Origin of the sequence: Streptomyces sp. NPDC058257 (assembly GCF_042881845.1) — a bacterium.
In the GTDB taxonomy this organism is placed as follows: Bacteria; Actinomycetota; Actinomycetes; order Streptomycetales; family Streptomycetaceae; genus Streptomyces.
Genome location: NZ_JBHVXJ010000006.1, coordinates 1 through 56,906, shown reverse-complemented (window position 1 = coordinate 56,906; position 56,906 = coordinate 1). Strand labels below are relative to the sequence as shown.

The window sequence follows — 56,906 nt, the reverse complement described above, 5'->3', positions numbered from 1 at the left end:
TGGCCGATTACCAGCCAGGCCTCGACGCCCGGGGCGATGGAGACGGGTGCCACCGGTCCGTGGTCGCCGCGCAACTGCTCGTACAGGGCGGGCAACGCGTCGCCGTCGAGGTCGGGTCCGTACAGCGCGGTCACCGGCGCCGCGGCTCCGGTGACCGGGCAGCGGCCGGGCGGCCCGTCCGCCGCGTAGGGCGAGGTCATGAGGTCTCCGTGGCGATGTGGATGAGGTGGCTGACGAGGGCGATCAGGGCCCGGACCGAGGACGCGGGGTCGCGTGCGTCGCAGGTCACCACGGGGGTGCCGGGGAGCAGGTCGAGGGCCGCGCGCAGGTCGTCCACGCTGTGCAGGGGGCTCCCGGGAAAGACGTTGACGGCCACCGCGAAGGGCAGTCCGAGGTCCTCCAGGTTGCCCAGCGCGTCGAAGGACGCCTCCAGGTCACGCGTGTCCACCAGGGCAAGGGCTCCGAGCGAGCCCTTGGCCAGGTCCCGCCACGCGGGCAGGAACCGCTGCTGGCCGGGGGTGCCGAACAGGTAGAGGACCAGATCACCGTCGATGGTCATCCGGCCGAAGTCCAGGGCGACGGTCGTGGTCGTCTTGCCGCCGGTCACGACGGTATCGACCCGGGCGCCCGCCTGGGTCATGACGGCCTCGGTGGACAGGGGTTTGATCTCCGAGACGGTGCCGATCAGGGTGGTCTTGCCGACCCCGAGCGGTCCGACGACCAGGATCTTGGCGGCGCCCACGACGCTGGAGGTGAGGTACTTCCCGGAGCCGGCTGACTGCGGGGCCTCGGACGGCGCGTCAGAGGCGGCTTTCGAGACCATGGAGGACCTTTCTGAGCATGGTCACATCGGTGTGTTCGGCCGGAGGCACGGGCGGGCGCGTCACGATGAGTCCCCATTCGAGGAGATCGCAGAGCAACGCCTGTACGACCGAGGGGGGCTGGCCGATGTGGGCGGCCACCTCGGCCACCGAGAGGAGTCCCTGACAGTGCGCCAGGATGACCTGGTGCTCGGGCTGGAGTGACGCGGGGAACGCCGCGTCCGTCGCCATCACCAGGGACTCCCAGGCCAGGGCCTCGGTGTCGGATGCCGCCCGTCCGCGAGTGATCACGTACGGGCGGATCGCCGAGGCCGTCGGCTCCTCCGGCCGCGGGGTCGTCATGACGCCGAAGCGGCCGGATCCCGCGGCAGGCTGCTCAGGTGCGAGCCGATCTTCACCACGAGCAGCTGCATCTGCTGGGCCACCAGGCCGACATCGGCGTTCAGGTCGGTGGCGACTCCCAGGTGCGCGCCCACACCGGCGTGGGTGAACAGCACGAACCCGTGGTCGGTCTCCAGCATCAACTGTCGTACGTCGGCGCCCGGACCGTAGAGCAGCGCGGTCGTGGACCTGCCCGTCATGGTCATCGCCGCGCAGGCCGCGGAGAGGGACTCGGCTTCGGCGACGCTCAGGTCGGCCACCGGGCCGGAGAGGTTCTCCGCGGACGCGTGCCCGAGTCGAAGCCCGTCCTCGGAGACCACCACGCTGTGCCGGACCCCGGGGATCTCGATCAGCGGGCGGAGCATCCAGCCCAGGTCGGGAAGGGGGGTGATTATTCCGGTCACTGCCGGCCTCCGTCATGCTCGTCAGGGGTGGGGAGTTGGGACGGTGCAGCGGTCGGCGGTGGCTCCGCCGGCCTGTTCGCGTCCTGCGCCGCGGACTGGTCCGCGTTCAGGGCCGCGCGGCCGCGCAGCGAACCGGACACCACGCTGGAGATCGACGCGCGCGCCGCCTCTGGCGTCCAGGGGGTTTCGGGTGCGGCCGTGGGTGCCTGCCGGCGCTCCTGCGTCGGCGGGCGGGTCGCTCCCGGGGCGGCGTGGCGGCGGTTGCGCCGCCGGGGCAGGCCTACCGGCGTCTCGCTCGCGGGCGGGGTGCCCGGAGCGGCTCCGGTCCGGATGTGCAACTCGTCGTGCTCGGCGGGGTCGTGCCGCTCATGCTGCTCGTGCGATCGCGTGGGAGCGGGCTCGGCGATCCGCTGCTGCGGCGCCGCCTGGGGGCTCACCCGATGGGATCCGGTGAGGCGCGAGGGAGGTTCGGTCAGCAGCCGGAACGGTACGAACGTCACCGCACGCGTGCCGCCGTAGGCCGAGGCACCGCTCAGCTCCACGTTGAAACCGAGCTCCCGGCTCCAGCGGCCCACGCAGGCAAGGCCGAGGCGGGGCACCGCGCCCAGGCGGGCCAGGTCCTGGTCGTCGCGGAGCTGGCCCATCGCCCGGTGCAGCACGTCCGGCGGCATTCCGAGTCCGGCGTCGTCGATCTCCAGGACCGCTCCGGCGCCCACTTCGCGGATGGTGACGACGACGTGGGAGCGTGAGGGCGAGAACACTGTGGCGTTCTCCAGGAGTTCGGCGATGGCGTGCATCAGCCCCTCCACCGCGGGCGGCACGGCGTACAGCGTCTGTCCGCCGTGCACCTCGATCCGGCTGTACTCCACGATCCGCGACTGTGCGCCACGCACGCAGTCGTACAGCGAGACCGGCCGGGTCTCCCTGCGGGCGGGCCAGATCCCGCACATGACGAGGAGCGTCTGGGCCTTGCGGGTCATCTGTGCGGCCGCGTGGTCGGCTTTCATCACCTCGGCCATGAGGTGCGGGTCGTCGATGGAGCGCTCGACCCGGTCGAGGACCTGCTGCTGCACGGTGGCCATCGCGTGCATGGTGCGTGCTACGGACTCGAAGGCGGCCTGCACCGAGTCCCGCAGGCCGCGTTCGCGGCGCACCGCCTCGTCCGATCCAAGGGCTGCGGACACGGCGGCAAGCGCACGCGCGAATTCCTCACCGGTGTCCCCCGGGGGCGCCAACGGGCCCGGCACACCCTCCAGGCGCTGCCCGGCACGCACCCGCTCCGCGATGGCCGGGAGTCTCACACCGGCCAGGTGCTCCACTTCGGCCTCGCGGACCGCGGCAAGACGCTCCTGCCCGGCCCGGTCGGCCCGCTCCGCGGACAACTGCCGGATCAGCACGAACACCCAGGCGAGCAGCAGCACCGCGACCGCGGCGCCGCCGCCGGCCAGGACCCGCCGCCACTCGGCCGCCGCGTCCAGCGCGGCGAGCACCGCACCCGCGGCCGCCAGGACCACCGCCATCAGCCAGACCACGGCCTCGCGGCCCACGGAGCCGCGCTTGAGACGGCTCACCACGGCGCACGCGCCCCGGCGACCCTGCACACCTTCAGCACAACGAACGAATCCTCCCCGAGCGCACCGAACTCCCTTACGAATGGGGAGCGTGGCGATCTTAGGTTAACTCGTGCCTTTTGGCTTCCCGTCGAGGAATCCGACCTTCCGGAACGCATCGTCCTACCGGGACTTGTTCGAAATCGCCGTCCGAACTCGCCGTCCGAACTCGCCGTCGGGCAAGGGCGTACTGGACGAGCGGCGCCGCCGGGTCGGCCTCGTCCGCAGGCGGCACGGTGCGGCTCGGCGGCGGCTGTTCACCCCGGTCGGGCCAGGACCAGCGGACCTCGCATGGGAGGAGCAGCGGCACCACCACAACCCGGGCAGAATGGCGACGGCCGCCACAACGCCGTCAACTTCCGCTGGTATCAGACCTGTTGCCGCGCGACCCGCTCCGTGCCGTCAGCGGTGTCCTGGCCCGGCAGCCGTGCAGGCCCTGGTTGAGTTCCCGCAGTACGGCCTCCAACAGGCTGCGCGTGCCGCCCAGGGAGGGATCCACGGGCTCGCCGTGTTCCGTAGATCCGGGCGAGCCCGGTCGTCCGCGCCGTCCTGTCGTGCTCCGCGGGGTCACAGGCCGGTGTCGGAGGCGTCGACACCGGAGAGCCCCTTGTGGATGCGCTCCGCCCAGTTGTCGACTGCCCTCCAGTCCCGGTGGTCTCCGTACCGTCCGCCGCGCGCCCGGAAGGCCAGATGCCGCCACCCCGGGACATGATCGCGGTAGACCGCTCCGGCCAGCATCTGGTGCTGCCAGGGGCGGATGAGTGAGCGGATACCGGCCAGCTGCCGGGGCTCGGCGCTGCGGCGGACGGGCCAGTGTCCCGCGTGGGGCGGCACGCCGACGCTGTACAGCCAGGTCGGATGCGTCGCCAAGGTACTGGGGTGGCTGCGGATGAAGTCGGTGGCCTGCCCGAGCCAGGCCCCGTGATGCACCGCGCTGCCCAGCACAAAGGCGTCGTAACCCCCCGTCTTCTGCTCCGCCGCCAACGGCACGACGACCGTGACGTGCCCGCACTCCGCGAGCCGGGTCGCGAGGCGCTCGGCGATGCCATGGGTGGAGCCGTGCACCCCGGTGTAGCCGACCAGGATGTTCATTCCGTAGCTCCTCTTCCATGACGTGGGCACGCGCCGGTTTCCAGGGCGGTGACTTGGGACCGTGGTACGGCCTTTCCCGGGAGCCGCACGGGGATTTCGGAACATCCAAGATGCTCTCCGGGCCGGGAAAGGCCGCCGCCCTCGCACCGGCGGGCAGACGCCGTGGGCGAGTGCCGGGCGAGGCGTTGTGGCTGCGACGTGAGGCATGGGCGCCGGGCCGGACGGTCGGCTGACGTCCGCGGCTGTCCGCAGGTGCTCCCCAGGACGCGACACCCCGGCTCCCCCACTGTCGGTTGAAATCGACACGAAAAGGTGGAACGCCGAGGTCTAGGGCATCCGCCACCATAGAGGGGGTCGACAACGTCGAACAGGCGCCTGTCGGCCACTGTGGTCACTCGCCGGGACCGGACGCCGACAGGGTGTGGGCGGCGATACGCCGGGTACCTCGGTAGGCCGGTAAGGCGACGCGACGCGCTCCGCGTCCACCCGCCGAGGCCGGTTCGCCCCTCCCCGGCCGGCCTACTCGGTGGAACCGTTCGAAGCACGGCCCCAGCCGGGACACGGCCCCGCCCGTGCACGCCTGATCGCTCACGCAACACCTCCGAACACCCTGATGCAGGAGGCACCGTGGCACTCGTACGAACGGCAGCCCTCGACGCCCACTGGCGCGCGGCGAACTATCTGGCCGCCGGTCAGATCTACCTGATGAGCAATCCTCTGCTGACCGAACCGCTGCGACCCGAGCACATCAAGCCACGCCTCCTCGGCCACTGGGGCACCTCGCCCGGCCTCAACCTCATCCATACGCATCTGAACCGCGTCGTCAAAGAGCACGACCTGGACGCGCTGTGCGTGTGGGGTCCTGGGCACGGCGGTCCTGCCGTGCTCGCCAACTCCTGGCTGGAGGGCTCGTACAGCGAGACGTATCCCGACGTCACGCGGGACGCGGCGGGCATGGCGAAGCTCTTCCGCCAGTTCTCGTTCCCCGGCGGAGTGCCGAGCCATGTGGCGCCGGAGACGCCCGGCTCGATCCACGAGGGCGGCGAGCTCGGCTACTCCCTCGCGCACGCCTACGGAGCCGCCTTCGACCACCCCGGCCTGCTCGTCGCGTGTGTCATCGGCGACGGCGAGGCGGAGACGGGACCGCTGGCGGCCTCCTGGCACTCCAACAAGTTCCTCGATCCCGCCCACGACGGCGCGGTCCTGCCCATCCTCCACCTCAACGGTTACAAGATCGCCAACCCGGCCGTGCTCGCCCGGATCCCGGAGGCCGAACTGGACTCCCTGCTCAAGGGGTACGGCCACGAGCCGCTGCACGTGAGCGGCGACGACCCGCACAAGGTGCACCAGTCGCTGGCCAAGGCCATGGACCAGGCCCTGGAACGCATCTCCGCGATCCAGCGAACCGCCCGTAGCGGCGGCGCGCACGGCCGGGCGCGCTGGCCCGTGATCGTGCTGCGCACCCCCAAGGGCTGGACCGGTCCTGCGACGGTGGAAGGGCAGCCGGTCGAGGGCACCTGGCGTTCGCACCAGGTTCCGCTCGCTCTGGTACGTGACGACCCCCACCACCTGGCGCAGTTGGAGGCCTGGCTGCGCTCCTACCGGCCCCAGGAGCTCTTCGACGAGCAGGGCCGCCCCTGCGCGCAGGTTCTCGACTGCGTCCCCAACGGTCTTCGGCGGCTCGGCGCGAACCCGCACGCCAACGGCGGGCTCCTCACGCGTGATCTGCCCATGGAGCCCCTGGAACACTTCGCCGTCCCCGTCGACAAGCCGGGCACGACCCTGCACGAGCCCACGCGGGTCCTTGGCGGTCTGCTCGCCCGGATCATGGCGGACACGTCCGAGCGCAGGGACTTCCGGGTCGTGGGCCCGGACGAGACCGCGTCCAACCGCCTCGACGCGCTGTACGACGTCACAGGCAAGGCCTGGCAGGCACAGATCCTCGACACCGACGAGCACCTCTCCAGGGACGGGCGGGTCACGGAGGTCCTCTCCGAACATCTCTGCCAGGGCTGGCTGGAGGGCTACACCCTCACCGGCCGCCACGGCCTGTTCTCCAGCTACGAGGCGTTCGTCCACATCGTCGACTCGATGGTCAACCAGCACATCAAGTGGCTCAAGACCTCACGGCTGCTGCCGTGGCGCGCACCGGTGCCGTCCCTCAACTACCTGCTCACCTCACACGTCTGGCGCCAGGACAACAACGGTTTCTCGCACCAGGACCCCGGGTTCGTGGACCACGTACTGAACAAGAGCCCGGAGGTCGTCCGCGTCTATCTGCCGCCGGACGCCAACACCCTGCTCTCCGTGGCCGAGCACGTCCTGCACAGCCGCGACTACGTGAACGTCGTCGTCGCCGGCAAGCAGCCCTGCTTCGACTGGCTCTCCCTGGACGAGGCGCGCGTCCACTGCGCGCGCGGCGCCGGTATCTGGCAGTGGGCCGGATCCGAGGGCGGCGGGCGCGAGCCCGACGTGGTGCTCGCCTGCGCGGGCGATGTGCCCACGCAGGAAGTCCTGGCCGCGGCCGGTCTGTTGCGCGAGCATCTGCCCGAACTCGCCGTCCGTGTGGTCAACGTCGTCGACATGACCCGGCTGCTCCCCCACGAGGAACATCCGCACGGCATGCCCGATGCCGAGTACGACGCTCTCTTCACCACCGACAAACCGGTGATCTTCGCGTACCACGGCTATCCCTGGCTGATCCACCGCCTCGCGTACCGCCGCACCGGGCACGGCAATCTGCACGTACGCGGCTACAAGGAGGCGGGCACCACCACCACGCCGTTCGACATGGTCGTACGCAACGACCTCGACCGGTACCGCCTCGTCATGGACGTCATCGACCGCGTCCCCCATCTCGCCGTCCGCGCCGCGGGTGTCCGCCAGGCCATGGCGGACACCCGCTCCCGCCACCACACCTGGATCCGCGCCCACGGCACCGACCTCCCCGAGGTCACCGACTGGACCTGGACCGGCTGACGCCCCGACCACACCGCGGAGGTGCGCACCATGCCCACGCAGCAGACCATCACCGCCGGCGTCGACGGCTCACACGAAAGCCTGGACGCCGCCACCTGGGCGGCTCACGAAGCACTACGACGTGACCTGCCCCTCCACCTCATCCACGCCGGCGATCCGGCGGCGGACCGCAGCCGACTGCCGGAGATCGATGTCCCGTCCGGGCGCGAGAGCGGCGCACTTGGCCGTGCCGTCCTGCAGCTCTCGCGCGAACACCCCACCCTGGGGATCCTCGACGAGCAGGTCACCGGATCACCGGTGGGGGCGCTCTTGGCGGCGGCCAGATATTCGGCCCTGCTCGTCCTCGGCTCACGCGGCTCCGGCGCCATCACCAGCGCCCTGGTCGGCTCGGTCGCGCTGGCCGTCGCCGCGCGTGCCTCCTGTCCCGTCGCTCTGGTACGGGCGTCGGGGCACCCCGAGGACCGGGGCCCGACGGTCGGCCCGGATCATCCGGTCGTGCTCGGTCTCGACCTCGCCCATTCCGGCGATGAACTTCTCGAGTACGCCTTCGACGCTGCGGCGTCCCGCCGGACACCGCTGCATGTCGTGCACATCTGGACCGCCCCGCTGATCCCTTCCGCCGACGCCATCGATCCCATGCCGGAGAAGGCGCACCTCATCGCGGCCGAACTCGCACCCTGGCGGCGCAAGTTCCCCGGTACACAGGTGACCGACCAGCTCGTACACGGTCTCGCGGGCCACCACCTGGTCAAGGCGGCCTCGACCGCCAGCCTGCTGGTCATCGGCCGCCGTGTGCCTGTGGGGGCACGCCTCGGGCGGACCACGCACGCAGCGATCCACCAGGCCAAATGCCCGGTCGTCGTCGTCCCGCACTACTGAGGGATCACCCCGTCGCGGGCGGCTCACCCGCGGCGGAGGATGCCAGGGCCGCCGGTTACCGCTGCGATCACCGGATGGCTGATGAAAACGCGTGGAACCCGGTGGCGTTCGTCGCCCGCCGGGCGCGGAGTGTGCTCGGCACCGTGGACGAGGCGGCGGGAGCGGTGATCCGTACGCTGACCGCGGCGGTCCTCGACCGCATCGATCTGGACGACATCGTGTCCCGCGTCGACGTGAACCGGATCGCCGATCGGATCGATGTACAACGGGTGGCCGACCGGGTGGACGTGGAGACGATCGCCGACCGCGTCGACGTGAACCGCGTCGCGGAGCGGGTGGACGTCAACCGGGTCGCCGACCGGATCGACGTCGACCGGGTCGCAGTCCGGGTCGATGCCGACGCGGTGATCGTGCGGATCGACCTGGTGGGCATCACCCGTGACGTGCTGTCCGAGATCGATGTCGGGCGGATCGTCCGCGACACCGGGGGCGGGATGGCCGCGGAGACCGCCGACGCGATCCGCCTGCTGGGCAAGCGCGGGGACAGGAGCGTCAACCGGTTCAGCGACCGGCTCCTGAGGCGTACGGGGCCGACTCAGGGCAACGCGGCCGGTCCGCCGCCCGGGCCTGCCCGGTGACCGCCCCGGAGGGCGGGCTCGTACCCGAGCCTGCCGGGATCGTCTCGCGCGGCATCGCGACGGTGCTCGACGCGCTGGTCCTGGCCGTCATCGGCTTCGCGATCCAGGTGGGCGTCGGGTGTGTGCGACTGGTCGTCACCGGGCCCCCGTTCCACTTCCCCAACCCGTCCCTCTGGCTCTCCGGCGCCTCTGGCTGTGCCCTCGCCGTCCTGTACCTCGCCTGCTCCTGGGCCGCGATCGGGCGCACGGTGGGAGGCAGGCTGATGGGGCTGCGCGTCTCCGACCGTGCAGGACGGCTTCTGGGGTGGCCGCGCTCCCTGGTCCGTGCCGCCCTGTGCGTGACGTTTCCGCTGGGCCTGTGCTGGATCCCGCTCAGCAGACGCCGTGCGTCCGTCCAGGACCTGGTGGTCGTCAGTATCGTCCGTTACGACCAGCGTTGACGCCTTCCATCGGAGCGGACCTCGCGTACTCACCCGTGCCGGGTGGGTGGTGGAGTGCGTGGAAGCATCGTGGCGGCGCCGAGCCCGCCGAGCCCGATGACGGCGAGCACCACGAGCGCCACCGCGTACGGTCCCACGGCGGGGTCCGCGACGAGGATGGTGCCCGCGATCGCGGTACCCACCGAGGAACCCAGGTTGGACACGCTGCGCGAGAGACCTGATATCTCACCCTGCTGGTCCTCGGAGAAGCTCGACTGCACCACGTTGACCGAGGGGGTCAGCATCAGCCCCATCCCCAGGCCGATCAGCAGCAGCCCGGGGACGAAGGTCCAGACGCTCGGTGAACCGTGGGCCAGCGCGAGCAGCACGCCGATGCCGCAGACCGACGTGGCGAACCCGGCCATGATCAGCGTGCGCTGCTCACGCCTCTTCGCCAAGCGCTCGGCGCCGAGCGAGGACACGAGCAGACCCAGCGTGGACGCGCTGAAGATCACGCCAGTGCTGATCGCGTCGTACCCGCGGACGACCTGGAGGTAGGCGGCCACCACGAACGACACCCCCAAGAGGATCAGCCACTGGGTGTGCTGGGTGATCAGACCGAGGTTGGAGGTGCGGTTGCGGAACAGCTCGGTGTGCAGCAGCGGCTGGGCCCCGGCGCGCTCCTTCGCCCGTACCCAGCGGAAGAAGGCCACCAGCATCAGCGCACCGAGAAGAATCAGACCGGTCATCAGCCAGGCGTTTTCGTCGGCGGCGAGGATCCCCATGACGACCAGGACCAGACCGGTCGCGGACAACACCGCGCCGACGGTGTCGAAGACACGGCCGGGGTCCGGCGGAAGCGGGTCGTCGATGCGGCGGGTCAGGACGATGATCACCGCGACCACCAGGGCCTGGAAGACGAAGGCGGCCCGCCAGCTGATCGCCGAGGTGATGAGCCCGCCGATCAGCGGACCCGCTGCGGCGCCGATCCCGCCCATCGCCATGATCGCCCCGAAGGCGCGGGCGCGGTCGGCCACGTTCGTGAACAGGAGGGTGGTGAGGATGTAGACGGGCGGGATGAGCAGGGCCGTGCCGACGCCCTGGAAGATGGAGTTGCCCAGGATGAGGATGCCGAGGCCGGGTGCCACCGCGCTGAGCACGGTGCCGACTCCGTACACGGCAAGACCGATGATCAGGCAGCGCTTGCGGCCGTAGCGGTCGGTCAGGATGCCGCCCGGAATCATCAGCGCCGCCATGACGAGCAGGAAGACCGTGATCGCGGTCTGCACGCCCTGCACCGTGGTGCCCAGGTCCCCGCTGATGTCCTTGATCATCACATTCATGTTCGAGCCCGCGAAGCTGCAGACGAACTGGGCGAGGGCGAGCGGCGCGAGCACCTGACGCGGCCAGGGGCGCTTCTCCTGCCGGGCGTCCGCTGTGTCTCGGGCGCCTGCTCCGTCTGGGGTGGACGGCACGGTCATCGCCTCGCCTCCGTTCGCGGTCCCGCGCCCCCGTTCGGGGGCCGGACGACGGCCAGCCTCCTGGGAGGCCTGCTCTGCGGCGTCACCCTCGGAGGGTGACGACCGGGGGCACCGGTCTGGGGCGACACTCGGGGCACAGCGGTGCGATCGGCACCCTCATCGAGTACGGCCTTGAGTACGGAGGTTCTGCCATGGCCACCTCGACCACACGGCGCCATACCCCGGGCGCGACACAGACCGCGGCCGCCGGTCTGACCATCTTCGCGGGGGTTCTGTTGTTCCTCTCCGGATCCATGGACTTCTGCCGGGGTCTCATGGCGGTCCTCAAGGACAGCATCTTCGTCACCACGCCCGGCTACACCTTCGAGTTCAACCTGACGGCCTGGGGCTGGATCCACATCTTCATCGGCGCGATCGCGGTGGCCGTCAGTTTCGGCCTGTTCGTCGCCGCGAAGTGGGCCAGGGTCACGGGCATCGTCATCACGTCGCTGATGATCATCGCCAGCTTCCTGTCCCTCCCGTACCACCCCCTCTGGTCCATCATCCTGATCGCCATGGACGGGTTCATCATCTGGGCCCTGTGCGTGGTGGAGAAGGACTCCGTCTACTAGCCGAGGTGGCCCATGAAGGACAACCGGGCGCACACGGCAGAACTGGGCAAGATCTCGGGGACGTTGTCGGCCACATGGCGCGAGGAGTCGCCCCTCACCCGAGAGCCAACCGCCTGACGCTGTAGATCGTCGGGGCGCCCGGCATCACGTGGTCCTGGTGTTCGCCCCGGCGTCGCGTGGCCGGCCTGGAGGAGTTGGACGCGGCACTCCGGGAGTTGGGCGTGGACCTGGTCTTCGCCGAGCTCAAGGACACGGTGCGGCGCAAGGTCGAGCGCTACGGCCTTGCCCGTACCTTCGACGCGCGCCGCTTCTACCCCACCGTGGAAGCCGCCGTGGACGCGTTCCGGTCGGACAGTGGCACGGACTGGGGCCCTGGTGCACCGGGCGACCGGTGACCAGGGCCCGGGGGCTCAAGGGCTAGGTCCTTGGCCCGCCCGCCGCGACGACCGAGAGCACGTGCGTGCCCCACGGCGGCAGATCGACGTAGAGCCCGCTCGTCGTCAGCTCCCCACCCGGGCGTTCGTACCGCTCGGCGTCGAGGAGTCCTGCCAACTCCCATACTCCGTCGCCCAGTTCTCCCCACGGGAGCCGGATACGTGCCTGCGCGCGATGATCGGAGAGGTTCACCACGGTCAGGAACCGGCCCGCCTCGCCGGACCAGCACGAGGCGATCAGGTCACGCCCCGATTCGTTGTCGGGCCAACCGTCGCAGTCGAGGAGCTGCCACCGTCCCGTCCGCATGCCGCTGCGGCGCACGGCCGACAACAGCCGCTCGTGGAAGGCCCTCAGGGAGGGGTCCGGCGGTTCGTCAGGACGGCGGTCGAGGAAGACCGGCAGGTGGACGTGGCGCCCGGTGAACTGGCCCTCGTGCCACAGGGTCGCGCCCGGCAGCGTGGCGATCAGTGCGGCCGCGGCCCGCTCCTTGGCCGGAGTCAGCGTCCGGGCGGCCCGCGGCTCGTCGTGGTTCTCCAGGAACCGGACCAGGCCGCGCTGGTACTGCTCGTCGGCCCGCAGGTGCCCCCGGACCGACTCGACGCTCTCGTTCAGGACCCGGTCGTAGAGACGCTTGTCGTAGCAGAAGTCGAACCCCTGCTGCTGCAGGTCCCATTCGAGATCCCAGTACGCCTCCGCGGCGAAGACCATGTGGGGGTGGCGACGGCGGACGGCGGTCACGACCTCGGGCCAGAAGTCCTCCTGCGGCCGGGGCCCGGCCCTCTCGCCCCACGTCCGCGCGAAGACGTCGTTCATCATCAGCATCGCCATGTCGCAGCGCACTCCGTCGCAGACCTCGCCGATGCCCTCTAGCACTTCCTCGGTCGCCCGCCGCAGGGCCGGGGCGAAGGCGTTCAGCTGCACCACGTCCGGCCAGGGAGGGAAGAACGGGTCGCGGCCCCGCGCCAGCACTGCGCTCCCGGTGTCGATGAACCCGGCCGGATCACGCCGTGCGTCCTCGGCGTCACCCCGCACGAAGTACTCGGGGTGCGCGGTCACCCAGGGGCTGTCCGGGGCCACGTGGTTGGGCACGTGGTCGAGCAGCAGACCGACTCCCCTGCGGTCGAGTTCGGCCCGGGCGGCGGCCAGGCCCGCTGCGCCGCCGAGCGCCGCGTCGACCTCGTACCGGCGGATGCAGTACGGCGATCCGGCGATGTCCTCCTCGCCGATGTCCGGGACGGCTGCGGCGAAGGCGTCGCGCAGCGCCGGGTTCTCCAGGGCGATGGCGCGCCCCTGCGGACTGCGCTCCCACACCCCCATCAGCCAGACGGCGTCGATCCCGGAGGGTGTGATCTCGTCCCATACGTCCTTGGGTACGTCCGCCAGGCCGGCCGGGCGACCGGTCCGGAGGCCTGTCTCCCTCAGCCATACGCGGGTGTTGACCTCGTGCACGACGGGCTGCGCGGGCAACTCGGTCATCGTTTCTGCCTCCTCGGGGCACCGGAGCGGAAGTCGTCCGCGTCGAACGTGCCGAAGATCTTCATCAGGGCCGCGACGAGGCCGGTCCAGCCGGTCTGGTGCGAGGCTCCGATACCAGCGCCGTTGTCTCCGTGGAAATACTCGTAGAAGGAGACCAGGTCACGCCAGTGCGGGTCGTCCTTGAACTTCGCCTGGCCTCCGTACACGGGTCGCCCGCCGTCGTCGCCGCGCAGGAAGATCCCGGTGAGGCGGGAGCTGATCTCCTCGGCGACCTCGTAGAGGTTCATCTGCACCCCCGAGCCGGTCGGGCATTCGACGGTCAAATCGTCGCCGTAGAAGCCGTACAGGTTGAGCAGTCCGCGGATGACGAGAGCGTTCATCGGCATCCAGACCGGGCCGCGCCAGTTGGAGTTGCCGCCGAACATGCCGGTGTCCGACTCGGCGGGCAGGTAGGAGACCTTGTACTCCTCGCCGTGCACCCAGAACGTGTACGGGTGGTCCGCGTGGACCTTGGAGAGCGCCCTGATCCCGTAGGGGCTCAGGAACTCGTCCTCGGACAGGAGCCGGGCGAGTACGCGCACCAGTTTCTTCTCGTCCAGGACGGACAGCAGCCGCGGACCGCCCGCCACGCCGGTCTGCGCCGCGGTCAGCGAGACGGAGAGCGAGGGGTGCCGCTCGGCGAACCGCCGCAGCCGATCGCCGAGACCGGACAGTCGCTCCAGCTGGTCCGGCCGGAAGACGGTCGACGCGCACAGCGGGAGCAGTCCCACCATGGACCGGACCTTCAGCCGGACCGCCTGCCCGTCGGGCAGACGCAGCACGTCGTAGAAGAACCCGTCCTCCTCGTCCCACAGCTCGTCCTGAAGGTCCCCGACCCGGTCCATCGAGGCGGAGATCCACAAATAGTGCTCGACGAACTTCAGGACCAGTTCGTCGTAGGCCGGGTTCTGTTCGGCGAGTTCCATCGCGATCTGCAGCATCGACTGGCAGTACAGCGCCATCCAGGCGGTGCCGTCCGCCTGCTCGAGGGTGCCTCCGGTGGGCAGGGGGGCGCTGCGGTCGAAGACGCCGATGTTGTCAAGGCCGAGGAAGCCGCCCTGGAAGATGTTCCGGCCGCCGGGGTCCTTGCGGTTGACCCACCAGGTGAAGTTCGTGAGCAGTTTCTGGAAGGTGCGCTCCAGGAAGGCGTGGTCGGCGTTGCCGGTCGTGCCTTTGTCCACCGTGTACACGAAGTACGCGGCCCAGGCGTGCACGGGCGGATTGACGTCGCCGAAGTTCCACTCGTAGGCCGGTATCTGACCGTTGGGGTGCAAGAACGTGTCGCGCAGCAGCAGTTCGAGCTGCTCCTTGGCGAAGTCGACGTCGACGACGGACAGGCCCACGGCATGGAACGCCAGGTCCCAGGCGGCGAACCAGGGGTACTCCCACTTGTCCGGCATGGAGACGATGTCGTCGCTCACCATGTGGAACCACTCGTCGTTGCGCAGTCCCGGCCGCGGCGAGCTCCACGGGGTCATGTCGTGCTCGCTCAGCCACTTCTCCAGGTCGAAGCCGTAGTACTGCTTGGACCAGAGCATTCCGGCCAGAGCCTGGCGCAGGACGCGTGCCTCGTCCTCACTGGCGCGCTCGGGGGTCAACTCCCGGTAGAACTGGTCCGCTTCGGCGATACGGTCCTTGAAGACCGTGTCGAATCCCCGGGACAGGGAGAGCTGCTCCCCCGCGGGGCCAAGGCGCAGCCGCAGGGTCTGTGACCCTCCCGCGGGGACGGTGAGCGTGTGGTGGGCGGCCGCCTTGGTGCCCTCCCGCGCCGGGTTGACGGCGCTCTCCTCCCCCGCGACGACGTACCGGTCGATGGCGTTCTTGACATGGGGAGTGGCGTTGGGCGAGCCGAACAGCCGCTCGTTGTCGGTCTCGTTCTCCGTGAAGAGCAGCGGAACGGAGTCGGCGCACCGAAGGTCGTAGCTGCCGAGCTCGGGGTGGTCGGCCCGGATCGTGACGGTCGAGTTCGGCCCGTCGACCGCCCGCAGCCGTGGCCTGGACTCCTCGTCGTTGTGATCGCCCCAGGACCAGGTGTTGCGGAACCACAGCGTCGGCAGCACGTGCAGGGTCGCCTCGTCGGGACCCCGGTTGTCGACGGTGACCCGCATCAGGATGTCGTCGTGGTCCGCCTTGGCGTACTCCACCGTCACGTCGAAGTACCGGTCCTCGTCGAACACACCGGTGTCCATGAGCTCGTACTCGAACTCCTGGCGCGTGCGGTCCCGGTTGACGGACACGAGGTCGTCGTACGGGAACGCTGTCTGCGGGTACTTGTACAGGTACCGCAGGTAGGAGTGGCTGGGCGTGCTGTCGAGGTAGAAGTAGTACTCCTTGACGTCCTCACCGTGATTGCCCTCACCATTGGTCAGGCCGAAGGCGCGCTCCTTGAGGATGGGGTCGCGGCCGTTCCACAGAGCGAGGGCCAGACACAGGCGCTGCTTCTCGTCGCAGATGCCGCCGAGGCCGTCCTCGCCCCACCGATAGGCGCGTGAGCGCGCGTGATCGTGCGGGAAGTAGGACCAGGCGTCGCCGCCGGGGCTGTAGTCCTCCCGGACCGTGCCCCACTGCCTTTCGCTCAGATACGGACCCCACAGGCGCGACCGCCCGCTCCCGTCGCCCTTCGGTCCGATCCGCCCGGCGTGCGTCCGCGTCTTCATGCGCGTCTCCCTGCCCTAGGTCAACCGGATGCGCCAGTCTTGGCGGGGGCCTGCCGACCCGCCTCACCTTCCGGGGGTGAGCCCTCCGCCCGGGCGACGAGGGTGAGCGCGATCTCGTACGCGGCCAGCAGTGCGCCGACCACGAAGAGGCCGGTCCACGACGACAGGAGCAACGCGCCAACGGCCGCGACGACGACACCCGCCACCCGCAGCACATCGGCGTGCTGCGCCAGCCACGGCCGCACCCGCGCGCTCTCCACCCGGTCCCCGGCCTTGGCCATGACATGGCCGGTGGCCCGTGCGCCCCGCGCCACGTACCGGCGGAGCGCCTTCGGCAGGCGTCCGGGTCCCACCAGATACGCCAGGACGGCGATGGCGGCGCCCAGCCACAGCAACTGGTCGCCCCGGTCGCGCAGGGTCGTGAACACCGTCCACATCGCGGCGCGTGCGCCGTCGCGGTAGACGCCCGACGGCACCTCGCCGAGCAGTTGGTCCCGCACCGCCCGCAGCACGGTCGAGAGCACCGTGACGGTCACGACCAGCCACAGGCCGAGCTGGAGGAGGGTGCGTCGCCGCTGGGGCGAGATCCACAGGGCGAGCCCGAGCAGCACCGGCACGGCGATCACCAGGCCGACCACCGCGCGCTTGAACAGCAGTACCGTCTCCTGCAGTTGACCGAGCTCGTGCCGGTTGTAGATCCGGATCTGTGCGAAGTTCTCGGGCAGCGATACGCCGAGCGCCTTCTCGATGCGGTCATGCAGGCCGGGCGGGAGCTCGCCGGAGGAGACGGCCGGCAGATCGAGCTTCTTGCCGAACATGGTGGGCACCTGCTCCTCCAGGGACCGCAGCACGTTGTTGACCATCGGGAGCAGGTTGAGGGTGACCGTGTCGCCGCTCACCCGCACGTTCTCGTTCTCCTTCTCGAGCACCGCGACGATCCGCTCGTGGGCGCGGCGGTTCGTCGCACGCCACAACTCCTGGAACCTGTCGTTGGCGATGAGCTTGGAGATCGAGTCCCGCACATAGTCGTGGACCGCCCCGGTGACGGGCGCCGCCAGGAAGGAAGCGCGCGGCGGCAGCACGTCGGTGAGCCGCTGCTCGACGTCGACCCGGTCGAGGATCTCGCGCGTCAGATAGGTGGAGACGGCGGCGTTCACGTCGGGATCCTCGGGCAGCGGCCCCACCGTGGCGATCCAGCGGTCCGTGTCGAGGGTGGTCCGCGAGCCCCACACCCCCACGACCGAGGTGACCGCGAGGACGGCGACCAGAGCGATCAGCACAGCCGCCACGACTCGTCGCACGGACAGCAGACGGGCCCGGCGCCGCCGCTCGGTCCCTGCCCGGTCACGCAGCTCACCGACCTCCGCACGCAGCCGCTCCAGTTCGGCCTCGTCGGCGCCGACACGGTTGGGCCCGGCGGGGTCACGAGCGGGCCCGGCGGCGTCACGAGCGGGCCCGGCGGCGTCACGAGCGGGCCCGGCCGCATCCCCTTGCGGTGTCTCTTGATGCGTCATGGGCGTCGCACCTCCGCCTCCCACCGTCCCGGCGCCCGCGCCGGCTTCCTTCACCTGCGGCGGGTGACGCGCCGCCCCCGGTGCCGACGCTGTGATGACGGCCATGACGGCGGCACTTTCCCGAGAGGAGACACGATGGCTGGGATCGGACCGGTACAACTCCTGACGGTCGAGTTCGGACCCGACGCCAAGTTCGAAGGACGGATCATCGAGGAACTGGGGATCCTGGAGGCGAACGGACAGATCCGTGTCCTCGACATGCTCTTCGTCCGCAAGGAGCCCGGAGGGAATCTGTTCGCCCTCGACTTCCAGGCTGAAGGCATGGGCGAGACGGTCGCCGCGCTGCTCGGAATCTCGAACGAGCAGACCCGGGCGGCGCAGGAGGTGTACCCGAGCCTGGCCGAGGGGAACGCGTTCGGCCTGACCTCCAGCGAGATCAGGGAGATGGCCGAGTCCCTCGACCCGGGGGCCGCGGCGGCCTTCATCCTGCTGGAACACGTGTGGGCCAAGTACCTGCGCAAAGCCCTCCGTGACGCCGGTGCCGTCCCTGTCGCCGAGGGCTTCCTCACCGATGAGGCACTGGCTCCCGTCCTCGCCGAACTCACGGCGATGGCACAGAAGTTGGGTGACCCGGTCCGACCTGAGGCCCGGCTGGACCCGAAGACCCGCAACCCACGGAGGAGGGCCTGATGGCCGATCTCGTCGTACTCGGATTCTCGGACAAGGAGAAGGCGGAAGGAGTTCTGCGCCTCGCCAAGGAACTGTCCCGCCAGGAACTGCTCGACCTGGAGGACGCGGCGATCGCCTGGCGGACCATGGACGGCAAGCTCCATGTGCACCAGACGTTCAACACCACCTCCACCGGCGCGGCCGGCGGCGCCCTGTGGGGCTCGCTGTTCGGAATGCTCTTCCTGATGCCGGTGTTCGGTGCCGCGGTGGGCGCCGCCACCGGAGCCATCGCCGGAAAGCTCTCCGACATCGGCATCAACGACGCCTTCGTCAAGGAGACCGCGAGCACCCTCGAACCGGGACGCGCGGCTCTCTTCGCTCTCGTCCGGCGCTCGACACCCGACCGCGTACGTGACGCGGTACGTCCCTTCAACCCCACCGTGATCCGCACGTCTCTCACCAAGGACCGAGAAGAGGAACTGATCGAGGCCCTCCAGCAGAAGTGACCGAAGGCGGCCCGTCCGCTCCGGACCCGGGCCGCCTCGGCAGGCGCCGTCTCCCACCGGAAATTCACCCGGGTGAGATGGCGCCTGCCGTGCGCTCCCGCTGCCCTGGCAACCCCATACTTGCCGCAGCCGCACCACTTTGCTCCGAGAGCGAGGTGCCGCCCATGGCAGAGTGCTCAAGCCCTTCACGGGACACCGACCCGAACCAGGAGGCCGCCCGCACAGCACCCCCGGTGCCCACCTGGCTCGTTCCCAGGCCCCGCCTGACCGACCGCCTCGCGAGAGGCGTTCTCGGGCCCCTGACCGTGATCGTGGGCCCTGTGGGCGCCGGCAAGACGGCCCTCGCCCTGGAATGGGCGCACACCCGGCGCCTGCCGGGACCGCTCGCCTGGGTCACCTGCGACGGCCGGACCGAGCGGTCCCGCGTCTTCTGGCCGCGCGTGATCGCCGCGCTGCGCGAGACCGGCGTGGACGTGCCGGAGCCCGACACCTCGGAGGCGGAATCGCTGCTCGTGGCGACACTCGCCGCCGGTCTGAGCAAGCGCGGTGAGCCGGTGGTACTGGTCCTTGACGACTTCCAGCCCGCTCCCGGATCCCCGATAGCGGAAGGGGTCAGCAGCCTGCTGCGGCACCTGCCGGGGGTGCTGCGCCTGGTGGTGCTCGCCCGCCGGGATCCTCCCCTGCATCTGCACCGCGGCCGCCTCACCAGCGAGGTCACCGAGCTGCGGACCGGAGACCTCGCCTTCGACGACCGGGAGGCGACGGCGCTCCTCGCCCAGCACGGGATCGACGTGCCGAAGCAGACGGTGAGCGCGCTGCGGCGGCGCACGGACGGTTGGGCGGCGGGGCTGCGCCTTGCCGCGATGTCCATGGAGAAGCAGAGCGATCCCGAACGGTTCGTGGCCCAGTTCGCCGGCGACGACGAGGCCATCGCCAGCTACCTCGTCGAGGAGGTCCTCGACATACAGCCCGACGGCATGCGCCGACTGCTCCTTACGACGAGTGTGCTCGACCATGTGAACGCCGAACTGGCCGTCGAGCTCTCCGGCGAGGACGCGGGCAGGCACTTCCCCGCTCTCGTCCGGGAGAACTCGTTCCTGCAACCCGTCGGCCAGGGCTGGTACCGGTGCCACCAGATGTTCGCCGACGTGCTGCGGATGTGCCTGCGCCACGAGAAGCCCGGCCTGGTCGCCCCGTTGCACCGCCGCGCGGCGGCCTGGCTCGGCGAACACGGTCTGCTGGCCGACGCCGTGCGGCACTTGCTCGCCGCGGGCGACTGGGACCAGGCAGGACGGCTGATCGTGGACCACCTCGCGATCGGTCAGGTGCTCGGTCTGAGCAGACTGTGGCTGTCGAACGAGCTGACCCGGAAGACGCCCGAGCAGCTGTCGACACAGAGCCCAGAACCCGTACTGCTCGCCGCGGCGGTCGCCCGGGGCCGCGACGACGACCCGGGGTGCTGCCGGTACCTCGACCTTTCCGAGCGGCTGATCGCGGACCTGACGGCGGACGAGGACCGCGCCACCCGGTGCCGCCTGGCCCATGCCGTGATCCGCATGGATCAGTTGCGCTCCCGGGACCCCCATGAGGCCCGCGCCGCCGCGGCCGACGCGGAGTCGGCCCTGACTCGCCTGCCGCAGGCTGCCTTGGCGCAGCACCCCGAGATCCTCGCGCTCACTCTGGCGATCCGGGGCAGCGGAGAGTTGCGGGCCGGTGGCCTCAAGGCCGCTGAGGCCTCCCTCACCGGGGGGCTCAAGGCCGCGGGTGTCGCGGGGAACGGTGCGCTGCGCCGGGACTGCCTCGTCGAACTGGCGCTTCTTGAGGCGCTCCGTGGCCGCTTCCGGGGCGCCGACGAACTCGCCGCCCAGGCCGTCCAGCCGCCCCTGCCCTCCTGGACCGTGGCGGAGCGCTCGCAGGCGTCCCTGCACCTCGTGCGCGCCTGGGTCGAGCTGGCGCGTGGCGAGCCCGGCCGGGCCCGGCACGAACTCACCAGGGTCAGGGCCGTGCTGGACGGCCTGCCGGACGAGTTCCTCTCCGAGGTCGGCTCCCTGGTGGCGGGTCTTGCCACTGCGGTGGAGCGAGGTGGTTCGGCGCCCGCGCCGATCGGTGATGTGGCGGCCACGTCCAGGCTGCCACGTCCCGTGCTGCGGGCAGTGGTGCCGGCCTGCGCCTCCCTGCTCGACTCCGCCCGTCGCAGGTTCACCGTCACCTCCCTACCGCAGCACACGGCCACGCGGCCGACGCTCGCCCTCATCACCGCCCCGTCGGCCCCCACCGAACGGCTCAGCGCGCGCGAGCGCGACGTTCTGGGCCGGCTGGCTCAGATGATGACCACCGAGGAGATCGCCGAGGAGCTCTACCTCTCGGTGAACACGGTGAAGACACATCTCAAGAGCGTCTACCGCAAGCTCGCCGTGACCCGGCGCTCGGCCGCTGTCCGGCGAGCACGCGAACTCCAGCTCCTGTAGCCAGAACTGATCCCGGTACTGGAACAGGGACTGGAACAGGGACTGGAACAGGGACTGGAACAGGGACTGGAACTGGAACTGGAAAGGTAGCGGGGACTCCCCGGCCGCCCTACACGAGCCTCAGCGCACGGCCACGCTCCACCGCCTCGGCCCGGGAGTTCACGCCCAGTTTCCGGTAGACGGCGCGGACGTGGCTCTTGACCGTGTTGACCGAGACATACAAGTCGTCGGCGATCTGCCGCAGCGGCACCTCGTGCTCCAGTCGGCACAGCACCGCCAGCTGACACTGCGTCAACGACTCCGTCGGCTGCGGTACGGGCCGCTTCGGCTGCGCGGGCACCAGCGCGAGTACAGCCGCCGCTTCCCCCATCAGTACACCCGCGCTGCGTACATCGCCCACGTCCCCCGCGATCCTGACCAGGGTTCCTGCGAACCAGACCAGACAGGTCGTCACGGTCGAATCGGCCGCCTGGACCTCTCCGCCGAGCACATGCAACCGCCCGTTCAGGACGGAGACTTCGCCCGTCACTCCCCGCGAGCCGTTCCCCGGCTCCGCGCACAGCGTCACGGACATGCCCTTCACCTCCCCATGTGCTGGGCATTACCCCTACACCCTGGGGCGGTCGGCACGGTTGCGGAAGACGCCCGTCGGCTCTTTTCGACGAGACTCGGCCCTCCCCGCGAGCCGCGCCCGTGCCGCGGTCCAGCTTGACCTCTGAGGCGTGTATCGAAAGTGGATCTTGGGGTGAGGTGATCGTGCTTCGTGGCACGTGGAGATCTGACGGGTACGCGGTGGGCCCACCTGGAGCCGTTGTTGCCCAGGGGCAAGAGGCCCGAGCGTCCACCGAGGCGCCCCGGGCCCCCGGCGAGCTCACCTTGTCCGTCTTCACGTAACCCCGCGTCACATGGCCTGCCGTCAGTCGGCCGCGCCGGCCACGGCCTCGATGAGGGAGTACGGTGCGGCTTCCGTGAGCGGGGTGATAGAGCTGAGGGACAGGCCCGCACGGTGGCACACTTCCTCGAAGTCCTTTCGGGTGCGCTCCCTGCCGCCCACGTTCACCAGCATGTTGAGGTCGCTCAAGTAGGTGACTCCGCCGTCGGTGACGTCGGCTTCCACGCCGGTGTCGACTTCGGGAAGCACGGGTTCCACGATCAGGACGAGGCCACCGGGTGGCAGCACCTCGCGGCAGTGGCTCAGGATCGTGACCGCCTGGTCGTCCGTCCAGTCGTGCAGGACGCTCTTCATCAGATAGAGGTCCGAGCCCCCGGGGACCGAACGGAAGAAGTTCCCGGCGATCAGGGAGCAGCGTTCCTTCAGTCCGTGCCGCTCCATCGTCTTCGGCGTCTCGGCCAGACCCTCCGCCGTGTCGAAGACCACCCCGGTGAGGCCCGGATGCGCGGCGAGCACACCGGCCAGAAGGGTTCCCCCGCCCCCACCGACGTCCGTGACCCTGGTGAACCGGCCGAAGTCGAAGGCGTACGGCAGCGCGGCAGCGGTCTCCGCGACGGCTTGGCTCATCGCCGCATTGAACTCCGCCGACAATTCGGGGTGTTGGGCGAGATGGCTGAAGAAGTCCGTGCCGAAGACGGTGTCGAACGCGACCTCGCCGGTGCGGACACTGTCGTCCAGATGTTCCCAGGCGCGTACTACCACCGGCTCGGTGAACATCCCCACGAACGACGTGAGCGAGTCGGGGCGGCCAGGGTCTAGGAGCGCACCCGCCGGGGTCACCGAGAAGGAGTCGGGGGCGTCTTCTCGCATCAAGCCGAGCCCGGTCAGGGCGCGCAGCAGCCGCGTCATGGGCTGGGGTTCGGCTCCGGCGTCGACAGCCACATCGGCGGCCCGTCGGGGCGTATCACCCACCAGCTCCACCACCCTCAACCGGACCGCCGCGCGCAGGGTTTGCGCGGCCATGCTCCCGAACGCGAGCCGGACGATCAGATCGCGGTCGGCCGTGCCTGCTGCTGCTCGGACATCGGTGTTCGTCACAGGTGCCTCCCCTTCTTCGTGTGGTGGTACGTGTCTTCGTGTGGTGGTAGGTGCATGAACCGGCGCGGGCACTCGTGCGTGTGGCCGGTCGCTTCGGTGTGGGCCAGGGTCAGTCGGCTGACGTAGCCCGGCCGGCCAGAGCGCCCGGCGTGCACCCGGCGAGGGCCAGTACGTCGCGATGGAGATGGGGCTGGTCGGCGTACCCGCACACAAGGGCGACGTCGCCGGCGCTCTCGCCCGCGCGGAGCGCTCGGGCGGCGTGGTCGAAACGGACCAGCATGGCGGCACGCTTGGGGGTGAGGCCGATCTGGGCACTGAACCTGGACCACAGCCGCTTGCGGCTCCATCCGCAGGACGCGGCCAGGTCACCGACCCTTGTCCGGCCCCGACGGGCCACGATGGTGTCCCAGGTCGCGGCGACCTCGGGCGACATCGACGGTCCCTCCATAGCCCGCTTCGTGAGGAACTCGTCCGTCAGCGCGAGGCGTTCCCGCCACGTCGTGGCGTCGGTCAACTCCTGGCGGAGACGTCGCTCGTGCCGCCCCCAAAGGTCCTCAAGTCCGATGACGGCCCCGTCCAGTTCGCGCGGGGAGACGCCCAGCAGCCCATAGGCGGCCCGGGGCGACAAGCACACTTCGACGCCTTCGAAGCGCTCGCCACGGACGCGCGCCGGGCCGTGCGACAACGCGGCCACGAAGCTGCTCATGGACTGGTGCCCAGTGGCACTCTCCACCGTGAGCGGGTCGCCCCCGAGCCCGATGATGACGATCACGGAGGGCTGGGGGAACACCCGCATATCCAGCCCGGCGGCGATGCGGTCACGGAATCCGGCCATCCGGACGCCGTCGAGGGATGCGCCGCCGAGGGGGCGGGCGACCTCCCAGCCGTCCTCGGCATCGCGATCCGTGGAGGTGGTTCCCACTTCTTGGCTGCGCATGCCTCTACCGTCCCCGACTTCGGGGGTCCTGTCTTGTACGAAAATTCCGTGCGCCGTCCCGTCCCCAGGGCCACCTCCCGAACCCTCCCGAACAGCCTGAGCCGTGGAGCTCTTCACAAGAGCGAGGACCCTGGGCTCAGCTGGGGCCACGTACGGCTGATGGGGTGGTGCGCCCGGCTGACGGTGGAGTCGATGCTGAGGTCCCAGGTGATGAGCTCTTCGGCATCGGCCTGGGCCCGCAGCGCCGCGAAGATCCGCTGCCAGCGGCGGAACAGGTCGTACGAGCGGGGCCAGGGGGTGGACGCACGGGCCTCTTGCCCCTGGGCGACAACGGCTCCAGGTGGGCCCACCGCGTACCCGTCAGATCTCCACGTGCCACGAAGCACGATCACCTCACCCCAAGATCCACTTTCGATACACGCCCGCGCCCGTGCCGCGGTCTAGGTGCTGGGGCCGGGCAGCCGACGCACCTCGAGCAGTTCGAGCCCCAACGCCTGGATGCGGTCGAGGATCCCGTACAGCGCGGCCTGGTCGAGCCCCGCTCCCACCAGCACTGTCTCCGCGGGACGCAGCACGACCGTCAGTTCTCCGAACGCCGACCGGAAGGCCTCGCCGATCCTGCCCCGGACGCGGATCTCGAAGTCGGCGCCGCCGGGTGGCGTCCCGGCCGGTCCGGGCCCCGAGTCCTCCTGTGCCCCGCCCATGGCGACACCTCCTGTACGACGGCCTGGCCATCGGCCGCCATCCTCGCCGCGGTGTGGCCGAACGGCATCACCTTGCGCGGGTGACGGTGCCCCGCCGGGGCTGCCGGGCTCATCCGCTGCGGGTGAACCGGCGAGGTGGCGCCGGGCGGATGCTCCGGTTCACCGAGAGGGAGGTTCGACATGGCGGAGCAGATCTCTGGGGACAAGGCGCGTTCCAGTACGCCCGAACCGCAGCCCCACATCAGTCCGGTCGCCCTCGGCGGAGTCGTCTTCGCCGTGTGCGTCCTTGGCATCGTCGGCGCGTTCAACGCGATCGCGGGACTCTCCGCGATCCTCGGCGACAACTACGACCAGTCGCAGGGCGACTACGCTTTCGACTTCGACGTCAACATCCGTGGCTGGGTCCAGCTGCTCTCCGGTGTCGTCATTGTCGCGGCGGCGTTCAACATCTTCACCGGCCGTACCTGGGCCCGCGTCGTCGGGATCGTCGTCGCGGCGCTCAGCGCCCTGGAGAACTTCTTCTTCACGCCGTACCAGCCGGTGTGGTCGGCCATCCTCATCGCGCTCGACATCCTGGTGATCTGGTCGCTGACCATGTACGGCCACCCCCAGGCACACAAGGTCTACGGGGCGCCTCTGTAGCCGGAGGCCAGCCGGTCCCCCTCAGCGCCTGGAGGTCAGCCCGAGCCTGCCGATCAGACGCCAGTCGAGCCGAGGCCGCTCCCGGTACGTACCCGGCCGGAGCCGGGGCACGATCACCCGCAGGGCCCCGGGCCGCACCTCGCAGTGCACGGGTACGCCCAGCCGCACCGCCTCGCCGTCGATACCGACCGGGATCTCCTCCTGATCGGCGTCGACGACCACGGAGGCGGCGGTCGCCCTGGTCAGTCCGGCGGACTGCCCTCCTCCCAGGAGTCCCGCCGCCTGTGCGGCACTAGTGACCCGCACGCCGACGCAGCCCAGGACCCCTGCGTCCAACCGCGTCCGGCGGCCGAGCCCGGCGACGTCGTTGGTGCCGTAGGGGTTGTTGCTCACCAGCAGGGCCTGCGGTTCCGAGAATTCGTGGTCCCCGGCGTGCGCCGTCAGTCGCGCGCCCCCATGGCCCACAAGGAGATCCGGCAGCAGCTTGAGTGTGGTGCGCCTCTTGTCGTCCCGGTAGGCGGGACTCTGCACCACCTCGGCGTACGCGCCGAACGACACGTTGTTGACGAAGGGCCGCCCGCCTGCCCGACCGAGATCCACCCGCAGCTCCACCCCGTCGTGCAACGCGTCCAGAGCCTTCGACGGATCCTCGCGGTCCAGGCCCAGATCGAGGGCGAAGTGGTTGCGGGTGCCCGCCGGTATCACCAGGAAGGGCAAGTCGAGGGCGGCAGCGACTTCGGCGACGAGCGCCTGTGTGCCGTCGCCACCGGCGACCCCGAGCAGATCGGCGCCCTCGGCCGCGCACTTGCGGGCCAGGGCCGCCACATCGGTCTCGCCGCGCCACTCCAGGAGCACCACTTCGGCCCCCAGTTCGCCCGCCCGCTCGCGCAGCGCGAAGCGGCGCACCTTGCCTCCGCCAGAACGCGGATTCATGATCAGCACCGGGTGGCGGAAGGCCGCCGCCGGCCTCTCCGGCATCGGGTCCGGGACCGTGTGCCGGGCGATGGCCGCTCGGCCCGTGCCCGCCGAGAGGAGCCACAGCACTCCGGACGCCACGACCACCCAGGAGAGCCGGGCCCGGGTGAACTCCACCACCACCCAGATCGGAGCGGTGAGCGCGAGCAGCACCGCCAGGATCCTCAGCAGGCCCCGCCTGCTGAGGATCCACCAGACCGCGGCTGCCGTGATCGCCAGGCCCGCGAGCCCCACGCCGAGCAGCGCGAAGGTCCTGAACCCCGCGAACACTGCGAGCACGAGCACCGCGGCGGCGGCGGATGCCAGGGACGCACGGGCCAGCCATCGCTGCCCTCGCATCGTCGGTTCCATGTCTCTCAGTCTGCGGCCCCGGAACGGACCGGGCCTCACCCCTGGGAGGCGACCTCACACCGACGGGGTGACGCCGGGCGGCCCGTTCGCGCCCAGAGTCCTCAGCGCCTGAAGGGAGCACCCCATGACCGAGACCGCGCACCGTCACCTCACCCCGCAGGAGCGGGCGGCCCTGGGAAGGGCCGGCCGGACCCGTGCCCGGCGGTCCGACCACGCCGAGTTCGCGCCCGCGCCGGACCGGCCCGACCCGATCGACGTGATCGAGCGGCAGTCGGCGGACAGGATCCCGGAACTCGTGCCGATCCGGTACGGCCGCATGCTCGAGTCGCCGTTCCGGTTCTTCCGCGGAGCGGCGGCCATCATGGCCACCGACCTGGCCGCCACCCCGGCCAGTGGGCTGCGGGCCCAACTGTGCGGAGACGCCCACATGTTGAACTTCCGGCTGCTCGCCTCGCCTGAGCGGCACCTGATGTTCGACGTCAACGACTTCGACGAGACGCTGCCCGGCCCGTGGGAGTGGGACGTCAAACGGCTCGCCGTCAGCCTCGTCATCGCCGGGCGCGACAGCGGCTTCAGCACGACGGAACGGGCCCGTGTGGTGCGTACGACAGTGCGTTCGTACCGCAAGTCGATGGGTGAGTTCGCCCGGATGCGGACGATCGACGTGTGGTACTCACGGATCGACGCGGAGGAACTGTACGCCGCGATGTCCGCCAGGCTGGACACGCGCGCGCGGCGGAGGGTGTCCCGCACGCTCAGCAAGGCCCGCACCCGTGACCATCTCCAGGCGCTGGAGAAACTGGCCGGGGTGGTCGACGGCCAGCTGCGGATCACCGCCGACCCACCCCTGATCACGCCCCTCGACGGCCTCTTGCCTGGAGTCGAGCGCAAGCAGCTGGAACAGCAACTGCGGGAACTGGTCGACCGGTACGCGCTGACGCTTCCCGCCGACCGCCGGGCGCTGCTTGCCCAGTACCGAGTGGTCGACATGGCCCGCAAGGTGGTCGGGGTGGGCAGCGTGGGGACCCGCTGCTGGATCATCCTGCTGCTCGGCCGCGACGACAGCGATCCGCTCCTGCTGCAGGCGAAGGAGGCGCCTGCCTCGGTGCTCGCGGAGTTCGCCGGCGCGAGCAGCCACGTCAACCAGGGGGAACGGGTCGTCGCAGGCCAGCGTCTGATGCAGGCGACCAGCGACATGTTCCTGGGCTGGGAACGGATCGAAGAGGGACTCGACGGTCGTCAACGCGACTTCTACATAAGGCAGTTGCGGGACTGGAAAGCCATCCCCCAGGCCGAGTTGATGACCCCGGACGTCATGCGCCTTTTCGGCCGGATGTGCGGAGCGACCCTCGCCCGCGCGCACGCGCGCTCCGGCGACCGGATCGCCATCGCTGCCTATCTGGGCGGCTCCGACTCCTTCGACCGGGCCTTGGTGCGATTCGCGGAGTCGTACGCCGACCAGAACGAGCGCGACCACCGGGCGTTGGCCGCCGCGGTGCGGGACGGCCGGGTGACCGCCGTGTCGGAGGGATCGGCTTGAGCGGCCGTCGGCCCGCCGAGCCAGTGGCGCAGGAACTCCTCCTGGGCCAGTATCCGGCCGACGGCGATGCCGAACACGATGGTGGTGAAGTAGAGGATCAGCCAGGACAGCACGGTGAACACCGAACCGAGTGCCGCATAGCGCTGCTCGCTCATCCGTAGCGCGCGCGGCAGCCACAGCCCCGAGGCAGCGCTGAAAGCGGCCCCTCCTGTGCCCGCGAGGAGGGCCCCCGGCAGCAGGGGCAGCCAGGGCACCCGGCCCGCGAGCAGCAGGTACTGGGTCCACCACCACATCAGGACCGCGGCCAGCGACTGCAGGAGGACGCCCAGGACGGGGCCCGCGCCGAACGCCCGGTGCAGCGCGCCCTGCACGATGAGCATCGCGATCCACACGAGAAGCCACACGGCCCAGCGCCAGGCCACGAGCCGCACAGCGGAACGGGGCAGGTCCCAGGAGCGTTCACACATCCGCTGCAGGGCGCGGGTGAAGGCCGTCGCGGACAGCAGCGCGACCAGCACGCCCACCGTTCCCCAGTTGTGCAACGCGGTGTCCCCGCCCGTGGAGACCACTTCGGCCCGCGCCACCACGGGCCCGCTCGAACCGAGCATGGTGCGCAGCGAGAGCAGCAGTTCCTGCCGGACGGCGTGTGGGCTGAACGAGGCGACTGCGATGAGCATCGGCAGCGCCGCAAGGAACGCCTGCGCCGCAAGCCGAGTCGACATGTCGAGAATGGTGACGCGCACAAGCTGTTGGACGACGCGCCCCGCCAGCGGCAGGGCCGCGAGGATCGGCATGACGGTGTCCTCTCATAGCAGGAGCCCGCTCCTGTCGGACACCCTCGGGGCCACCGCTGTGCGGCACGTCGCCCGCTCCGGGTGACGTACGCCGGTGACCGCGTGAGGCAGTCCAACGATCAAGGTGGTGCGGTAACCGTCTGCCAGGCCGAACAGATGGCCAGGCGCATATGCCCCTCCGGGGCGCGGCGCAGTGGCAGGCCGTCCGCGTTCGAGGTGGCCGCCAAGGGGGCGATGCCGGGGCGCGGTCCCGCGAGTTCGAGGGTGTCGTGGCGTGATACCGGCCACCAGGGCGGTGGTCCTGGGCTCTTCCCGTCGTAGTCGGTCACCGCCAGCGCGATCAGGTTCTCGTGCACGGTCATCAGCAGACGGACGCGCGCCGCCCTGCTGTGACCGGTCACGCAGTGCGCCGCGACGCGTGCCGCGGCGCTCATCCGGTGGGCCAGTGGCCTCGGTGCCCCGGATGCCGTGAGCACCGCCGCGGCCACTTCGGCCAGCACGTCCACGGAAGTCCGCCACGCGCGCGGCTTCCAGTCAACCGCACGGTCCGGCCCGCCCAGCGCCAATACCGTTTCGCCAATCCCACGGCAATCAAACCGAGATGCCCCGGACAAGTGCCAACTCGGCCCAATGGGTCCATTATGGAACCCTCTCGCTTCCCTGCCCCACCAGGGCGGATGCGGGGTGCGCGGACCGCTGCCGCGGGCCCGGCACTTAAGTGTGCCGCGGCCTGGCCTCCGGTTCGTCGCGCACGATCACCCTGGACCCCGGTGAGTGAGCCCGACCCTTCTCCTTCTCGGCACATGTCAGGCCTCGTCCACACCGGGGATGCCATCATGATCGACGGCGCCTTGCCCGCCACCGGGCATCTGCACACCTACAGCACTCAGGGCTATGTGGTCCTTGAGTTTCACGGCGAGATCGATGTCAGCGCGGCCCTCGACATGGCTCCGGCGCTGGACGCACACACGGCACATCCCGCCCTCGCGGTGATCATCGACCTCAGCCATGTCGAGTTCCTCGACTGCTCGGGGTTACGCCTGATGTGCCGGGCCCGGCGACGCGTCCTTGAGCACAGCGGAGAGCTGCAACTGGTCTGTGACCACCCGCTGATCCTGCGCATCCTGCGGGTGACCGGCCTCTTTCCGGCCTTCGCCCCCGTGCCGAGCCTCAGGGCGGCGCTGAGCAGCCCCGACATCGAAGAGGCCGGTTGACCACTCCGATCGGAGCCGCTGTCCACGATCGGCCGGCTCCTGGCCTCGTACCGCGCGTTCCGCCAGGGCCGACACGGCGGGCGTGGCCCTCAATCGATAGCCTGTGTCTTCATGACGCGCGCTTGGATTCTGCCGATACTGCTGCTGGTCAGCGGCTCAGTCGTTGCCGCTGGGCCGATCTCCAAGGGGAACCTCGGCGTGGCCGCGGCACTGCTGCTGGTGTTCGTCCTGCTCGCAGGCGTGAACTCGCCTCTGATCTACCCGCGTTCGATCAGCGCGCTGGAGGCGCGACGCCGCAGCGCGGTCGACGGTCGGCCGGTCGTCTTCTGGCGGCCGGGCTGCACGTACTGTCTGCGGCTGCGCGTACGGCTGGGCCGCGGCGCCCGCCATGTGCACTGGGTGAACATCTGGCGCGACCCCGCAGGCGCGGCGGCGGTCAGAGCGGCCAACGACGGCAACGAGACGGTTCCGACTGTCGTCGTGGCGGGCCGAACGCACGTCAACCCCGATCCTGGATGGGTACGGGAGCAGTAGGACTTCTCGGCTCACGGACGTTCTCTGAGTCCCGTCGCCCTCGCCACGAAAGCCGCGTGCAGCTCCCGTACGGCCCTCGGGAAGGACTCGCTGCGGCGACGCTGGAGGACCACCAGAACGCGGGTGGTCTCGTCGGTGAGCGGTCGGTGCGTGATCATTCCGGCCCGCTCCAGAGGGTCACCCGCGACGCTGAAGTCCGGCAGGAGCGCGGCACCGAGGCCTTCGGCCACCATGAACTTGCCCAGCTCCGCGCCGTCCGTCGAGTAGGCGAAGGACGGCGTGGAACCGCCGAGGAGGCGATGGGCGTAGCGGTGCATCACATAGCCGGCGCGCATCGCGATGAACGGCTCCGTCTCCAGGTCGGCGGGTGAGACGACGTCCAGCCGGGCCAGCGGGCTGTCCGGGTGCAGGCAGACGACGGGCCTGCCGCGCAGCAGCTCGGTGGTGTCGAAGTCGGGCGGGGTGTCGTCGCCGTCCAGGTAGTTCACCAGGCCCAGGTCGAAGCGGCCCTCGCGCAGCCCCCGGTGGATGTCGTCCTGCTGCGAGCCGACTATCTCCACCTGCGTCGCCGGGTGGGTCTCCCGGAAGGCGCGCACGGCGGGGACCAGGAGCGGGGCCGTGGCCGCGTTCACCGTGCCGACACGAACGACGCGGCTGGACTGGTGCTGGTCGTGCGCGGCCCTGCGCAGCCGGTCCACCGATTCCAGTACGCCGATGATGTGCGGCAGGAGCTCACGGCCCTCGTCGCTGACCTTCGCTCCGGAGCGGTGGCGGTCCAGGAGCGAGACGCCGAGCTCCCGCTCCAGGTTCCGCACGGTCTCGCTCAACGCGGGCTGGGAAAGGTGGAGTTCGCCCGCGGCCCGGCGCAGAGAGCCGAGCCGGGTGACAGCCTCGATGTACTCCAGCTGCTCTGTCCGCACCCCGCGCACCCCTCACCGAACACCTGCTGTGGGAGGGAAACCCTATCAGGGCTTAGCGATTACCGACTCGACGCCTGCGGGGGCAGCTGCTTGAATCGAGGACATGAACGCAGTGCGGCCCCACCTGACGCGGCGACGGTACGTCGACCTCGCGCTGGTGTGCAGCGCCTGCTGTCGCCGCGGCCGCTGAGCATCCGCCGGGCACTGAACTCCCTCTCGTGCGCGTGAACCCGCGAACTCTCCGTACCGCCGGGCCCTTTGACGGCCCGCGCGATTGACTGACGGGTCATATCGCACGTATCCGGCCACGCCGCGACCTTCGCGATCGCGCGCGTCCGCAGGCCCCGCGGGCAGCCCCTCCCCGCCCCCGTCTCTCCCTCGCCTCTCTCCACCGGCCCCCGTGGCCGCGTACCCGAAGGACTTCCGCCATGGCCACCGTTCTCCTGCTCACCGGCAGCGCCTCCGCCCCCGGCTCTTCCCGCACCGCCCGTCTCGTCCAGCACCTGGGCCGTGGCCTTGCCGCACAAGGCCACCGGGTGCAGACACTGGACGTCCGCACCCTGCCCGCCGACGCGCTCCTGTCCGCCGACACCTCCCACCCCGCCGTCGCCGAAGCTGTCGCCCTCGTCGAGAGCGCCGACGCGCTCGTGGTCGGCACCCCCGTCTACAAGGCGGCGTACTCGGGCGTCCTCAAGACCTTCCTCGACCTGCTTCCGCAGTACGCGCTGCGCGGCAAGCCCGTCCTGCCGCTGGCCACCGGCGGCTCCCCCGCCCATGTCCTCGCCGTCGACTACGCGCTGCGGCCCGTCCTCACCTCGCTCGGCGCCGAGGTCGCCCAGGGCTGGTTCGTCCTCGACCGCCACATCACGGCCGCCGACGACGGGACGGTCAGCCTCACGCCCGACGCGAATGCCGGGCTCACCCCCGTCGTCGACCGCTTCCACGAGGTGCTCGCGGAGCCGACACGGCTCGCGGCGGCGTGAAGGGGTAATCGGCTTTCCCTTCCGCACCGAGTCGACCAACGACCTCTCCCCTCTCCCGCTCCCTCTCCCTCTCCCGCTCCCACCCGCTCGCACCCGAAAGGCCCGCCCCATGCCCCGCATCCCCGCCTCCGACACGGAGGCGATCGCGATCGCCCGCCGGGTGGCCGAGCGTCTGACCGCCGACGACGCACGCCGCGATGCTGAGCGCGATCTGCCGTACGAGGAGGTGCGCGATCTCACCGAAGCCGGTCTCTTCACGCTCTCGATCCCCCGCTCGCACGGCGGGCCCGAGCTCGGTGCCCGCAGTCTGGGCGAGGTGTTCACCGAGCTGACGGCCGGGGACGCGAGCATCGGCCAGATCCCGCAGAACCACTACTTCTTCGTCAATGTGCTGGCCCACGCGGGCACCGAGGAGCAGCGCGCCTTCTTCTACCGCGAGGTGCTCGCGGGGCGGCACTTCGGCAACGCGCTCTCCGAACGGGGCACCCGCACGGCCCGTGAGTTCGCCATCGGCTTCGAGTCGCACCCGGACGGCGGCCGGGTGCTGAACGGCACCAAGTTCTACGCGACCGGTTCGCTGTTCGCGCACTGGATCCCGGTGTACGCCAACGACGAGGAGGGGCGTACGCACGCGGCCTGGGTCCCCGCCGACCACCCCGGCGTGCAGGTCGAGGACGACTGGAACGGCATGGGCCAGCGCACCACAGGGAGCGGTACCGTCCGCTTCGATCAGGTGCGGGTGCCCGCCGAGCACATAGTGCCCGTGTACACGATCTTCGAGAAGGACGAGGTGTTCGGCGCCTTCGGCCAGTATCTGCACGCGGCTCTCGACACCGGCATCGCCGTGGGCGCCCTGCGCGAGGGCAAGCGGCTCATCCACACGCTGGCCCGCCCCCGCCTGGAGGCGGGCGTGGAGCGTGCCGCCGACGAGGGCGCCGTCATCGACGGCTTCGGCGAGCTCGCCCTGAAGGTGCGCTCCGCGCGCGCCCTGCTGCGCGATGCCGGTGACGCCCTGGACGCCGCCCGCGCCGACCTGACCGAGCAGCGAGCCGCCGAGGCGTCGGCCGCGGTGGCCGCCGCCCGCGCGCAGTCGGACGCGGTGGCCCTGGCCGTGTCCAGCGGCATCTTCGAACTCATCGGCACCCGCGCCGCCGACCGCGACCTCAATCTGCACCGGCACTGGCGCAACGCCCGCACCCACACCCTCCACGACCCACGCCGTCTCAAGCTCCGCTACCTGGGCGGCTGGGAGCTCAACGACACCCCACCGCCCCGCAACGGCCTGGTCTGAGACCGGTACCGCGTTCGCGTTCACCACCGCAGAGGAAACCTCCACCCATGACCCTGACCTTCCACTGGTTTCTGCCCACCAACGGCGACAGTCGCCACATCGTCGGAGGCGGCCATGGCGTACCCACCGGTGCCGCCGGGGGCGACCGCCCCGCCACGCTCGCCTACCTCACTCAAGTGGCGCGCACAGCGGAGCAGTTGGGCTTCGAGGGAGCACTCACCCCCACCGGCGCCTGGTGCGAGGACGCCTGGCTGACCACCGCGATGCTGGTCGAGTCGACCGAGCGGTTGAAGTTCCTGGTGGCCTTCCGCCCCGGCCTCGTCACTCCGACCCTCGCCGCGCAGATGGCGGCGACCTACCAGCGGCACTCGGCCGGGCGCCTGCTCCTCAACATCGTCACGGGCGGCGAGGACCACGAGCAGCGCGCCTACGGAGACTTCCTCGGCAAGGACGACCGCTACGCCCGCTGCGACGAGTTCCTGCACATCATCCGCTCCCTGTGGCGTGGCGAGACCGTCGACTTCCACGGAGCGCACGAACACGTCGAACAGGCCAGCCTCACTCGCCTCCCCAGCCCGGTGCCGCCCGTCTATTTCGGCGGCTCGTCGAAGGCGGCGGGCCCGGTGGCCGCCCGGCACAGCGACGTCTACCTCACCTGGGGCGAGCCGCCCACCCAGGTCGCCGAGAAGATCGGCTGGATCCGCACACTGGCGAAGGCCGAGGGCCGCGAGGTCCGCTTCGGCATCCGGCTGCACGTCATCGCCCGAGACACCGCCGACGAGGCCTGGGCGCAGGCGAACCGACTGCTTTCCGGCACCGACCCGGCCGTGATCAGCGAGGTACAGCAGGGCCTGGCCCGCTCGGGCTCCGAGGGCCAGAAGCGCATGCTGGCCCTGCACGGCGGCTCCACCGAGCGCCTGGAGATCTACCCGAACCTCTGGGCCGGTATCGGCCTGCTGCGCGGCGGCGCGGGCACGGCTCTGGTCGGCTCGCACACCGAGATAGCCGACCGCATCGCGGAGTACCACGCCCTGGGCATCGACGAGTTCGTGCTCTCGGGATACCCGCACGTGGAGGAGGCGTACTGGTTCGGCGAGGGTGTCCTTCCACAGCTCGCCGCGCGGGGTCTGTGGCGCCACCCTGCCGCCGCGTCACTCGACGCGACACCGGCGGCGGTGCCGTTCGCCTCATAAGGGGCACCCAACTCGCCCTAGCCGTCGAGCGTCACCGGTCCGTACCGCGCGGTGGGGGTCTCGGTCGTGAGGGCCCAGTAGCGGTCGCCGTAGGACCAGTGCCACCACTCCGTGGGGTAGTTGACCAGGCCGGCCGTGGCGAGGGCCGCGGTGAGGGTGCGGCGGTTGCGGCGGGCGGTCGGGGAGATGCGGTCACAGTCCATGTAACAGGCGCCGTCGCTCTCCTCCGGGCTCGCGTTCACCGGGGTGCCGAGGTCGAGTTCGGTGCCGGAGGCCGTGCACAGGGTGAGGTCGATCGCGGCGCCCGCGACGTGCGGGCCCACCTCGGGCGGCGAGAGGGAGCGGCTCGTCTGCTGGCGCAGATACTCGTCCGACCAGTCGGGGTTGGCCTTCCGCAGCTCGGCGGCGTACTCCTCGAAGTACTGGATCTGGAGGGCGAGCGGACGGTACCCCTCGGTCGCCAGGAGGCGCAGGCCCTCGGGCAGCAGCCGGGCCGCGCGGGCAAGGCGCCACGCGACGCCCTCCCTGAGCCGGGCGTAGGCCCCGGCCCCGTCCGCGAGGCGGTCGTCGACGTCCACGAAGGGAAGCTGGCGCAGGTCGACGAGGGCCTCGCCGCACTCCTGGACCGGTATGCCGACGACTCTGGGATCGTTCATGAGGATGATCGACGACATGCTTGCCCCTTCGTGGCGACGCCGGCGGGCACAGCTCCGGGGACGGGCTGCCGCCCGCCCCCGGAGTCCCCTCCGTGCCCTGGCAGGGGCGCTACGCGACGAGCGGCCCACACGACCGACGGTGTCGGTGGTGTGGGCCGTACGAGGCATCAGTGGCCTTCCCCCGTGCTTCCCCCGATGAATTCCGCTGAGTCCCCCGTTGTTTCCTGCGATCCCCCGTTGCCGTCGGCGTGTTCACCCGCCGACACACAGAGCGTGGCGCACTCCGCTGCAAATTCTCTGCAAGTCCGCATCAAGCGGATTGCAGCCCCCGCCCCCAGCCCCCGGCTCCCGCGTCGGTAGTCGCACGCAGTCGCGAGCGCGGGGCGCAGGTATCAACCCCGCAACCGGTAATTAGATCCTTCAGGTGACAACCCGACCGTGTCCAAGTCCCGGCCTCCCTGTTATCACCCATGGCAACTTCGTGGTCAACGAGGAGGACTTGATGGAGAACATCCGGGAGCGGAAGCTCAAGCGCTATTTCACCGCGATCGACGCGGACGGCAGCGGTACGCTCACGCGCGGGGACTTCGAACTCGTCGCGCGCCGGTACGTCGACGCGCTCAACCTGGCACCCGACTCGCATCAGGCCGAGAAGACCAGGACAGCGACTCTCAAGATCTGGGACGACTTGATCTCCCCGATGGACGCGAACGGCGACGGCAAGGTCTCGCCGGAGGAGTTCATCGACGCTCTGCAGAAGTCGCTCGCGACGGACCGTGCGGCCTACGCCGAATCGATCCGGCCATCCGCCAACGCCTACTTCGAACTCTGCGACGCCGACGACAACGGCGAAGTGGACGAACAGGAGTACATCCGTCTCATGGGCGCCGCGTGCGGCATCCCCGCGGATGAGGCCGCCGCCACCTACCGCACGCTCGTGCCCCCGGCGCACGACGGGATGACACGCGAAAGCTGGCACGAGATGCTCCTGTCCTTCTTCTACGACGAAGAACCCGACTCACCGGCGAACCACATCTTCGGCCGCCTCTGAATCTCCCGTCCGAACCTCCCGCCGCACGTCCCCGCGCCGGTCGGTACGGGGACATGCCGACCGTCCGCCGGCTCCCTGACGGACGGCTTCCCAGAACCCTCCTCCTCGACCTTCGGCGGTGATCTCCCTTGTCCGGTGTCCGGTTGCAGAGCGAGTACGGACCCGAGTCCGCCGCGATCATCGGTGTCGCGTGCCGCCTGCCCGGGGGAACCGACAGCCCGGCGGCGCTGTCCGAGGCGCTGTTCGCGGGCCGTGACCTGGTCACCGGGGTGCCCGGGGACAGGTTCGACCCGGCACTGTGGGCAGGCACCGACCCGTCCCGGCCCGGACTGAGTTATACGGCGGCCGGCGGGTTCCTGGACGACATCGGCGGTTTCGACGCCGCGTTCTTCGGCATCTCGCCACGCGAGGCAGCTCAGTTGGACCCGCAACAGCGGCTGCTCCTGGAGCTGACGGTGGAGGCGTTCGACCATGCCGCTGTCGACCCGACGCAGCTGGCCGGTGCCGCCGGCGCCGTATACGCCGGGGTGTCGACGCGCGGCTACTGGGAGTTGCTGTCGGCACGCCCCGAAGCCGTGGACGCGCACTCGATGCTGGGAACCATCAGCGCGCACACGGCGAACAGGATCTCCTTCCTCCTTGACTGGCGCGGCCCCTCGCAGGCGATCGACACCGCCTGCTCCTCCTCCCTGGTCGCGGTGCACGAAGCGGCCGGCGCGATCTCTCGTGGCGAGGTGCCGATCGCGTTGGCGGCAGGCGTGGGGATGCTGCTGAATCCGGCCGACTACCTGGGGTTCTCCAAGGCCGGTCTGCTGTCCCCGACTGGCCGGTGCCGGGCATTCTCCGATCGGGCGGACGGATTCGTGCGGGCCGAGGGCGGCGGGGTGATCCTGCTCAAACGGCTTGGCGACGCGCTGGCCGACGGCGACCGGGTGCTCGCGGTGATCGCCGGGTCGGGGGTCAACACCGACGGCAGGTCCTCGCCCGGCGGACTCACCCAGCCGTCCGTCACCGCCCAGCGCGAACTGCTGCAACGGGTCTATGCCTCCGCCGGTATCGGCCCCGACGAGCTGGTCTACCTGGAGTGCCACGGCACCGGCACACCGGTCGGGGACCCGGTCGAGTGCCGGGCGATCGGAGAGGCTCTCGGGACCCGCCGCCGGGAGGGCCGCAAGCTGCCGATCGGGTCGGTGAAGACCAACGTGGGCCATCTGGAGTGCGCCTCGGGCATGGCAGGCCTGCTCAAGGCGCTGCTCGTGCTCCAGGAACGGCGGATTCCACCGTCGCTGCACACCCGGCCGCTCAATCCGGCAATCGACTTCGACGGCCTCGGCCTCTCCCCGGTGGACACCACCACACCGATCGAGCACGACAGTCCGCTCCTCGCGGCGGGGGTCAACTCCTTCGGGATCGGCGGAGCGAACGCGCACGTGGTCCTGGCCCGGCGGCTCGACGGGCAGTGGGGTCAGGCACGGTCCCGGCAGGGTCCGGTGCCCCAGGAGGGTAGGAAGCAGGTCGTCCTGGTGTCCGGCCGAACGCCGGAAGCGCTGGCCGAGGCGTGCTGGGCCATGGCCGATCGGCTGCTGTCGGAGGACGGCCACGGCGCCCCTCACGGCTTCCACGACGTGGCCTACTCCTCGGTGCGGCGCAGGCGCCACGAGCATGGCTGTGCGGTGGTGGCGCGCAGCGCCGACGAAGCTGCGGACAAGCTCTACCGGATCGCCTCGGGGGACGCGGCTCCGGGGGCGGCGGCCGGTCGTGTCCCCACGCCCGGTACTGACGTCGCCTTCGTGTTCTCCGGCAACGGTTCGCAGTGGCAGGGCATGGCCCGCGAGCTGATGGGACCCGGCGGTGACGACGCCTTCGCGGCGAAGGTACGCGAGGTGTGCCGGGCGCTGTCGCCGGCGCTGGGCTGGGAGGTATCCGGTGCGCTGGCCTCCGGGGAGTACGACCTGGCCCGTACCGAGGTGGCGCAGCCGCTGCTGTTCGCCGTCCAGTTGGGGATCTGCGCCGCGCTGGCCGCGCGCGGGATCCGGCCCGGCATGGTCGTGGGGCACAGTGTCGGGGAGATCGCGGCCGCGTGTGTCGCCGGAAGGCTCGATCTCGAAACGGCCTGCCGGGTCGTGGCGGTCCGCAGCGCGGCGCAGGGGCGGACCGCGGGTGCCGGTGCGATGGCCGCCGCCGCGGTGGACGAGAGCACCGCGCGTCGCCTGCTCGCCGAGACCGACGGGAGGGTGGAGCTGGCCGGGGTGAACTCCGGCACCGACGTCACGTTCGCGGGGGACACCGAGGCCCTGCTGCGGATCGGCGAGAAGCTGACCGCCGAGGAGGTGTTCTTCCGCTCCCTGCCGCTCGACTACGCCTTCCACAGCGCGGCGATGGACTCCGTACAGGACGAGATCATGATCGGTCTCGCCAAGATCGAGGACCGTGAGAGCGGGATCCCGTTCTGGTCCACCGTGACCGGCGACCGGCTCGACGTCCCGATGGACGCCGGGTATTGGTGGCGGAACATTCGTCACCCCGTCCTGTTCGCTCCTGCTGTCGAGTCGATGTGCGAGGCGGGTGCCGGGATCCTGGTGGAGATCGGGCCGCACCCCGTCCTCAAGGGTTACCTCCAAAAGACCTCCGGCGTAGCGCCGCTGGCCACACTCGCCCGTGGGAGAGACGCGGACCTCGACGGGGTGGCCGCGGCTGTCATCGCGGGCGGGGGGCCGGTGGCGGACTCCTGGTTCCCCGTACCCGGGCAGATCGTCGACCTGCCGGCGTATCCCTGGCAGCGGGAGCGGCACTGGACCGGGGAGCCTTCGTGGTGGAGCCGGGGGCCGGGCGACGGCGTGCTCTGCCACCCGCTCCTCGGCGAGCGGATCCCGGGGCCCGCGCCCCAGTGGTCCGGGGTGGTGGAACCCGCGCGGGTGCCGTGGCTCCTCGATCACCGGGTCGGCGGCGCGGTGACGATGCCAGGTGCGGCCTATCTGGAACTCGCGCTGGCCGCCCTGGCCAGGACAGGGCAGGACGGCCCCCTGCGAGTCGACGGGATGGCCGTCACCGCGGCGCTCACCTTCGACGCGACGGAAGAGAGGCTGACCGCTCTGGTCACGGAGTTACGGGACGGCCTGGTCACGATCTCCTCCCGGCCACGGACCGATGAGGCGCGGGCCGCGGAGCGCAGGCCGTGGCAAGAACATGCCCGGGCGAGGGTCCGCGCCCTGTCGGGTGACCGCCCTCAGCCGCTGGATCTTCCGGAGATCTCAGCGCGGCTCGCGCCCGGCGAGGAGCTGACCGGGGCTCAGTTCTACGCGATGACCACCCGGGCCGGCACCGACTACGGACCGGCCTTCCGGTCGCTGACCGCGGCGCGGCTGCACGGCGGCGAACTGCTCGGCCGCTACGAGCTGCCCGCGGCGGTGGCGGCCGAGGCCGGCCGCAGGTCCTGCGGATACGTGGGGCATCCCGCACTGCTCGATGCGATGGTGCACGCGGGCTCCCCCTTGCTCGCGCGGGTCCGTAGTGGCGACATGCTGTTCGTGCCGGTCAGATTCGGCGCGGTCACCGTATGGGCGCCGCCGCCGAACACCGGCGTGATCCATGTGCGCACCCGCTCGGCAGGACGGCGGGAGGCGGTGTGGGACGTCACCCTGGCCTCGCCCGACGGAGAGATCTTCTGCACGATGGACGGCCTGCGGGTTCAGCTCATCGAGGGGACCCCGCGGCCCCGGACCGGACTCTGGCGGATCTCGGAGCAGCCGCTCACCGCGGCTCCGGTGCCGGCCGACCGGCGCTGGGCCGTCGCCGCCGACACCGCGGGCGCCGTGCTGGCCGACCCGATCGCCGACGCGCTGCACGCCGGGCCGCCCGTTCCCGCACGAGCGGGCTGGCATCTCACGGACCCCGACGCCACGGCCGTGGCCCTCGTCCTGGGCGACGACCCGGCGGGCGCGCCGCTCGACGAGGCGACCCGGGCCGGACAGCTCGTCCGCGACCTGGTGCTCTCGGTGCGGGGGCGCACTCTCGACATCTGGCTGATCACCACCGGCCCCACCGTCGGCGCGGCGGCCTGGGGTACCGCACGGACCGTGGCCAACGAGGAACCGCACACCGTACGCCGGATCGCGGCCACGGACGGCCCGGAGACCGCTGACGTCCTCGTCCGACTGCTCACCGCACCGCCCGGCGGAGAGGACGAGTTCCTGGTGGCGAACGGGCAGGTCACCGTGGCAAGGCTCACCGCTGTACCGGCACCGGCCCCGCGGAGCAGGCCTATCCCCCACCCCCGCGCGGCCGAGCAGGCGACGGTCCTGCGAGTGGCCGAGACCGCCATGACGCCCACACTGGCCTGGGAGCGGATCGCACGGCCCGTGCCCGGCCCGGGTCAGGTACTCATCGACGTACGGGCAGCCGGTCTGAACTACAAGGACGTCATGCTCGCCACCGGCCTGATGCGTGCGGAGCACGGCCAGCTCGACCGGCGTGGCGGAGACACGGACGGCGCGCCGCTGTTCGGCCAGGAGTGTGCCGGTGTCGTCACCGCCGTCGGCGCCGGGGTGCGGGAGTTCGCCCCCGGTGTGCGGGTGATGGCCATCGCACCGGGCTCGATGGCCACGCACACGGTGGCACAGGCAGCGGCCACGGTCTCGATCCCTGATGGCATGACGTTCACGGAGGCGGCCGCCCTGCCTCTGGCGTACGCCACCGCGCACTACGGTCTCGACGTGCTGGCAGGGCTGGCCCCGGGAGAGACGCTGCTGCTCCCCGCCGCGGCCGGTGGCGTCGGACAGGCCGCCATGGCTCTGGCCCGGCGCGCCGGGGCCCGGGTGATCGCCCTCGCCGGAACCGAGAAGAAGCGGGATCTTGTACGGTCCCTCGGCGCGTGGCACGCCTTCGACTCCCGTTCGGCAGCCTTCGCCGACCAGGTCCGGGATGTCACCGGTGGCCGCGGTGTGGACGTGGTCCTCAACTCGCTCACCGGTGAGGCAGCCGCCACCGCCCTGGAACTCCTGGCCCCTGACGGTAGGTTCGTCGAACTGGGCAAGCGGGATCTGTACGCGGACAGGCACTTGCGGCTGGGCCCTTTCCTGAACACCCTGTCGTACTTCTCCGTCGACCTCGCCCAGCTCATCGAACGTCGCCCCGACACGGCCCGGGATGTGCTCGCGCGGGTCGCCGCGCTCGCAGCCGACGGTTCCCTCCCTCCCCTCCCCCACCGGGTGTTCCCGCCTGGCGAGCTGGAAGCCGCGTTCACCCTCCTGAAGCGGTCCGCCCACACCGGCAAACTCGTCGTCGAGCTCACGGCGATACCTCGGCCCACCCCGGCCGAGCCGGGCTTCGACCCCGAGGGCGGTTATCTCGTCACCGGCGGCAGCGCCGGGTTCGGAGCCGCGACCGCGCGCTGGCTCCACGAACTGGGAGCGGGGCACATCGTGGTCACCGGCCGCACCGGAACCGCCAAGGACCCGCTGCCCGCCGACACCACGGTCCTGGCCGCGGATGCCACGGACGCGGCCGCGACGGCAGCCGCAGTACATCGCGCTTCGCAGGCGCCCCACGGGCTCAAGGGCGTCTTCCACTGCGCCGCACATTACGACGACGCGCCGTTGAGGGACCTCACCCCTGAACGGTTCGCCGCCGTGCTCGCTCCCAAGGTCCAGGGCGCGGCGCTGCTCGACCGTCTCACCCGGCACCTGGACCTCGACCACTTCGTCCTCTACTCGTCCATCGCCGCGCTGATCGGCAACCGGCTCCAGAGCGCCTACGGTGCCGCCAACCTCTGCCTCGAAGCGGTGGCCGCCCGCCGACGGCGCCTCGGGCTGCCCGCACTTGCCGTCGGCTGGGGGCCCGTCGCCGACGTCGGCGTCGTCGCCCGCGACGGCCTCACCGAGCCCCTGACCGGGCTCGGACTCGAACCGATCACCCCTCGGGAGGCGTTGCACGCCCTCGGCCACGCCTTGTCCGTCGGCCATGACACCGCGCACCTCGTCATCGCCCGCGCGGACTGGGCCCGCTTGGCTGCGATGTTCCCCGGCTGCGCGTCCGCCCGATTCGCGCAGCCCGGCGCGGAGCCCGGCCCGGCCCAAGACGCGCCCCTGGCGCAGAAGATCGCCGCGGCCACCCCCGAGCAGGCACATACGCTCGCCACCGGGACCATCACATCGATGATCACCACCATCACGAAGACTCCACTTGACCGGCTCGACCCCGGCATCCCCCTCGACCGGCTCGGCATCGACTCCCTGCTGGCAACGGAGTTGTCGGTCCGGCTCCACCAGGCGTTGAACGTCCACCTCCCGGTGCTGGAGATCATCTCGAGCCGGGGCATCGCCGACCTGTCGAACCGGCTGCTGGCCGCACTGCCCAAGGATCACGCCCGATGACCGACTGGCTGGTGAACATCGCACCCGCCCCGCAGGCGCCGTTCCGCGTGGTCGTCTTCCCGCACGCGGGCGGTCAGGCGAGCTTCTACGCCCGTGCGCTCGCCGCCCAGGACCGGCCCACGGCGGACGTCTGGGTGGTTCAGCCCCCGGGCCGCGGCTCTCATACGCACGAGCGGCCCGTCAGCGACCTCATCCGGCTCACCAGGTTGACGGCCCGCGAACTCGCCGCCACCCGTGACGACCGGCCGACCGCCTTCCTCGGCCATTCCAGCGGCGGCGTCTACGCCTTCGAGGTCGCCCGGGCCCTCGCCAGGGCGGGTCGGCCACCCCGCCGACTCGGAGTCTCCGCCGTCCCCGCGCCCGACCACGCCTACTGGCAGGACACGCTCCCCGCCCTGCTCGCCGACCCCGACGAGGCGTACCGCCGACTCGGCGCCGGAGCCATTCCCGGGGAACTCGACCACGACCAGGAGGCCATGGCGGCCTTCACCCGCCTCATCCGCGCCGACGCCCGGCTCTACCAAGGACTCGGCCGACGTCGGCCCGCGGAACTGGCCCAGCCGGTCTCCGCCTTCGCCGCCACGGCCGACCTCATCGCCCCGCCCGAGGAAATGCGAGGGTGGCGGAACTGGACAGCGGCCACCTGCACCGCGCACCGCTACGACGGCGATCACTTCTACATCAGCGAACGGCTCCCCGCCGTTGTCGACGACCTCGTCGGCGACCTGCGCGACGACCTGGAACGCACCTCCTCGTCGCGGACCGTGCGGACCATGTCGTAGGGCTCGTCCGTGCGTTCACGTCCGCCGGCGGCCGAGGGCGCTCAGAGCCCCGGCTCGTTCCGTTCGCGCGCCTCGTACGCCGTGAAGACCTCCCGTGCCTCGGCGCGCAGCGCGCCTGCCCCCGCCCGGTCCCCGGCGGCCTCCCGCGCCGTGGCGAGATCGCGCAGGGTGCGGGCCCGGGGCAGGGGGAGCTCCAGGTCGTTCCAGAGGGCGGCGGCCGTGGTCAGGTACTGCTCGGCGGTGTCCAGGCGGCCCGCGGCGAGCTCGCACTCTCCGAGGGTGCGCAGGCCAAGTGCCTCGCCGAAGCGGTCGCGCTGGCCGCGGCAGACGTCCAGGACGCTGCGGATCTCGATCGCCGCCTCGGCCGAACGACCCAGTCTGATACGGGACTTGGCGCGGGCCTGCATCGCGTAGGCGAGCATGAGCGGGTCCCCCAGGGTGCTCAGGATGTCCACCGCTCGACCGGAGAACTCCTCCGCCGCCTCGTACTCCCCGAGCGCGCGGTGCACCAGGCCGATCGAGCGCAGTGTGAGGGACTCGCCGCGGCGGCTGCCGAGTCGGCGGTAGGCCCGCAGCGATTCGTCGAGGAAGGCGCGCGAGGCCTCGAAGTCGCCGAGTTCGAGCTGGACGGATCCGGCGTACCGGCAGGAGAGGCCGACGCCCGGGTCGTCGCCCAGTTCACGGAAGCCTTCGACGGCGCGGACGAGCGTCTCCTGCGCGTCGCGCAGCCGCCCCGCTTCCCGCCGGGCGCTGCCGAGCCCGGCGAAGGCGGCGGCCCGGCCGCGTACGTCGCCGAGTTCGGCACAGAGTTCGGCCGCCCGTGTGAAGTAGCGCTGCGAGTCGGTGAACCGGTCCTGTTCGTAGCGCAGTTGGCCAAGCCCGATGAGCAGCAGGGCCTCCCCCGCCCTGTCCTCGGCGCGGCGGGCAGCCGCCAGGGCCGCGTCGTGGGTACGCCACCAGGCCTCGAAGCGGTTGCCGACGGTGTAGGCGGAGGAGCACAGGGCTGCCGCCGCCTCGCAGGAGAGGGTGTGCAGGTCGAGGGATGCCGCGCGTTCGACGGCGGCGGCGATCGCGTCGGCTTCGGCCTCGAACCAGGCGGCCGGGTCGGCGAGGGCCCGCTGGGTGGCCTCAGGACCGACGGGCCTGACCAGGCGCCGCAGCGCGATCGCTTCGGGTCCGCCCGAGCCGCTGGAGTCCAGGAGCCCGCGGTGCAGTTCGACGGCGCCGGACGGCGTCGCGGACGCGGCGCGGCCGGTCAGCCAGAGCCAGGCGCCCAGGGCGCGGCCGACGGCGGCTGCCCGTTCGGCGGGCGGGTCCTCCGCGTCGGCGCGTTCGGCGGCGTACACCCGTACCAGGTCGTGGGGCCGGTAGCGGGGCTGCCCCGCGCGGTCGACGCCCGTGCAGTGCAGGAGCTGGGCGTCGATGAGCTGTTCCACGACGCGGTCCGCCTCGGACTCGGGCACGTCGAGCAGCGCGGTCACCACCCACGCTGCCACATCGGGCGCGGCGAGCAGACCCAGGCGGCGCAGGGCGGTGCGGGCGGGGGCGTCGAGGGACCGGTAGCTCATGCCGAGTCCTGCCCGCACCTCCAGGTCTCCCACGGCGAGTTCGTCCAGTCGGTGGTGTTCGTCGGCGAGCCGGTCCGCGAGCATGCGGGCCGTCCAGTGCCGGCGGGTGGCGAGGCGGGCGCCGGCGATCCGGATGGCGAGCGGGAGACCGCCGCACAGCTCGACGATGCGCCGGGCGGCGTCCGGCTCCTCCCTGACGCGCCGCTCCCCCGCTACGCGCCCGAGGAGCTCGGCGCCCGGCTCCGTGTCGAGCACGTCGAGATCGGCGCGGTGTGTGCAGGGCAGGGCACCGAGGCGCGCCCGCCCGGTGATGAGTACGCCGCAGGTGGCACTCCCCGGAAGCAGCGGGCGCACCTGGGACTCGCTGCCCGCGTCGTCGAGCACGAGCAGGATGTGCCGCCCCGCGACCAGACTGCGGAAAAGGTCGCGCCGCTCGGCGTCACCGTCGGGCGGAACGGCTCCCAGGGCGTAGAGCAGGCGCCCGAGGACTTCACCGGGCGCCACGGGGGCGGTGGCGCCCCGCAGCTCGGCGTACAGCTGCCCGTCCGGGTACTCCTCGGCGACCTGGTGAGCCACCCGGACGCCCAGGGTGGACTTACCGACGCCTCCGGGCCCGGAAAGGACGACGACCGGCATGGCATCGCGGGGTCCCGACAGCGCGGCCCGTACGGCGGCGAGCTGGGCTTCACGGCCGGTGAAGTCGCCGATGCTGGGCGGCAGCAGGGCCGCCACCGGGACGGCGAAGGCATCTTTGGAGGCGACAGGGGCGGGGCTCTCCCCCGCGGTGGGCAGCAGCGCTTCGTCCGCCCTGAGGATCGCCTCGTGCATCCGTCTGAGGTCGGGCCCGGGGTCGATGCCGAGCTCATCGGCGAGTACGTCACGGCCTTCCGCGTACACCGCGAGCGCGTCCGCCTGGCGTCCCAGCCGGTAGAGAGTGAGCATCAGCTGGCCGCGCAGGCGTTCCCGGGTGGGATGCGTGGCGACCAACGCGGTGAGTTCGGCGACCAGTTCTCGCTCGCGGCCCGTCTGTGTCAGCTCCGCGGCGATCCGCTCCTCCAGGGCCGCTTGCCGCGCCTCGTCCAACTGGTCGGCCATGGCCCGCAGCGTTTCACCGATCCCGCCGAGCGCGGGTCCGCGCCACAGGGCGAGGGCATCTCCCAACAGGCGTGCGGCCACGGGGTGATCGCCGGCGGCCGCCGCCTGTCTGCCCTGGGCGGCGAGGCGGTCGAACTCGGCGCGGTCGACGAGGGTGGCGTCCGTGTGGACCAGATAGCCCGGCGGCCGGGTCTCGATGGCATCGGCGGGCAGCGCGCGGCGCAGCGCGGAGACGTACGACTGGATCAGTGAACGTGCCGTGTCCGGCGGCCGTTCGCCCCAGATGGCGTCGATCAGCGCGTCGACGGACACCACACGCCCCGGCTCCAGGAGGAGCGCCGCGAGCAGCGCCCGGGGCTTGGGACCGCCGAGCGCGAGCCGACGGCCCGCGCGCCACACTTCGACCGGGCCCAGCAAACGGTAGTCGGTGTCCGTGTTCACGCCCGTCTCCATGGGTCTTGCCCCGCGCAGCCCTCACCGCCCCGACCCCCCGAACGGCTGGTCATACTACGTCTGCCCAGTGTCAACTCACGGGCACACCACGGGAATCAGGCCATCCACCGTCCGGGCCCCGAGCGGTCTCAGTCGCGGCCGCCGACGCTCCGGCCAGGACTGTGTGACCCAGGACACTCCGGCCGCCCGATGGCTTGGCCGGGCCCCACCCGTCCTACTGCCAACAGCACTCCACGAGACGGGACGGCGTCACCATGACCCAAGCCACCAAGGGCCCTGCCAGCTACTTCCCTTCGATCGAGAAGAAGTACGGGCGCCCGGTCCCGGAGTGGAAGGACCTCATCCGTTCCTCGCCGCTGACCAAGCACATGGAGCTCGTCGACTGGCTCAAGACCGAGCACGGCCTGGGGCACGGACACGCCAACGCTCTGGTCGCGCACACCCTGGCCGAAACTCGCGCCACGTGAGCCACCGCTAACTGACCGCCGCGGCGCTCCCCGTGCGGTTGCGGCGCCGGACGAGCCGGTGGAAGGCCTTCGGCGCACGGTGCGGCGCGGGCAGGGTGCCCGCGACCGCGTCGGCGAGGAGCGTGGTGACCGTCTCGGCGGCGCAGGTGCGGTTGGCGCCGATGCCGCCGCTCGGCCCTCGCTTGATCCAGCCCACGACGTAGGCCCCCGGCTGTCCGGTCACCCTGCCGCCCTCGTGCGGAACGGTGCCGGTGGCCTCGTCGAAGGGGAGCCCCGCGACCGGCACTCCGCGGTAGCCGATGGCGCGCAGCACCATGCCCGTCCGTATCGTCCGCTCGCCCGACGCCTCCATGACGCGCACGCCCCGGACAGCCTCCTCGCCGAGCATCTCCACCGGAGCGGAGTGGAATCGGAGCACGATGCGACGGCCCGGAGCCGGTGCCTCCGCCCAGTCGACACGGGCGCGCGTGACGCCTCGCAGGAGGGCCGCCTTGCCCTTCGGGTCGGAATCCGGACCGGGCTCGTCGATGGCCGGGCCGGTCCGCGGGTCGTGGTCGTCGACGACCAGGTCCAGGCCCGGAACGTGCTTGAGGGCGAGCAGTTCGGACCTGGTGTACGCGGCGTCCTGGGGACCCCGCCGTCCGAGCAGGACCACTTCGCGCACCTTGCGGGACCGCAGCGCCGTCAGCGCGTGGTCGGCGATGTCGGTGCGGGCGAGGCTGTCCGGGTCGGCGAGCAGGATCCGGGCGACGTCCAGGGCGACGTTGCCGTTGCCGACGACGACCACGCGCTCGGAGGAGAGGTCGATCGCACCCGGCGCCGCGTCCGGGTGGCCGTTGTACCAGGCGACGAAGGCCCGCGCGGAGATGTTGCCGGGCAGTTCCTCGCCCGGGACGGCCAGCGGGCGGTCGGCCGACGCGCCCACGGCGTAGATGACCGCGTCATGGTGTGCGGCAAGTTCCTGCGCGGTGACGTCGGCGCCCACATCGAGCCCGAGGTGCATCCGCACCCTCGGATGCGTGTGGAACCGCGTGAAGGTGTCGCCGACCTTCCGGGTGGCGGGATGGTCCGGTGCCACACCGAAGCGTACGAGTCCGCCGGTCACCGGCAGCCGGTCGATCAGTGTCACTTCGGCGCTGGTGTGCAGGAGCAGGTCCTGGACCGCGTACATCCCGGCGGGGCCCGTGCCGACGACGGCGACCTTCAGCGGCGCGAAGTCCGAGGGCAGGACGCGCGGGAAGGTCGGCTCGTCCCAGGCGTGGAAGTTCGGTCCCTGCGGGGCCGGTTCGGGCTCCCGGTCCGCGAAGTACGCCGCGTTGATCGTCGCGTACTCCCGCTGCGCGACGGGCAGGCTGTCCACCGGGAAGATCGCCTCGACCGGGCAGGCGTCGGCGCAGGCGCCGCAGCCTATGCAGGTCTTCGGGTCGATGTGCAGCATCTCGGTGCTGCCGAACGCCCGTTCCTGCGGCGTCGGGTGGATGCAGTTGACCGGGCACACGGCGACGCACGTGGCGTCGTTGCAGCAGGTCTGGGTGATGGCGTAGGAGGTCATGTCGTCGGCTCGACTCGCTCGGCTCGGAACGGCTCAGATGAGGTTGGCGCGCTTGTAGAAGGCCAGGGCCGGCTTGGTGAGCAGGCGGGAGGAGGCCAGGAACTCCATGAGGCCCGAACAGCTGGAACGCATCATGGACTTGTGGTGCTCGTTGCCCTTCGCCTCGGCGAGGGCGCGCTTCTCGTCGAGCCCGGCGTTCGCGTACACCTTGGGGTTCACCATGCTGGTGACGATGTAGTACGAGGCGATGGCGACGACGAAGGCGTTGATCTGGCGGCGCAGCGGGCCCGCCCCCAAGAGGCGCTTGGTCGTCTGGTCGCGGGCGAACTTCATGTGCCGCGATTCCTCGACGACATGGATGTTGTTGATCGTGCGGACGAACGGCACGACGCGCTCGTCGCGCATCCAGTCGCGCTGCATGACGTCGAGCACCTCTTCGGCCACGAGGATCGCGGCGTACGCCGCCTCTCCGAAGGCCACCGTCTTGAACGCCCGGCCGAGTTCCATCGCGAACCGCTTGGGCCGGTAGGCGGGCGCGCCCAGCTTCTGGGCGCCGCGGGCGAACATGATCGAGTGCCGGCACTCCTCGGCGATCTCGGTGAGCGCCCACTGCACTTCGTCGCTGGCCGGGTTCTTCATGTAGACGTCGCGCAGCACCATTTGCTGGAGGATCATCTCGAACCAGATGCCCGTGCTGGCCACCGAGGCGGCTTCCTGCCGCGTCAGCTCCTTGCGCTGCGCTTCGGTGAGCTCCTGCCAGTACGCCGTGCCGTACAGGGAGCACCATTCCGGGCTCGCACCGTGGAAGTCCCGGTCGAGAGGGGTGTCCCAGTCCACCTCGGTGGCCGGATCGTAGGCCAGCTCGGCGGCCGAATCGAGCAACCGCCGGGCCACGTCGTCTTCTTCGGGATGATCCGCGGGGTGATCCTGCGATGTCGGCCGAACAGTGCTGCTTGCCATGCTGCGGCTCCTTGACTCTGATGCGTACGTTCTCGTGTTCGCTCAGGCAACGGACCGGGGCGCCGTCCCATAACGCGCCGCGGCCCGCTTGTTAGACAGACCGTATAACAAGGGGAGCGGCGAGCCTACCCCCGAGTAAGAACTGAATCCGAGCACTCATCTGCAAGTTCTTGCATGCGTAGCCGCTTGGTTGAAAAGCCTTGCAGAAAGTATTGACGCGTACATGCATGGACGGCAGGCTCCGACTCGGAATCCCCCCACGGCAGCCTCTCCCCACGAGCAACTGCCCTTCTCAGGGCACATCTGTGCCCGGTCCCGAAGGAGCCGCACGATGCAGCACCGTTCCCGCCTCCTCGGCGCGACGACGGCCGGGGTCCTGGCCGCGGCCGGCCTCGCGACGTTCGCGCCCACGCAGTCACAGGCGACACCGCCCGGCGGCAAGACCGTCACCGCCACCATGTTCGAGCGGCAGTTCGCGGATGTGGGCAAGGCCTGCACCGACCAGCTCGGCCCGGCGGGCTACGGCTATGTCCAGGTCTCCCCCGCCTCCGAGCACATCCAGGGCGACCAGTGGTGGACCTCGTACCAGCCCGTCAGTTACAAGATCGCGGGCCGCCTGGGCGACCGCACCTCCTTCAAGAGCATGGTCGACGCCTGCCACCAGGCCGGCGTCAAGGTCATCGCGGACGCCGTCGTCAATCACATGGCGGCCGGAGCGGGAACGGGCACCGGCGGCACGAAGTACGGCAAGTACGACTACCCCGGCTACTTCCAGGACGCGGACTTCCACACCTGCCGCACGAGCATCAACGACTACACCAACCGCGACAACGTCCAGAACTGCGAACTGGTGGGCCTCGCGGACCTCGACACCGGCAGTGACGCCGTGCGCGGCACCATCGCCGCCTACCTCGACGACCTGCGCTCCCTCGGCGTGGACGGCTTCCGCATCGATGCCGCCAAGCACATGGCGGCCGATGACGTCGCCGCCGTCAAGGGCAAGATGAGCGACCCCGGATTCTGGGTCTCGGAAGTCATTCACGGAGGCGGGGAGGCCGTCCAGCCCGACGAGTACACCGGCGTCGGGGACGTCGACGAGTTCCGCTACGGCGGGCACCTCAAGAGCGCCTTCCAGGGCGGCGACATCGCACAGTTGAAGTCGGTCGCGGACGGCAAGCTGAGCAGCGGCTCGGCCCGTACGTTCGTCGACAACTGGGACACCGAGCGGGGCGGCTCGACGCTCACCTACAAGGACGGCGCGGCCTACACACTGGCCAACGTCTTCATGCTGGCGTCCCCCTACGGCTCACCGAACGTGTACTCCGGCTACGAGTGGTCCGACAAGGACGCGGGTCCGCCGAGTGGCGCGGACGGCTGGACGAACACGCACACCGAGCAGGCGGTCACCGGTCTGGTCGGTTTCCGCAACGAGGTGGGCGCCGCCGAGCTGACCGACTGGTGGGACAACGGCGGCAGCGCGCTCGCCTTCGGCCGCGGCGACAAGGGGTTCGTCGCCCTCAACAACGGCGACGGCGAGCTGACCCAGACATTCACGACGTCCCTGCCCGGCGGTACGTACTGCAATGTCGCCAAGGCATCACCGGACGACTGCGACGGCAACACGGTCACCGTCGGCGACGACGGGAAGATCGAGACGACCCTGCCCGCGCGCAGCGCCCTGGCGCTGCACACCGGAGCGCAGGCGGGCTGACTCTGCCCCGCTCCGCCTACGCCAGCCGGAACACCGGATGACGTGGCGACTCGGCGGCGAACTCCTCGTCCGTCGAGTCGCCCGTCACGTCGAAGTAGGCGCGCGTGACGGGCACTTCACGCCAGTACTGGCGAAGGACGGGGACACTCTCCTTCGGGCCGAGCTCGATCACGCGCACCGTCTGGGACTCGCCTCCCCTGCTGAGGTCGATCTGCCCGGCGGCACGGGCATTGCGCACCCAGTCGCTCACCCCATAGGCGCCGACGACCCAGCGCTCACCCCCTGCTGACATCACGTCGACCGGGGTGGAGAACAGACGGCCGGAGTTCCTGCCGCGTACGGTCAGGACGTACCGGTAGCCCTTGCCGATCCCGAACCGGGTCATCATCCGGAACACGCCGTTGATCAGGCGCGTGCCGAAACCGATGCGATACGTCTTCGCCATCAGCCTTCCTCCTGTCGAGCGACCGGCGATCACCGTTGCCGCGCGGCCAGCAACCGGGCGGCACCCAGACGGGCTCGGCGAGCCGGTTCGGGCGAGCCTGAGATCGCCGCCGTGGCCATGGCCCCCTCCGCGAGCAGGACCAACGGGCCGACAGTCTGCCCCGATTCACCCGCGGCGGCCACAAGTCCGGCCATGTAGTCGTGGAAGGCGCTCTTGTGCGCCCGGACGCTGTCGGCCACCGCAGGATCGACGGCGCCCAGTTCGCCGAACGAGTTGATGAAGGCGCAGCCCCGGAAGTCCGGCTCGCAGAACCACTCGTACAGCCAGTCATAGACGGCTAGGACACGCTCCACCCCAACCGCCCGGCTCTCCGCGTACTCGGCGAGCCGGGTCCGCCAGCGGAGGTCGCGGCGCTCGAGCCAGGCGACGACAAGGTCCGATTTCGATGGGTAGACCTGGTACAGGCGCCTGAGCGAGACGCCCGAAGCCGCACGCACCTGGTCCATGCCCACGGCCTGGATACCGCGCGCGTAGAAGAGCTCCTCGGCGGCGTCCAGGAGTCTGACCTCGGCTTCAGCGCGATCCATGCGGGCTCCAGGGGAGGGGACGAGATGGCGAGAACGGCCGTTCTCCGACACTACTACGCCGCTGCACACGCGTGCGCCATTGCACGAGAATGAGCGTTCTCCTATCGTGAGCACCCTTACCGGAGAACGCACGTTCTCGCGGCTGCGACGTTCAGGAGAGAGCCATGTCCACACGGCCCCCCGTTCCGCCCTTCACCCGCGCCACCGCGGCCGAGAAGGTCCGCCTGGCCGAGGACGGCTGGAACAGCCGCGATCCCGAGAAGGTGGCCCTCGCCTACAGCAAGGACTCCCGCTGGCGAAACCGCGCGGAGTTCGTGACAGGACGCGACGCCATCGTCGCCTTCCTCTCCCGCAAGTGGGACCGCGAGCTCGACTACCGCCTCATCAAGGAGCTGTGGGCGCACGACGGCAACCGCATCGCGGTGCGCTTCGCCTACGAATGGCACGACGACTCCGGCCACTGGTACCGCTCGTACGGCAACGAGAACTGGGAGTTCGACGACGACGGCCTGATGCGCGTCCGGCACGCCTGCGTCAACGACCTCCCCATCCAGGAGTCCGACCGCAAGTACCACTGGCCACTCGGCCGCCGCCCCGACGACCACCCCGGCCTCGGCGACCTCGGCCTGTGACAGCGCGCGGGAGCGGCCCCTCCTGCTCACTGATCACCCGGCCGCGGGATCGTTCGGGATCCACCACCGGTCGCGGCACAAGAGCGTGGCGGGCGAATCGGGGGGTGCGGTCGGGAAGTGGACGCCGGCCACGATGACCGGCGTCGGCCGACCAGGCTCAGGCGCCGCTCGCGTTGAGCATGTCCTCGCGCTCGACGATCTTCACGCGCTCGCGCTCCTCCGTCTTGCCGAGTGCCTTCTCGGCGGCGTCGAGGCGGTACCAGCCCTCCCACGTGGTGAAGCGGACGTTCTGCTCGCCTAGGAAAGCGCTCACGGCCTCCGGCTCGGGGGCGGTGGGCGTGTGCAGACGAGCGTTCGCGTGATCGTCGAGGAGGCTGGCGACCGTCTCGTTGGCGTCGCCCTTGGTGTGCCCGATCAGGCCGACGGGTCCGCGGCGGATCCAGCCGGTGACGTACGTCGACTGCAGGTGCTCGCCGGTCTCCTCGATGACCCGGCCGCCCTTGTCCGGCACCGTGCCCGAAGCGACGTCCCAGGGGAGCTTGGGCAGCTCGTCCGAGAGGTAGCCGACGGCGCGGTAGACGGCTCCGAGGTCCCAGTCCTTGAACTCGCCGGTGCCCTTCACGTTGCCGGTGCCGTCGAGGGCGGTGCGCTCGGTGCGCAGGCCGACGACCCGGCCGTCCTCGCCCAGGATCTCGGTCGGCGACTCGAAGAAGTGCAGGAACAGCTTGTGCTGCCGGTCACCGACGTCGCGGATGGCCCAGTTCTCAAGGGTCTTGGCGACCATGTCGGCCTGCTTGTTGCCGCGCCGGGTCGCGATCGAGCCGTCGTCGTAGTCGATGTCCTCGGGGTCGACGATGACCTCGATGTTCGGGGAGTGGTCGAGCTCCCGCAGCTCCATCGGGCTGAACTTGGCCTGCGCGGGGCCGCGGCGCCCGAAGACGTGGACCTCGAGCGCCTTGTTGGCCCCCAGCCCCTCGTGGACGTTGGCCGGGATCTCCGTCGGCAGGAGCTCTTCCGCCGTCTTGGCCAGGATGCGCGCCACGTCGAGCGCCACGTTGCCGACGCCGAGGACGGCGACCTTCTCCGCGTCGAGCGGCCAGGTGCGCGGCACGTCCGGGTGCCCGTCGTACCAGGACACGAAGTCCGCCGCGCCGTACGAGCCGTCGAGGTCGATGCCGGGGATGTCGAGGGCACGGTCGGCCGTCGCGCCGGTGGAGAAGATCACCGCGTCGTAGAAACTGCGCAGGTCGTCGAGGTCGATGTCCCGCGGGTAGTCGACGTTGCCGAAGAAGCGGATCTGCGGCTTGTCGAGGACCTGGTGCAGGGCCGTGACGATGCCCTTGATCCGGGGGTGGTCGGGGGCGACGCCGTAACGGATGAGGCCGAACGGCGCGGGCATCCGCTCGAAGAGGTCGATCGACACACCAGGCTCGACCGCCACTGCGGATTTCAGCAGCGCGTCGGCGGCGTAGATGCCGGCCGGACCGGCTCCGACAACAGCTACCCGCAGAGGGCGAGACATGATCAGGTTTCCCTTCGAGCGAAGACATGGGGCTCGTCGGGAAGCCTAAACTAAGGCAATCCTAAGTTAGTACTCGGGCTGGACCTATGACCCCATAAGGCCAACTTATGGGATCGCGTAGGCAGGGTTTGAGCCGCGTCAGGCGTCGCCTCGATTCCCGGCGCGAGGAGATGCGGGCGGGGCGCGAGGGAACTCGAGCGGGCGCCATCGCGTTGCCAACTCGTCGCGTTCGCAACCGAGTTGACGTCGATTTCGCCCGGCCCCACCAAGCCCTCGCCGACGTTCAACGCCGTCGCCGTTCCCCTGCGATCCGAGGCCGGACGGCGCCCGGCGACGCCGATTGAAAGATCAAAGTGGCACCGGGTTAGCATATGAGCGCCGCCTAGCTCGAAAGATAAACCTGTGACTGTCAATGACGACTCGTTCACCAACTGGAAGAACCGCGAGGAGATCGCGGAGTCGATGATCCCCATCATCGGGAAGCTGCACCGGGAGCGGGACGTCACCGTCCTGCTCCACAGCCGCTCCTTGGTGAACAAGTCGGTGGTCAGCCTCCTCAAGACCCACCGGTTCGCCCGGCAGATAGCCGGCGCGGAGCTCTCCGTCACCGAGACGCTGCCGTTCCTGCAGGCCCTCACCACGCTCGATCTCGGCCCGTCCCAGATCGACATCGGCATGCTCGCCGCGACGCACAAGGCCGACGACCGCGGTCTGTCGGTGGCGGAGTTCACTGCCGAGGCCGTGTCCGGCGCCACCGGCGAGAACAAGATCGAGTGCCGCGAAGGACGCGACGTCGTTCTCTACGGCTTCGGCCGCATCGGCCGTCTCGTCGCCCGCCTGCTCATCGAGAAGGCGGGCTCCGGCAACGGCCTTCGCCTGCGCGCCGTCGTCGTCCGCCAGGGCGGTGAGCAGGACATCGTCAAGCGCGCCTCGCTGCTGCGCCGTGACTCCATCCACGGCCAGTTCCAGGGCACGATCACCGTCGACGAGGCAAACAGCACGATCATCGCCAACGGCAACGTGATCAAGGTGATCTACGCCAACGACCCCTCCGAGGTCGACTACACGGCGTACGGCATCAAGGACGCGATCCTCATCGACAACACGGGCAAGTGGCGCGACCGCGAGGGTCTCTCCAAGCACCTGCGCCCCGGTGTCGACAAGGTCGTCCTGACCGCCCCTGGCAAGGGCGACGTCCCGAACATCGTGCACGGCGTCAACCACGACATGATCAAGCCTGACGAGCAGATCCTGTCCTGCGCCTCCTGCACCACCAACGCGATCGTCCCGCCGCTCAAGGCGATGGCGGACGAGTACGGCGTGGTGCGCGGCCATGTGGAGACCGTCCACTCGTTCACCAACGACCAGAACCTCCTGGACAACTTCCACAAGGCCGACCGTCGCGGCCGCTCGGCCCCGCTGAACATGGTCATCACCGAGACCGGCGCCGCATCGGCCGTCGCCAAGGCGCTGCCCGACCTCAAGGCACCGATCACCGGCAGTTCGATCCGCGTCCCGGTGCCGGACGTCTCGATCGCGATCCTCAGCCTGCGGCTCGGCCGCGAGACCAACCGCGAGGAAGTCCTCGACTACCTCCGCAACGTGTCCCTCACGTCGCCGCTCAAGCGCCAGATCGACTTCACCAGCGCGCCCGACGCGGTCTCGAACGACTTCATCGGTTCGCGCCACGCCTCGATCGTCGACGCGGGCGCCACCAAGGTCGACGGCGACAACGCGATTCTCTACCTCTGGTACGACAACGAGTTCGGCTACTCGTGCCAGGTCATCCGCGTCGTCCAGCACGTCAGTGGCGTGGAGTATCCGACGTACCCGGTGCCGGTGGTCTGATCCCGGCACGTCTGATCCCGGCAAGGAGGCGGGGGCGGTGGGATGCCGATCGGCATCCC

At 70.6% G+C, this 56,906-nt stretch carries 47 protein-coding genes and 2 pseudogenes (1 of these 49 running past the window's edge); 23 read left to right on the top strand and 26 right to left on the bottom strand.

The features are described from left to right. The 6 genes from ACFVXC_RS16920 to ACFVXC_RS16895 all read right to left on the bottom strand — a co-directional run. A protein-coding gene (locus ACFVXC_RS16920; protein ID WP_389906036.1) for a cytochrome P450 crosses the window boundary here: on the bottom strand, positions 1-200 show its beginning. It extends 1,102 nt beyond the left edge of the window; the window shows 200 of its 1,302 coding nt (coding positions 1-200); the start codon lies at positions 198-200; its stop codon lies beyond the left edge, outside the window. Further along, positions 197-823 carry an ATP/GTP-binding protein gene (locus tag ACFVXC_RS16915; protein ID WP_389906034.1) on the bottom strand — a complete coding sequence of 209 codons (627 nt, stop codon included), beginning with the start codon at positions 821-823 and terminating at the stop codon, positions 197-199. The genes ACFVXC_RS16920 and ACFVXC_RS16915 overlap by 4 nt, the downstream gene beginning before the upstream one ends. Further along, positions 801-1,163, bottom strand: coding sequence for a DUF742 domain-containing protein (locus tag ACFVXC_RS16910; protein ID WP_389906032.1), 363 nt, complete (start codon positions 1,161-1,163; stop codon positions 801-803). Before ACFVXC_RS16910 ends, ACFVXC_RS16915 begins: the two co-directional genes overlap by 23 nt. Then, positions 1,160-1,606, bottom strand: a complete 447-nt coding sequence (locus ACFVXC_RS16905) for a roadblock/LC7 domain-containing protein (RefSeq protein ID WP_389906030.1) — start codon at positions 1,604-1,606, stop codon at positions 1,160-1,162. The genes ACFVXC_RS16910 and ACFVXC_RS16905 overlap by 4 nt, the downstream gene beginning before the upstream one ends. Further along, positions 1,603-3,126: an ATP-binding protein gene (locus ACFVXC_RS16900; RefSeq protein ID WP_389906466.1), complete on the bottom strand. Its 1,524-nt coding sequence runs from the start codon at positions 3,124-3,126 to the stop codon at positions 1,603-1,605. The genes ACFVXC_RS16905 and ACFVXC_RS16900 overlap by 4 nt, the downstream gene beginning before the upstream one ends. A 657-nt stretch (positions 3,127-3,783) precedes the next feature. Then, a complete protein-coding gene (locus ACFVXC_RS16895; protein ID WP_389906028.1) occupies positions 3,784-4,308 on the bottom strand; it encodes a flavodoxin domain-containing protein in 525 nt (174 codons plus the stop codon). Positions 4,309-4,935: 627 nt separating this feature from the next. Between ACFVXC_RS16895 and ACFVXC_RS16890 the strand changes: the two genes are divergently transcribed. The 4 genes from ACFVXC_RS16890 (at position 4,936) to ACFVXC_RS16875 (ending at position 9,244) form a co-directional block, all read left to right on the top strand. Beyond that, positions 4,936-7,287, top strand: a complete 2,352-nt coding sequence (locus tag ACFVXC_RS16890; RefSeq protein WP_389906026.1) for a phosphoketolase — start codon at positions 4,936-4,938, stop codon at positions 7,285-7,287. A gap of 30 nt (positions 7,288-7,317) precedes the next feature. Next, a complete protein-coding gene (locus ACFVXC_RS16885) occupies positions 7,318-8,166 on the top strand; it encodes a universal stress protein (protein WP_389906024.1) in 849 nt (282 codons plus the stop codon). A 74-nt stretch (positions 8,167-8,240) separates the two neighbouring features. Continuing rightward, positions 8,241-8,804, top strand: coding sequence for a hypothetical protein (locus ACFVXC_RS16880; protein WP_389906022.1), 564 nt, complete (start codon positions 8,241-8,243; stop codon positions 8,802-8,804). Then, on the top strand, positions 8,801-9,244 hold the full coding sequence (locus tag ACFVXC_RS16875; protein WP_389906020.1) for an RDD family protein: 444 nt from the start codon (positions 8,801-8,803) through the stop codon (positions 9,242-9,244). The genes ACFVXC_RS16880 and ACFVXC_RS16875 overlap by 4 nt, the downstream gene beginning before the upstream one ends. A 29-nt stretch (positions 9,245-9,273) precedes the next feature. On the opposite strand, the gene ACFVXC_RS16870 is transcribed toward ACFVXC_RS16875, so the two are convergent. Next, complete coding sequence (locus tag ACFVXC_RS16870) at positions 9,274-10,704, bottom strand: MFS transporter (protein ID WP_389906018.1); 1,431 nt, start codon at positions 10,702-10,704, stop codon at positions 9,274-9,276. A gap of 95 nt (positions 10,705-10,799) precedes the next feature. On the opposite strand from ACFVXC_RS16870, the gene ACFVXC_RS16865 reads away from it, so the two are divergent. Together ACFVXC_RS16865 and ACFVXC_RS16860 are read left to right on the top strand one after the other, a co-directional pair. Continuing rightward, positions 10,800-11,315 (top strand): hypothetical protein, encoded by a 516-nt coding sequence (locus tag ACFVXC_RS16865; protein WP_389906017.1) that lies wholly within the window; start codon positions 10,800-10,802, stop codon positions 11,313-11,315. A 176-nt stretch (positions 11,316-11,491) separates the two neighbouring features. After that, the gene (locus ACFVXC_RS16860; protein WP_389906016.1) at positions 11,492-11,710 is read left to right on the top strand and encodes an STAS domain-containing protein; all 219 of its coding nucleotides are present in this window, start codon (positions 11,492-11,494) and stop codon (positions 11,708-11,710) included. Positions 11,711-11,732: 22 nt separating this feature from the next. On the opposite strand, the gene ACFVXC_RS16855 is transcribed toward ACFVXC_RS16860, so the two are convergent. The 3 genes from ACFVXC_RS16855 to ACFVXC_RS16845 are packed head-to-tail and all read right to left on the bottom strand — an operon-like array spanning position 11,733 to position 17,436. Then, complete coding sequence (locus ACFVXC_RS16855; RefSeq protein WP_389906014.1) at positions 11,733-13,226, bottom strand: alpha-amylase; 1,494 nt, start codon at positions 13,224-13,226, stop codon at positions 11,733-11,735. Then, positions 13,223-15,922, bottom strand: a complete 2,700-nt coding sequence (locus tag ACFVXC_RS16850) for a glucosidase (RefSeq protein WP_389906012.1) — start codon at positions 15,920-15,922, stop codon at positions 13,223-13,225. The genes ACFVXC_RS16855 and ACFVXC_RS16850 overlap by 4 nt, the downstream gene beginning before the upstream one ends. Before the next feature lie 20 nt (positions 15,923-15,942). Further along, positions 15,943-17,436, bottom strand: coding sequence for a hypothetical protein (locus ACFVXC_RS16845; protein WP_389906011.1), 1,494 nt, complete (start codon positions 17,434-17,436; stop codon positions 15,943-15,945). Between the two features lie 135 nt (positions 17,437-17,571). Between ACFVXC_RS16845 and ACFVXC_RS16840 the strand changes: the two genes are divergently transcribed. The 3 genes from ACFVXC_RS16840 to ACFVXC_RS16830 all read left to right on the top strand — a co-directional run bounded on the left by ACFVXC_RS16840 (position 17,572) and on the right by ACFVXC_RS16830 (position 21,079). Further along, positions 17,572-18,126 carry a DUF1269 domain-containing protein gene (locus tag ACFVXC_RS16840; protein ID WP_389906010.1) on the top strand — a complete coding sequence of 185 codons (555 nt, stop codon included), beginning with the start codon at positions 17,572-17,574 and terminating at the stop codon, positions 18,124-18,126. Beyond that, positions 18,126-18,611: a DUF1269 domain-containing protein gene (locus ACFVXC_RS16835; protein WP_389906008.1), complete on the top strand. Its 486-nt coding sequence runs from the start codon at positions 18,126-18,128 to the stop codon at positions 18,609-18,611. Before ACFVXC_RS16840 ends, ACFVXC_RS16835 begins: the two co-directional genes overlap by 1 nt. A 164-nt stretch (positions 18,612-18,775) precedes the next feature. Beyond that, positions 18,776-21,079, top strand: coding sequence for a LuxR C-terminal-related transcriptional regulator (locus tag ACFVXC_RS16830; protein WP_389906007.1), 2,304 nt, complete (start codon positions 18,776-18,778; stop codon positions 21,077-21,079). A gap of 109 nt (positions 21,080-21,188) precedes the next feature. Here the strand turns inward: ACFVXC_RS16830 and ACFVXC_RS16825 are convergent, their stop codons facing one another. The 5 genes and pseudogenes from ACFVXC_RS16825 to ACFVXC_RS16805 form a co-directional block, all read right to left on the bottom strand. Further along, positions 21,189-21,653, bottom strand: a complete 465-nt coding sequence (locus ACFVXC_RS16825) for a helix-turn-helix transcriptional regulator (protein WP_389906006.1) — start codon at positions 21,651-21,653, stop codon at positions 21,189-21,191. Between the two features lie 342 nt (positions 21,654-21,995). Further along, a complete protein-coding gene (locus ACFVXC_RS16820; protein ID WP_389906004.1) occupies positions 21,996-23,069 on the bottom strand; it encodes a methyltransferase in 1,074 nt (357 codons plus the stop codon). 109 nt (positions 23,070-23,178) lie between these two features. Next, positions 23,179-24,006, bottom strand: a complete 828-nt coding sequence (locus tag ACFVXC_RS16815) for a helix-turn-helix domain-containing protein (RefSeq protein WP_389906002.1) — start codon at positions 24,004-24,006, stop codon at positions 23,179-23,181. A gap of 167 nt (positions 24,007-24,173) precedes the next feature. Next, positions 24,174-24,269, bottom strand: a pseudogene (locus tag ACFVXC_RS16810) (IS5/IS1182 family transposase); the annotation flags it as partial. Positions 24,270-24,446: 177 nt separating this feature from the next. After that, on the bottom strand, positions 24,447-24,710 hold the full coding sequence (locus ACFVXC_RS16805) for a hypothetical protein (protein WP_389906000.1): 264 nt from the start codon (positions 24,708-24,710) through the stop codon (positions 24,447-24,449). A gap of 180 nt (positions 24,711-24,890) precedes the next feature. Between ACFVXC_RS16805 and ACFVXC_RS16800 the strand changes: the two genes are divergently transcribed. Then, a complete protein-coding gene (locus ACFVXC_RS16800) occupies positions 24,891-25,352 on the top strand; it encodes a hypothetical protein (RefSeq protein WP_389905999.1) in 462 nt (153 codons plus the stop codon). A 21-nt stretch (positions 25,353-25,373) separates the two neighbouring features. On the opposite strand, the gene ACFVXC_RS16795 is transcribed toward ACFVXC_RS16800, so the two are convergent. Continuing rightward, positions 25,374-26,678, bottom strand: coding sequence for a diacylglycerol/lipid kinase family protein (locus tag ACFVXC_RS16795; RefSeq protein ID WP_389905997.1), 1,305 nt, complete (start codon positions 26,676-26,678; stop codon positions 25,374-25,376). Between the two features lie 124 nt (positions 26,679-26,802). On the opposite strand from ACFVXC_RS16795, the gene ACFVXC_RS16790 reads away from it, so the two are divergent. Next, the gene (locus ACFVXC_RS16790; RefSeq protein WP_389905995.1) at positions 26,803-28,218 is read left to right on the top strand and encodes a DUF2252 domain-containing protein; all 1,416 of its coding nucleotides are present in this window, start codon (positions 26,803-26,805) and stop codon (positions 28,216-28,218) included. Positions 28,219-28,271: 53 nt separating this feature from the next. Here the strand turns inward: ACFVXC_RS16790 and ACFVXC_RS16785 are convergent. Further along, positions 28,272-28,940 (bottom strand): annotated as a pseudogene (locus ACFVXC_RS16785) (YhjD/YihY/BrkB family envelope integrity protein); the annotation flags it as partial. Between the two features lie 191 nt (positions 28,941-29,131). After that, entirely contained in the window at positions 29,132-29,518 is a 387-nt protein-coding gene (locus tag ACFVXC_RS16780; RefSeq protein ID WP_389905993.1) for a hypothetical protein, read from the bottom strand. 330 nt (positions 29,519-29,848) lie between these two features. On the opposite strand from ACFVXC_RS16780, the gene ACFVXC_RS16775 reads away from it, so the two are divergent. Further along, positions 29,849-30,226, top strand: a complete 378-nt coding sequence (locus ACFVXC_RS16775; protein WP_389905991.1) for an STAS domain-containing protein — start codon at positions 29,849-29,851, stop codon at positions 30,224-30,226. Positions 30,227-30,337: 111 nt separating this feature from the next. Then, positions 30,338-30,760 carry a glutaredoxin domain-containing protein gene (locus tag ACFVXC_RS16770; RefSeq protein ID WP_389905989.1) on the top strand — a complete coding sequence of 141 codons (423 nt, stop codon included), beginning with the start codon at positions 30,338-30,340 and terminating at the stop codon, positions 30,758-30,760. 11 nt (positions 30,761-30,771) lie between these two features. Here ACFVXC_RS16770 and ACFVXC_RS16765 read toward each other — a convergent pair whose 3' ends face one another. Next, entirely contained in the window at positions 30,772-31,680 is a 909-nt protein-coding gene (locus ACFVXC_RS16765; protein ID WP_389905987.1) for a LysR family transcriptional regulator, read from the bottom strand. 428 nt (positions 31,681-32,108) lie between these two features. Here ACFVXC_RS16765 and ssuE point away from each other — a divergent pair, with 428 nt between their 5' ends. From ssuE to ACFVXC_RS16750, 3 genes are all read left to right on the top strand, one after another. Next, entirely contained in the window at positions 32,109-32,663 is a 555-nt protein-coding gene (ssuE, locus tag ACFVXC_RS16760) for an NADPH-dependent FMN reductase (RefSeq protein WP_389905986.1), read from the top strand. 109 nt (positions 32,664-32,772) lie between these two features. Further along, positions 32,773-33,954 carry an SfnB family sulfur acquisition oxidoreductase gene (locus ACFVXC_RS16755; protein ID WP_389905985.1) on the top strand — a complete coding sequence of 394 codons (1,182 nt, stop codon included), beginning with the start codon at positions 32,773-32,775 and terminating at the stop codon, positions 33,952-33,954. A 47-nt stretch (positions 33,955-34,001) separates the two neighbouring features. Continuing rightward, positions 34,002-35,147: an LLM class flavin-dependent oxidoreductase gene (locus tag ACFVXC_RS16750; RefSeq protein WP_389905983.1), complete on the top strand. Its 1,146-nt coding sequence runs from the start codon at positions 34,002-34,004 to the stop codon at positions 35,145-35,147. A 17-nt stretch (positions 35,148-35,164) separates the two neighbouring features. Here the strand turns inward: ACFVXC_RS16750 and ACFVXC_RS16745 are convergent, their stop codons facing one another. After that, positions 35,165-35,821, bottom strand: a complete 657-nt coding sequence (locus ACFVXC_RS16745) for a M15 family metallopeptidase (protein ID WP_389905982.1) — start codon at positions 35,819-35,821, stop codon at positions 35,165-35,167. A 484-nt stretch (positions 35,822-36,305) separates the two neighbouring features. On the opposite strand from ACFVXC_RS16745, the gene ACFVXC_RS16740 reads away from it, so the two are divergent. The 3 genes from ACFVXC_RS16740 (at position 36,306) to ACFVXC_RS16730 (ending at position 44,007) form a co-directional block, all read left to right on the top strand. After that, positions 36,306-36,854 (top strand): EF-hand domain-containing protein, encoded by a 549-nt coding sequence (locus ACFVXC_RS16740; RefSeq protein WP_389905980.1) that lies wholly within the window; start codon positions 36,306-36,308, stop codon positions 36,852-36,854. Between the two features lie 128 nt (positions 36,855-36,982). Further along, on the top strand, positions 36,983-43,225 hold the full coding sequence (locus ACFVXC_RS16735) for a type I polyketide synthase (protein WP_389905978.1): 6,243 nt from the start codon (positions 36,983-36,985) through the stop codon (positions 43,223-43,225). Then, the gene (locus ACFVXC_RS16730; RefSeq protein WP_389905977.1) at positions 43,222-44,007 is read left to right on the top strand and encodes a thioesterase II family protein; all 786 of its coding nucleotides are present in this window, start codon (positions 43,222-43,224) and stop codon (positions 44,005-44,007) included. The genes ACFVXC_RS16735 and ACFVXC_RS16730 overlap by 4 nt, the downstream gene beginning before the upstream one ends. 41 nt (positions 44,008-44,048) lie before the next feature. Here ACFVXC_RS16730 and ACFVXC_RS16725 read toward each other — a convergent pair whose 3' ends face one another. Further along, a complete protein-coding gene (locus ACFVXC_RS16725; protein ID WP_389905975.1) occupies positions 44,049-47,111 on the bottom strand; it encodes a BTAD domain-containing putative transcriptional regulator in 3,063 nt (1,020 codons plus the stop codon). A gap of 266 nt (positions 47,112-47,377) precedes the next feature. On the opposite strand from ACFVXC_RS16725, the gene ACFVXC_RS16720 reads away from it, so the two are divergent. Beyond that, a complete protein-coding gene (locus tag ACFVXC_RS16720; RefSeq protein WP_389905974.1) occupies positions 47,378-47,590 on the top strand; it encodes a DUF4287 domain-containing protein in 213 nt (70 codons plus the stop codon). Positions 47,591-47,597: 7 nt separating this feature from the next. On the opposite strand, the gene ACFVXC_RS16715 is transcribed toward ACFVXC_RS16720, so the two are convergent. Continuing rightward, positions 47,598-49,142 (bottom strand): FAD-dependent oxidoreductase, encoded by a 1,545-nt coding sequence (locus ACFVXC_RS16715; RefSeq protein WP_389905973.1) that lies wholly within the window; start codon positions 49,140-49,142, stop codon positions 47,598-47,600. Between the two features lie 33 nt (positions 49,143-49,175). Continuing rightward, positions 49,176-50,102, bottom strand: coding sequence for a diiron oxygenase (locus tag ACFVXC_RS16710; protein ID WP_389905971.1), 927 nt, complete (start codon positions 50,100-50,102; stop codon positions 49,176-49,178). A 331-nt stretch (positions 50,103-50,433) separates the two neighbouring features. Between ACFVXC_RS16710 and ACFVXC_RS16705 the strand changes: the two genes are divergently transcribed. After that, positions 50,434-51,813, top strand: a complete 1,380-nt coding sequence (locus tag ACFVXC_RS16705; RefSeq protein WP_389905970.1) for an alpha-amylase family protein — start codon at positions 50,434-50,436, stop codon at positions 51,811-51,813. 16 nt (positions 51,814-51,829) lie between these two features. On the opposite strand, the gene ACFVXC_RS16700 is transcribed toward ACFVXC_RS16705, so the two are convergent. Both ACFVXC_RS16700 and ACFVXC_RS16695 read right to left on the bottom strand, forming a co-directional pair. After that, complete coding sequence (locus tag ACFVXC_RS16700; RefSeq protein WP_389905968.1) at positions 51,830-52,258, bottom strand: nitroreductase/quinone reductase family protein; 429 nt, start codon at positions 52,256-52,258, stop codon at positions 51,830-51,832. 29 nt (positions 52,259-52,287) lie between these two features. Beyond that, entirely contained in the window at positions 52,288-52,845 is a 558-nt protein-coding gene (locus ACFVXC_RS16695; RefSeq protein WP_389905966.1) for a TetR/AcrR family transcriptional regulator, read from the bottom strand. Positions 52,846-53,009: 164 nt separating this feature from the next. On the opposite strand from ACFVXC_RS16695, the gene ACFVXC_RS16690 reads away from it, so the two are divergent. Further along, on the top strand, positions 53,010-53,477 hold the full coding sequence (locus ACFVXC_RS16690; RefSeq protein WP_389905965.1) for a DUF1348 family protein: 468 nt from the start codon (positions 53,010-53,012) through the stop codon (positions 53,475-53,477). 157 nt (positions 53,478-53,634) lie between these two features. Here ACFVXC_RS16690 and ACFVXC_RS16685 read toward each other — a convergent pair whose 3' ends face one another. After that, positions 53,635-54,999 carry an FAD-dependent oxidoreductase gene (locus ACFVXC_RS16685; protein WP_389905963.1) on the bottom strand — a complete coding sequence of 455 codons (1,365 nt, stop codon included), beginning with the start codon at positions 54,997-54,999 and terminating at the stop codon, positions 53,635-53,637. Positions 55,000-55,401: 402 nt separating this feature from the next. On the opposite strand from ACFVXC_RS16685, the gene ACFVXC_RS16680 reads away from it, so the two are divergent. After that, positions 55,402-56,847: a glyceraldehyde-3-phosphate dehydrogenase gene (locus ACFVXC_RS16680; RefSeq protein WP_389905962.1), complete on the top strand. Its 1,446-nt coding sequence runs from the start codon at positions 55,402-55,404 to the stop codon at positions 56,845-56,847. The last annotated feature ends 59 nt before the right edge of the window (positions 56,848-56,906 follow it).

Bases quoted from the DNA above. Each gene is read 5' to 3' on its own strand.
- ACFVXC_RS16915 (WP_389906034.1), bottom strand. From the start codon at position 823: ATGGTCTCGAAAGCCGCCTCTGACGCGCCGTCCGAGGCCCCGCAGTCA.
- ACFVXC_RS16840 (WP_389906010.1), top strand. From the start codon at position 17,572: ATGGCTGGGATCGGACCGGTACAACTCCTGACGGTCGAGTTCGGACCC.
- ACFVXC_RS16900 (WP_389906466.1), bottom strand. From the start codon at position 3,126: ATGGCGGTGGTCCTGGCGGCCGCGGGTGCGGTGCTCGCCGCGCTGGAC.
- ACFVXC_RS16805 (WP_389906000.1), bottom strand. From the start codon at position 24,710: ATGGGCGGGGCACAGGAGGACTCGGGGCCCGGACCGGCCGGGACGCCA.
- ACFVXC_RS16720 (WP_389905974.1), top strand. From the start codon at position 47,378: ATGACCCAAGCCACCAAGGGCCCTGCCAGCTACTTCCCTTCGATCGAG.
- ACFVXC_RS16700 (WP_389905968.1), bottom strand. From the start codon at position 52,258: ATGGCGAAGACGTATCGCATCGGTTTCGGCACGCGCCTGATCAACGGC.
- ACFVXC_RS16885 (WP_389906024.1), top strand. From the start codon at position 7,318: ATGCCCACGCAGCAGACCATCACCGCCGGCGTCGACGGCTCACACGAA.
- ACFVXC_RS16790 (WP_389905995.1), top strand. From the start codon at position 26,803: ATGACCGAGACCGCGCACCGTCACCTCACCCCGCAGGAGCGGGCGGCC.
- ACFVXC_RS16795 (WP_389905997.1), bottom strand. From the start codon at position 26,678: ATGGAACCGACGATGCGAGGGCAGCGATGGCTGGCCCGTGCGTCCCTG.
- ACFVXC_RS16755 (WP_389905985.1), top strand. From the start codon at position 32,773: ATGCCCCGCATCCCCGCCTCCGACACGGAGGCGATCGCGATCGCCCGC.
- ACFVXC_RS16690 (WP_389905965.1), top strand. From the start codon at position 53,010: ATGTCCACACGGCCCCCCGTTCCGCCCTTCACCCGCGCCACCGCGGCC.
- ACFVXC_RS16770 (WP_389905989.1), top strand. From the start codon at position 30,338: ATGACGCGCGCTTGGATTCTGCCGATACTGCTGCTGGTCAGCGGCTCA.
- ACFVXC_RS16830 (WP_389906007.1), top strand. From the start codon at position 18,776: ATGGCAGAGTGCTCAAGCCCTTCACGGGACACCGACCCGAACCAGGAG.
- ACFVXC_RS16715 (WP_389905973.1), bottom strand. From the start codon at position 49,142: ATGACCTCCTACGCCATCACCCAGACCTGCTGCAACGACGCCACGTGC.
- ACFVXC_RS16910 (WP_389906032.1), bottom strand. From the start codon at position 1,163: ATGACGACCCCGCGGCCGGAGGAGCCGACGGCCTCGGCGATCCGCCCG.
- ACFVXC_RS16775 (WP_389905991.1), top strand. From the start codon at position 29,849: ATGATCGACGGCGCCTTGCCCGCCACCGGGCATCTGCACACCTACAGC.
- ACFVXC_RS16745 (WP_389905982.1), bottom strand. From the start codon at position 35,821: ATGTCGTCGATCATCCTCATGAACGATCCCAGAGTCGTCGGCATACCG.
- ACFVXC_RS16845 (WP_389906011.1), bottom strand. From the start codon at position 17,436: ATGACGCATCAAGAGACACCGCAAGGGGATGCGGCCGGGCCCGCTCGT.
- ACFVXC_RS16815 (WP_389906002.1), bottom strand. From the start codon at position 24,006: ATGCGCAGCCAAGAAGTGGGAACCACCTCCACGGATCGCGATGCCGAG.
- ACFVXC_RS16895 (WP_389906028.1), bottom strand. From the start codon at position 4,308: ATGAACATCCTGGTCGGCTACACCGGGGTGCACGGCTCCACCCATGGC.
- ACFVXC_RS16880 (WP_389906022.1), top strand. From the start codon at position 8,241: ATGGCTGATGAAAACGCGTGGAACCCGGTGGCGTTCGTCGCCCGCCGG.
- ACFVXC_RS16740 (WP_389905980.1), top strand. From the start codon at position 36,306: ATGGAGAACATCCGGGAGCGGAAGCTCAAGCGCTATTTCACCGCGATC.
- ACFVXC_RS16685 (WP_389905963.1), bottom strand. From the start codon at position 54,999: ATGTCTCGCCCTCTGCGGGTAGCTGTTGTCGGAGCCGGTCCGGCCGGC.
- ssuE (WP_389905986.1), top strand. From the start codon at position 32,109: ATGGCCACCGTTCTCCTGCTCACCGGCAGCGCCTCCGCCCCCGGCTCT.
- ACFVXC_RS16800 (WP_389905999.1), top strand. From the start codon at position 24,891: ATGGCGGAGCAGATCTCTGGGGACAAGGCGCGTTCCAGTACGCCCGAA.
- ACFVXC_RS16705 (WP_389905970.1), top strand. From the start codon at position 50,434: ATGCAGCACCGTTCCCGCCTCCTCGGCGCGACGACGGCCGGGGTCCTG.
- ACFVXC_RS16825 (WP_389906006.1), bottom strand. From the start codon at position 21,653: ATGTCCGTGACGCTGTGCGCGGAGCCGGGGAACGGCTCGCGGGGAGTG.
- ACFVXC_RS16850 (WP_389906012.1), bottom strand. From the start codon at position 15,922: ATGAAGACGCGGACGCACGCCGGGCGGATCGGACCGAAGGGCGACGGG.
- ACFVXC_RS16730 (WP_389905977.1), top strand. From the start codon at position 43,222: ATGACCGACTGGCTGGTGAACATCGCACCCGCCCCGCAGGCGCCGTTC.
- ACFVXC_RS16870 (WP_389906018.1), bottom strand. From the start codon at position 10,704: ATGACCGTGCCGTCCACCCCAGACGGAGCAGGCGCCCGAGACACAGCG.
- ACFVXC_RS16695 (WP_389905966.1), bottom strand. From the start codon at position 52,845: ATGGATCGCGCTGAAGCCGAGGTCAGACTCCTGGACGCCGCCGAGGAG.
- ACFVXC_RS16855 (WP_389906014.1), bottom strand. From the start codon at position 13,226: ATGACCGAGTTGCCCGCGCAGCCCGTCGTGCACGAGGTCAACACCCGC.
- ACFVXC_RS16710 (WP_389905971.1), bottom strand. From the start codon at position 50,102: ATGGCAAGCAGCACTGTTCGGCCGACATCGCAGGATCACCCCGCGGAT.
- ACFVXC_RS16750 (WP_389905983.1), top strand. From the start codon at position 34,002: ATGACCCTGACCTTCCACTGGTTTCTGCCCACCAACGGCGACAGTCGC.
- ACFVXC_RS16835 (WP_389906008.1), top strand. From the start codon at position 18,126: ATGGCCGATCTCGTCGTACTCGGATTCTCGGACAAGGAGAAGGCGGAA.